The sequence below is a fragment of the Citrobacter sp. R-1.5.2 genome (assembly GCF_035064245.1).
Lineage (GTDB): Bacteria > Pseudomonadota > Gammaproteobacteria > Enterobacterales > Enterobacteriaceae > Citrobacter.
This window is the reverse complement of record NZ_JASEYC010000010.1, coordinates 57,672-115,342: the sequence shown is the minus strand read 5'-3', so window position 1 is coordinate 115,342 and position 57,671 is coordinate 57,672. Positions and strand designations below refer to the sequence as shown.

The window sequence follows — 57,671 nt, the reverse complement described above, 5'->3', positions numbered from 1 at the left end:
CGGCGATGTCGACAACTTCCCACGTGATGTAGCAGAACTGGTGGACTGGTTTGACGCCCGCGATCCTAATCCTCACGTTCGCCCGGTTCCAGGCTACGGCGAGCAAATCCCGGTTTGGTTATTAGGTTCCAGCCTGTACAGCGCACAGCTGGCAGCACAGCTTGGCCTGCCATTTGCTTTCGCCTCGCATTTCGCACCAGATATGCTGTATCAGGCACTGCACTTGTACCGGACACAGTTCAAGCCTTCAGCACGCCTGGAAAAACCGTATGCAATGGTGTGTATCAATATCATTGCCGCTGACAGTAACCGCGATGCAGAGTTTCTTTTCACCTCAATGCAACAGGCATTTGTGAAACTGCGCCGGGGCGAAACCGGCCAGTTACCGCCGCCGGTAGAGAATATGCATCAACTGTGGTCTGCTTCTGAACAGTACGGCGTTCAGCAGGCGCTGAGTATGTCGCTGGTCGGTGATAAGGCGAAAGTGCGGCACGGTCTCGAGGCGATTTTGCGTGAAACCCAGGCCGATGAAATTATGGTTAACGGCCAGATTTTTGATCATCAGGCACGGCTGCATTCGTTTGATTTGGCGATGGATGTGAAGCAGGAATTGTTGGGGTAGTGCGTTGTTTTGCCCGGTGGCGCTTCGCTTACCGGGCCTACAGGATAAGTAGGCCGGATAAGGCGCAGCCGCCATCCGGCACAACAACATTACTGGTACACAGGCAACAGATTAAAGCTCGACAGAATGTGGATAACTGCGTTACCGATACCGAATACCAGAATCAGCGCAATCATCGGCTTGCCGCCCCAGACGCGGAATTTCGGGCTACCGAAACGCTCACGGGATTTACGTGCCAGCAACGCCGGGACAATTGCGGCCCAGATGGTTGCTGCGAGTCCTGCATAACCAATGGCGTACAGGAAGCCGTTCGGCCACAGCAGCCCACCGACAATCGGCGGCAGGAAGGTCAGCAGCGCGGTTTTAAAACGTCCTATACCAGAGTCATCAAATTTGAACAGATCTGCCAGATAGTCGAACAGACCCAGCGTCACTCCGAGGAACGAACTCGCCACGGCAAAGTTGGAGAACACCACCAACAGCAGATCCAAACTACGACTGTTCAGCACGCCGCTCAACGCCTGGACCAGCACATCAATATTACCGCCCTGCTGTGCAATACCGATAAACTCTGGGCGTGGGATATTGCCCATCGTCCCCAGCAACCATACGGTATACAGCACCAGCGCCAGCAGCGTACCGTAGACCAGGCACTTAACGATGGTCTTCGGATCTTTACCGTAGTACTTCATCAGGCTCGGGACGTTACCGTGGTAGCCGAACGACGCCAGACAAAACGGCAGCGTCATCAACAGATACGGCGTATATGAAGCATTGCTCTCTGCCACGTTAAACAACGTGGTCGGCGTGACGTGCCCTAACAGGCTACCGAAAGTCAGGAAAAAGGTAATCACCTTCGCACCCAGCACAATCGCCGTCATGCGACTGACCGCTTTGGTGCTTAACCACACCACAAATGCTACCAGCAGAGCAAAGCCAAAACCTGCCGCACGCGCCGGAACGTTCAGCGACATCTCAGAGAAAGTGTGGTGCAGAATCGAACCACTCGCCGAGATATACGCGTAGGTCAGGATATAGAGAACGAAGGCGATCGAGATGCCGTTCACAACGTTCCAGCCTTTGCCCAGCAGATCTTTGGTGATGGTGTCGAAGCTCGAGCCAATGCGGTAATTGAGGTTAGCTTCGAGGATCATCAGCCCGGAGTGCAGCATGCAGAACCAGGTGAAGATCAGTGCCGCCATTGACCAGAAGAACCACGCCCCGGACATGACCACAGGCAGAGAAAACATCCCCGCGCCAATAATGGTGCCGCCGATGATCACCACGCCGCCAAGCAGCGAAGGTGATGTTTGGGTGGTGGTTAGTGTTGCCATTCAGCCATCTCTCCAGTCATTTGTATTGTGACTACATCTCAATGTGCTGCACTGTACCAGTACACGAGTACAAATGAAATAAAAAAAGCCCCAATCATTTCGATCAGGGCTGTATATATTACTTTACGCTTTTATACTCGTCATACTTCAAGTTGCATGTACGTTGGCTACGCTCATTCACCCCAGTCACATAGTTTTCTATGCTCCTGGGAACTCACTCTCTTGCCGCCTTCCTGCAACTCGAATTATTTAGAGTATAAGCTAAGAAGCTTATGCGTCACCGCCGAAACGACGACGACCAGCGGAGTCATCACGGCGCGGAGCAGAAGAATCATCACGACGCGGGCCACGGTTGCCTTCACGACGTTCGCCGCTGAAACGACGACCATCACCACGACCGCCTTCACGACGTTCGCCGCTAAAGCCACGACCTTCACCACGACCGCCTTCACGACGCTCACCGCTGAAACGACCACCGCCACGACGCTCACCACCGGTGTGCGGTACTGCATCGCCAACCAGCTGCATGTTCATCGGCTTGTTCAGGATGCGAGTACGAGTAAAGTGTTGCAGCACGTCACCCGGCATACCTTTCGGCAGTTCGATGGTGGAGTGGGAAGCAAACAGCTTGATGTTACCGATATAACGGCTGCTGATATCACCTTCGTTAGCAATCGCGCCAACGATATGACGAACTTCAACACCGTCATCACGACCCACTTCAATACGATACAGCTGCATATCGCCAACGTCACGACGTTCACGACGCGGACGGTCTTCACCACCACGGTCATTGCGGTCACGCGGGCCACGATCGTTGCGGTCGCGCGGACCACGGTCATCACGGTCGCGGAATTCGCGTTTCGGACGCATCGGCGCATCTGGCGGCAGGATCAGCGGACGTTCGCCCTGAGCCATTTTCAGCAGTGCTGCGGCCAGTGTTTCGATATCCAGCTCTTCTTCCGGCTGCATTTTCGCCAGCAGAGCGCGGTACTGATCCAGATCGCTGCTTTCCAGCTGCTGCTGTACTTTCGCGGCGAATTTTTCCAGACGGCGTTTGCCCAGCAGGTCTGCATTCGGCAGCTCGACTTCCGGAATGGTCAGCTTCATGGTGCGTTCGATGTTACGCAGCAGACGACGCTCGCGGTTCTCAACGAACAGCAGCGCACGGCCAGCACGACCCGCACGACCGGTACGACCGATACGGTGAACGTAAGACTCAGAGTCCATCGGGATGTCGTAGTTAACAACCAGGCTGATACGCTCAACGTCCAGGCCACGGGCCGCAACGTCGGTTGCAATCAGAATATCCAGACGACCATCTTTCAGACGCTCCAGAGTCTGCTCACGCAGGGACTGGTTCATGTCGCCGTTCAGTGCAGCGCTGCTATAACCGCTACGCTCCAGCGCTTCTGCCACTTCCAGGGTCGCATTTTTGGTACGAACGAAGATAATCGCCGCATCAAAGTCTTCTGCTTCCAGGAAACGCACCAGCGCTTCATTTTTACGCATGCCCCATACAGTCCAGTAGCTCTGGCTGATGTCAGGACGTGTAGTAACGCTGGACTGAATACGGACTTCCTGCGGCTCTTTCATAAAGCGGCGGGTAATACGACGAATCGCTTCCGGCATGGTAGCAGAGAACAGAGCAGTCTGATGACCTTCCGGGATCTGCGCCATAATCGTTTCGACGTCTTCGATGAAGCCCATACGCAGCATTTCGTCAGCTTCGTCCAGCACCAGACCGCTCAGTTTGGAGAGGTCCAGAGTACCGCGCTTCAGGTGATCCAGCAGACGGCCCGGCGTACCGACGACGATCTGTGGTCCCTGACGCAGGGCACGTAATTGCACGTCATAACGCTGGCCGCCGTACAGGGCAACCACGTTCACGCCGCGCATGTGTTTAGAGAAATCCGTCATGGCTTCTGCAACCTGAACCGCCAGTTCGCGGGTCGGTGCCAGCACCAGAATCTGAGGTGCCTTCAGCTCAGGATCAAGATTGTTGAGCAGCGGTAAGGAGAACGCTGCAGTTTTGCCGCTACCTGTCTGGGCCATACCCAGAACATCGCGACCGCCCAGCAGATGCGGAATGCACTCTGCCTGGATTGGAGATGGTTTTTCGTAACCCAGATCGTTAAGGGCTTCAAGGATAGGAGCCTTCAGGCCCAGATCTGCAAAAGTGGTTTCGAATTCAGCCATGTAGTACGTGTGCCTCAAAATTAATGGCGGCCAGTCTACATAACTCATCATGAAATTGATCTGCAATTTTCATTGAAAAGTGTGAACCGGCTCAAAGTAGGTGTATTAACGAACAACAACGCCCTCACCCGTGAAGGTGATGGCAATCAAAAAGATTACGGGCTGATGTGTACGTCAGCTATTGCTGGTCCGATTCTGCCAGGTCATCTTGGTCCTGGCCCAGGAGCGATAATTCCAACAATGCGTATCGGTGCTCAACAAAGTTATGAACGTTGTTAGCCACCGCCAGTTTGAACAATGCCGTAGCGTTGTCCAAATCCCCCAGACTTAGGTAGTACTTACCTAAATAGAAGTTGGTTTCACTGAGATGCTCAGCGAGCGAGGTGTTATCCGTTGCGTCCGCCTTCAGGCGTTCCATCAGCGTTGCTTCGCTAATGTTGCCCAGGTAGAACTCGACAATGTTCCATCCCCATTGCTCTTTATCCGATTTTTCGAAACGTTGCTTTAACGCTTCTTTAGCCTGCTTCTCATCGAGCTTCTGCTCGGCGAGATAAAGCCACAGACTGCGGAAAGGATCATTGGGATCGTCTTGATAAAACGCCAGCAGATCATCTTGCGCTAACTTGTCACGACCGCCGTAATACAATGCGATACCGCGATTCAAGTGCGCGTAGTTGTAAGTTGGATCAAGCTCAAGTACAGAATCAAACGCTTCATAGGCAGCATCAAAATTGCCTGCCTGCGTTAAATATATACCTAAGTAATTGAATACTTCAGGCATATCTGGTCGGATAGCCAGCGCTTGTGAAAAATCATTTCGCGCCAGTGCCCTCAGACCGAGACTATCATACAACACTCCGCGCTCATATAAAAGCTGTGCGCGTTCGTCATCGGTTAAAGCCCGACTGGCAAGAATTTGTTCCATACGTGCCAGAATCACTTCCTGCTGCAAAGTCGGTTGCAGTGGTACTGCGAGGACTTCACTCTTACGCCAGGCGGAATTACTGCATCCAGCCAGCGTGAGTGCTGTCGCAACGAAACACCAGCGCAAAAAAGGCTTCATTTCCCACTCCCGAAGACAACGATTGAATGAACGTCCAGGTTCCCCGGTTGCTAACAAGGCATCCTGCCGGGTTAAAGGCCCTCCGCTCTCACGGAGGGCAATGGCAACCTTACTCGCCCTGGCTTGCCGGAGCTTCCGGTTCGCCTGCAGGCTGAGACTGCTCAGTTGCTTCTTTAATGCTCAGACGTACACGGCCCTGGCGATCAACTTCCAGAACTTTGACCGGTACTTCCTGGCCCATCTGCAGGTAATCAGTCACTTTCTCAACGCGCTTGTCAGCGATCTGAGAGATGTGCACCAGACCTTCTTTACCGCCACCGATGGCAACGAATGCGCCAAAGTCAACGATACGGGTCACTTTACCGTTGTAGATACGACCTACTTCGATTTCAGCGGTGATTTCTTCGATGCGACGAATAGCGTATTTCGCTTTCTCGCCGTCAGTCGCAGCAATCTTCACAGTACCATCATCTTCGATTTCAATGGTGGTGCCGGTTTCTTCGGTCAGGGCACGGATAACAGAACCGCCTTTACCGATAACGTCTTTGATCTTGTCCGGGCTGATCTTAATGGTATGGATACGCGGAGCAAATTCAGAGATATCGCCGCGCGGCGCGTTGATCGCCTGTTCCATCACACCCAGGATGTGCAGACGTGCACCTTTAGCCTGGTTCAAAGCGACCTGCATGATCTCTTTGGTGATACCTTCAATTTTGATATCCATCTGCAGTGCAGAAATACCGTCGCGGGAACCCGCCACTTTGAAGTCCATATCGCCGAGGTGGTCTTCGTCGCCCAGGATGTCAGACAGAACAACAAAGTTGTCGCCTTCCTTCACCAGACCCATCGCGATACCCGCAACGGCTGCTTTGATCGGCACGCCTGCGTCCATCAGCGCCAGGGAAGCACCACATACGGAAGCCATGGAAGAAGAACCGTTAGATTCAGTAATTTCAGAAACGACACGAACGGTGTACGGGAATTTATCCAGTTCCGGCATCACTGCCAGTACGCCACGCTTCGCCAGACGACCGTGACCAATTTCACGACGCTTCGGAGAACCGACCATACCGGTTTCACCAACACAGTACGGAGGGAAGTTGTAGTGGAACAGGAAATTGTCGGTACGCTCGCCCATCAGTTCGTCGAGGTTCTGCGCATCACGGGTAGTACCCAGCGTTGCGGTAACCAGCGCCTGAGTTTCACCACGGGTGAACAGTGCGGAACCGTGAGTACGCGGCAGCACGCCAGTACGCACGTCCAGACCACGGATCATGTCTTTTTCGCGGCCATCGATACGCGGCTCGCCGGCCAGTACGCGGCTACGAACAACGTTTTTCTCGATAGCGTGCAGGATTTCACCCAGCTCGTTAGCGTCCAGGGTTTCATCTTCTGCTGTAAGCTGCGCGATGGTTTCAGATTTGATCACGTCAACCTGAGCATAACGCTCTTGTTTGTCAGTGATACGGTAAGCATCGCTCAGGCGCGCTTCTGCCAGTGCAGCAACGCGCGCGTTCAGCGCTTCGTTAACCGCTTCTGGCTGCCAGTCCCAACGTGGTTTGCCCGCTTCTTTAGCCAGCTCGTTGATGGCCTGGATAACAACCTGCTGCTGTTCGTGACCGAACACCACAGCACCCAGCATCTGGTCTTCACTCAGCAGTTCAGCTTCAGATTCAACCATCAGTACGGCAGCTTCGGTACCGGCAACAACCAGATCCAGTTTACTTTCTTTCAGCTCGTCCTGAGTCGGGTTCAGTACATACTGGTCATTGATATAACCAACACGCGCAGCACCGATCGGGCCGTTGAACGGAATACCAGACAGAGACAGCGCAGCGGATGCACCAATCATCGCCACGATATCCGGGTTAACCTGTGGGTTAACGGAAACGACGGTTGCGATAACCTGAACTTCGTTAACGAAGCCTTCCGGGAACAGCGGACGAACCGGGCGGTCAATCAGACGCGCGATCAGGGTTTCGCCTTCGCTTGGACGGCCTTCACGACGGAAGAAGCTACCTGGGATACGACCAGCAGCGTAGGTACGCTCCTGATAGTTAACGGTCAGCGGGAAAAAGTCCTGGCCTGGTTTCGCTTTTTTCTGGCCAACAACGGTAACGAATACCGCAGTGTCATCCATGCTAACCATAACAGCGGCAGTCGCCTGACGCGCCATCATGCCGGTTTCCAGCGTAACGGTATGCTGACCGTACTGGAATTTACGAACGATCGGATTAAGCAAAATAATATCCTTTCTCTATTTTTTTGACGGCACATTTATGCGCCATCGTTAATACCCGATCTTCTGCGCATCCTCGCGACTAATGACAACCCTAACCCATGCGTATTGGGTAAAGCCTCTCATTAGCCGCGCGAACCTCTGCAACGGAAGATCATTCATAGCAACAATACATTAGTTTCCAGCGAATTGCTGCCATCTGCTGGAAAAAAGGGGCCATGAAGGCCCCCTCTTTCTGAAACTCGAAAGAATTAGCGACGCAGACCCAGACGCTCGATCAGCGCGGTGTAGCGTGCAACATCTTTACGTTTCAGGTAGTCGAGCAGTTTACGACGCTGAGAAACCATGCGCAGCAGACCACGACGGCTGTGGTGATCTTTTTTGTGCTCTGCAAAGTGGCCCTGCAGGTGGTTAATCTGTGCAGTCAACAGAGCAACCTGAACATCGGTAGAACCGGTGTCGTTTGCATCACGACCGAACTCAGAAACGATTTTAGCTGTAGCTTCAGTACTTAGAGACATTTTAAAACTCCAAAGTATTAAGAATGAAAGGATGCCGATCTCTAATTCAGCAATCCCAGTGTATACACTTTATCTTTCAAACTGACTCTGCGTTGGCTGCGTCCGCTCACCTCAGTCACCTACCTAAGTAAGCCCCTGAGGATTCCCAGACTTGCCGCCTTGATGCAGCTCAAATGATTTTGTGTATACGCCGCGCGAACTGTTAAATAATTAACGCGACGTTAAGCGGCAGTATTCTACTCGCAGCGCCTTCTTATCGCAAGACAGAGAGCGCTATGCAGGATATTCAACCACCAGTCGACGGGGGGCAACCCGACCTTCGTCATCCATTTCCCCCATGCCGATAAATTTACTGTCATCGCCTTCTGTCACACGCACCAGCCCTTCCAGTGGAGTGCCTGTCGTACGAACCGGATTACCATTTTTAAAGTAAACCGACGATGTTAAAGGCAGATTAACCACCGGATAATCCGATGCCGGACTGTCCATTGGCATCAGCAATGGATCAAGCAACTGCGCTGACGGAATGTTCTGTTGTTCAGCTTGTTCTACCAGCTCACGCAAATGTTCCAGCGTGACCATACGGTCAACCGGGTATTTGCTGACCGTCAGACGGCGCAGATACGTTACGTGTGCACCGCATCCCAGCTTCTCACCCAGATCGTCAATAATAGTACGAATATAGGTGCCTTTGGAGCAGTGAACTTCCAGCTCCAGTTCATTCCCTTCGTGGCGAATAAACAGCAGTTCATAAACGGTAATTGGGCGCGCTTCACGCGGCACCTCGATGCCTTGACGAGCATATTCGTACAGCTTCTTGCCCTGATATTTCAGCGCCGAGTACATCGATGGAATTTGCTCGATATCCCCGCGGAAAGTTTCCAGCGCGCTCGCAAGCTGTTCCTCCGTAAAGGTCACCGGACGTTCCTGCACGATTTGTCCATCAGCATCAGAGGTATCCGTACGCTGACCCAGGCGGGCAATCACACGATAACGCTTGTCGGAATCCAGCAAATACTGTGAAAACTTAGTCGCTTCACCGAGGCAGATAGGCAGCATGCCTGTCGCCAGCGGATCCAACGCGCCAGTATGACCGGCACGGTTGGCATTGTAGATGCGCTTTACTTTTTGCAGTACGTCATTGCTGGACATGCCCTGAGGTTTGTCCAGCAGCAAAACACCATGAATGTCGCGACCACGACGACGAGGACGACTCATCAATCCTCCTTGCTGTCGTCCGCTGGGTTCACACGACGTTCATCGTCATGCTTCACCACGCTGGTCACCAGGTTGGACATGCGCATTCCTTCGACCAGTGAGTTGTCGTAGAAGAAGGTCAGCTCAGGCACGATACGCAGGCGCATCGCTTTCCCCAGAAGAGAGCGGATGAAGCCAGAAGCTTCCTGCAGTGCCTTAATACCATTTTTAACGGCCGCTTCGTCCTGGTCGTTCAGGAACGTCACGAATACTTTGGCATAGGCCAGGTCACGGGACATCTCAACGCCCGATACGGTGGTCATCATACCAACACGCGGGTCTTTGATTTCGCGTTGCAGGATCAGTGCGATTTCTTTCTGCATCTCCTGCGCTACACGCTGCGGGCGACCAAATTCTTTCGCCATAATAAATTCTCCAGAATAAAGACAAAAAAGGGGCCATAAGCCCCTTTTTAAATTTCTTGCCGGGTGGCGCTTCGCTTACCCGGCCTACGCCTAATCATCTTCTACGTATTTTGAGTTGCAACAAGGCGGCAAGCTCGTAAATCCCCGGGAGCATAGATAACTATGTGACCGGGGTGAGCGAGCGCAGCCAACGCCGTTGCGGCCCAAAAGACGACGAAGATTATGCGATGGTACGTTTGATCTCGATAATCTCGAACACTTCGATCATATCGCCAACGCGAACGTCGTTGTAGTTCTTAACGCCGATACCACATTCCATGCCATTACGGACTTCGTTGACGTCATCTTTGAAGCGGCGCAGGGATTCCAGCTCACCTTCATAGATAACTACGTTGTCGCGCAGAACGCGGATTGGGTTGTGACGCTTAATCGTACCTTCGGTAACCATACAGCCTGCGATGGCACCGAATTTCGGTGATTTGAACACATCACGAACTTCAGCCAGACCGATGATCTGCTGTTTCAGTTCCGGAGACAGCATGCCGCTCATCGCCGCTTTCACTTCGTCGATCAGATGGTAGATGACGGAGTAGTAACGCAGATCCAGGCTTTCAGATTCGATCACTTTACGTGCAGAAGCATCAGCACGGACGTTGAAGCCAACCAGAATTGCGTTGGATGCCGCAGCCAGCGTCGCGTCGGTTTCGGTGATACCACCCACGCCAGAACCGATGATCTTCACTTTGACTTCGTCGGTAGACAGTTTCAGTAAAGAGTCGGAGATCGCTTCTACAGAACCCTGAACGTCAGCCTTCAGTACGATGTTCACTTCGTGAACTTCGCCTTCGGTCATGTTAGCGAACATGTTCTCGAGTTTAGATTTCTGCTGACGGGCCAGTTTAACTTCACGGAATTTGCCCTGACGATACAGCGCAACTTCACGTGCTTTCTTCTCGTCACGAACGACGGTCACTTCATCACCTGCAGCCGGAACACCGGACAGACCGAGGATTTCCACCGGAATGGACGGACCTGCTTCCAGCACTTCCTGGCCCAGTTCGTTACGCATCGCACGAACGCGACCGTATTCGAAGCCACACAGTACGATATCGCCTTTGTTCAGGGTACCCTCGCGAACCAGGACAGTAGCAACCGGACCACGTCCTTTATCCAGGAAGGATTCGATAACCGCACCGCTCGCCATACCTTTACGTACTGCTTTCAGTTCCAGTACTTCGGCCTGCAGCAGGATAGCATCCAGCAGCTCGTCGATACCGGTACCGGCTTTTGCAGAAACGTGAACGAACTGGCTCTCGCCGCCCCACTCTTCCGGCATGATGCCATACTGGGACAGTTCATTTTTAACGCGATCTGGGTCTGCTTCTGGTTTATCGATCTTGTTCACTGCAACCACTACTGGCACACCTGCCGCTTTCGCGTGCTGGATAGCTTCGATGGTCTGCGGCATCACGCCGTCGTCTGCAGCAACAACCAGAACAACGATATCCGTTGCCTGAGCACCACGAGCACGCATAGAGGTAAATGCGGCGTGCCCCGGGGTATCCAGGAAGGTGATCATACCGTTACCTGTTTCAACGTGATACGCACCGATGTGCTGAGTAATGCCGCCTGCTTCGCCTGAGGCCACTTTCGTAGAACGAATGTAATCCAGCAAAGACGTTTTACCGTGGTCAACGTGACCCATGATGGTCACTACCGGTGCACGCGGTTCAGCCGCCGCACCAGTGTCACGGTCGCTCATTACCGCTTCTTCCAGTTCGTTTTCACGACGCAGGATAACTTTGTGGCCCATCTCTTCGGCAACCAGCTGTGCAGTTTCCTGGTCGATAACCTGGTTGATGGTCGCCATGGCACCCAGTTTCATCATCGCTTTGATGACCTGAGAACCTTTAACTGCCATCTTGTTCGCCAGATCGCCAACGGTGATGGTTTCGCCGATCACAACGTCACGGTTAACGGCCTGAGCCGGCTTCTGGAAGCCCTGCTGCAGCGCGGAACCTTTACGCTGTTTACCGCCTTTGCCGCCACGAACCGCTGCACGCGCTTCTTCACGGTCAGCTTTAGATTCGGCGTGTTTATTGCCTTTCTTCGCCGGACGCGCAGCTTTCGCACTGCGAGTACGACCACGACCGCCTTCAACTTCACGATCGTTTTCGTCTTCTGCCTGGCGAGCGTGTTGAGAGGTGGTGACGTGATAATCGCTGGTATCTTCAACAGGTTCAGCGTTATTCACACCATTCTTCTCGTTTTCTTCTGCCATACGACGGGCTTCTTCAGCCACACGGCGCGCTTCTTCTTCAAGCTTGCGACGTGCTTCTTCTTCCGCTTTACGCTTCAGTTCTGCGGCTTCGTTTTCACGGCGGGCTTTTTCGGCCTGGGCGGTTTTTGTCATATCGTCGGTCTGTTGATTGCTCACTTTGTCTTTTTCCGCAGCTTCACGTTTCGCTTTATCAGCGGCTTCACGTTTAGCTTGTTCTGCGGCCTCACGTTCGGCTTTTTGTTGCGCCTCGCGTTTGGCAGCTTCTTCTGCCTCACGACGGGCTTGCTCTTCCGCTTCACGCTGCGCCTGCTCTTCCGCGGCAAGGCGTTCAGCCTCTTGCGGATCGCGTTTCACAAAGGTGCGTGTCTTGCGGACTTCGATTTGTACCGATTTACTTTTTCCACCGGTACCTGGAATATTGAGAGTACTGCGCGTTTTACGCTGCAATGTCAACTTATCCGGCGCTGAGCCATTTTCACGGTTCAGGTGCGCCAGTAAGGTTTGTTTCTCTTGTGCGGACACAGAGTCATCAGCAGACTTCGGGATACCTGCATCAGCAAATTGCTGTACCAGGCGCTCCACGGAAGTCTGTATCTCTGCAGCCAGCGTTTTTACGGTTACATCTGTCATACTGTTCCTTCCTGCTACAGTTTATTACGCTTCGTCGCCGAACCAGCAAATATTACGGGCAGCCATAATCAGCTCACCGGCTTTCTCGTCGGTCAACCCTTCGATATCAGCCAGATCATCAATGCCCTGTTCAGCGAGATCTTCCAGCGTACAAACACCACGGGCAGCCAGTTTGAAGGCCATATCACGATCCAATCCTTCCAGATTCAGCAGATCGTCAGCCGGTTTGTTATCACCGAGGCTTTCTTCCTGGGCCAGTGCCAGAGTGGTCAGTGCGTTTTTAGCACGCTCGCGCAGCGCTTCAACGGTCTGTTCATCAAGGCCGTCAATTTCCAGCAGTTCTTTCATTGGCACGTAGGCCAGTTCTTCCAGCGTCGCAAAACCTTCTTCAACCAAAACAGTCGCGAAATCTTCATCGATATCGAGATATTTGGTGAAGGTATCGATGGCCGCATGTGCTTCAGCCTGATGCTTAGCCTGCAGATCATCAACGGTCATGACGTTGAGTTCCCAACCGCTCAGTTGTGAAGCCAGGCGGACGTTCTGACCATTACGTCCAATCGCCTGAGCCAGGTTACCGGCTTCAACCGCAATATCCATGGTGTGTTTGTCTTCATCCACCACGATAGAAGCGACGTCTGCTGGCGCCATTGCGTTGATCACGAACTGCGCCGGGTTATCATCCCACAGGACAATATCAATACGCTCGCCGCCCAGTTCGGTAGAAACTGCCTGAACACGCGCACCGCGCATACCAACACAGGCACCGACCGGATCGATACGCTTGTCGTTGGTCTTAACGGCGATTTTCGCACGAGAACCCGGATCACGAGCCGCCGCTTTAATTTCAATCACTTCTTCGCCAATTTCTGGCACTTCAATGCGGAACAGTTCGATCAGCATTTCCGGCTTGGAACGCGTCACAAACAGCTGCGCACCACGTGCTTCCGGGCGCACAGAGTACAGAACACCACGAATACGGTCGCCAGGGCGGAAGTTTTCACGCGGCAGCATGTCTTCACGCAGGATCACAGCTTCAGCATTGCTGCCCAGATCCAGGGAAATGTTGTCACGGTTGACTTTCTTCACCACGCCAGTGACGATTTCGCCTTCGTGTTCACGGAATTGATCGACAACCATCGCACGTTCAGCTTCACGTACTTTCTGTACGATAACCTGTTTCGCGGTCTGAGTAGTGATACGGTCAAAGGTGACAGATTCGATCTGATCTTCAACGTATTCACCAACGTTCAGACTTTCGTCTTCAAAGCGCGCTGCTTCCAGCGTAATTTCTTTAGTTGGCTGAGTGACTTCTTCTACGATAACCCAACGACGGAAGGTATCGAAATCACCGCTTTTACGATCGATCTCTACGCGGACATCGATCTCTTGTTCATATTTTTTCTTTGTTGCTGTAGCCAGCGCACTTTCCAGCGCTTCAAAAATTTTCTCGCGTGGCAGCGCTTTCTCGTTGGATACGGCTTCAACAACAGCCAAAATTTCTTTGTTCATCGCGGGCTTTTCACCTCAATCCAGACTGTTAAAAGTGGGGAACCAGGTTCGCCTTCTGGATATTACTCAGCGCGAACACTTCATCTTTACCTTCGACTGTGACCGTGATCATCTCACCGTCCACCGCTTTGATAACGCCCTGCCATTTACGACGGTTTTGTACCGCCATACGAAGAACCAGCGTGACTTCTTCACCCAGGAAACGCACGTAGTGTTCAGCCGTGAACAGAGGACGGTCGAGACCCGGAGAGGAGACTTCCAGGTTGTAGGCAACAGTGATTGGGTCTTCGACATCCATCACCGCGCTTACCTGATGGCTCACATCAGCACAATCATCAACATTGATGCCATCTTCACTATCAATATAGATGCGCAGTGTGGATGTGCGACCGCGAATAAATTCGATGCCGACCAGCTCGTACCCCAAGGCTTCAACTGGCGCTGTAATCATCTCTGTTAATTTTTGCTCTAATGTGGACAAGCCCACCCCCAAGACATAAAAAAAGGGCCTAAAGCCCAGTTATTCTGTAGTCAGATAACAAAAAACCCCGATAAATCGGGGCTTTAGATAACTGAACCCTATAACCGCACCTGCGGTTCGGAGAACCTTCCGAAAGAATTTTTTTCAAATCCAGCTACGAAGGCCTAAGTCTTCACAGTATATTTGAAAAAGAACTCTAAGGGAAAGTGGTTGCGGGGGCCGGATTTGAACCGACGACCTTCGGGTTATGAGCCCGACGAGCTACCAGGCTGCTCCACCCCGCGCCTGAAACGTGGCAAATTTTACTCGTTTTGGGTAAAAAATGCAAATACTGCTGGGATTTGGTACCGAGGACGGGACGTAAAATCTGCGCACAGTATATTGATCCTCTATACGTTATGTCAACCTTGTTACTACTATGCAAATGAATGAATGCAAACCAGCACAAATACAACGGAAGACAAGAGAGATAAATCCGCCATCCACAGCGTTATTTAACGAAATTATCACTAAACTCTTCCTGTCATCCTTAAAAGATGATTAAATGAAAACTCATTTATTTTGCATAAAAATGCAATTAACATAAAAAGCCGACCTCTTCACCAGTCTATCAAGCAGGGTTTTATTTTATGACGACGATTCTCAAGCATCTCCCGGTAGGTCAACGTATTGGTATCGCTTTTTCCGGCGGCCTGGACACCAGTGCAGCACTGCTGTGGATGCGACAAAAAGGGGCTGTCCCATATGCATATACTGCGAATTTGGGTCAGCCGGATGAGGATGACTATGACGCGATTCCTCGCCGTGCAATGGAATATGGTGCTGAGAATGCTCGCCTGGTTGATTGCCGCAAGCAGTTGGTTGCCGAAGGGATCGCCGCTATTCAGTGTGGTGCGTTCCACAACACCACCGGCGGACTGACCTATTTCAATACCACCCCACTGGGCCGCGCAGTGACAGGCACTATGCTGGTTGCCGCCATGAAAGAAGATGGCGTAAACATTTGGGGTGACGGTAGTACCTATAAAGGTAACGATATTGAACGTTTCTATCGCTATGGCCTGTTAACCAACGCCGAATTGCAGATTTACAAACCCTGGCTGGATACCGATTTTATCGACGAACTCGGTGGTCGCCATGAGATGTCCGAATTTATGATCGCCTGCGGCTTCGACTACAAGATGTCTGTCGAAAAGGCGTATTCCACTGACTCCAATATGCTCGGCGCGACTCACGAAGCAAAAGATCTGGAATTCCTGAACTCCAGCGTCAAAATCGTTAACCCGATTATGGGCGTTAAGTTCTGGGATGAGAGCGTGAAGATCCCGGCTGAAGAAGTGACCGTACGCTTTGAACAAGGCCATCCGGTTGCGCTGAACGGTAAGACCTTCAGTGACGATGTTGAAATGATGCTGGAAGCCAACCGTATCGGCGGTCGTCATGGTCTGGGTATGAGTGACCAGATTGAAAACCGTATCATTGAAGCAAAAAGCCGCGGTATCTATGAAGCTCCGGGGATGGCACTGCTGCACATCGCTTACGAACGTCTACTGACCGGTATTCATAATGAAGACACCATTGAGCAATATCACGCTCACGGTCGCCAGCTCGGTCGTCTGCTGTATCAGGGCCGCTGGTTCGACTCACAGGCGCTGATGCTGCGTGATGGTCTGCAACGTTGGGTAGCCAGCCAGATTACCGGCGAAGTCACGCTGGAGCTGCGTCGCGGTAACGACTATTCAATCCTTAACACCGTGTCTGACAACCTGACCTACAAACCAGAACGTTTGACCATGGAGAAAGGTGATTCCGTATTCTCGCCAGACGATCGTATCGGTCAGCTGACCATGCGTAACCTGGATATTACCGATACTCGTGAGAAGCTGTTCGGCTATGCGCAGTCTGGTCTGCTGACAGCCTCTTCCGCAACAGGTCTGCCGCAGGTTGAGAATCTGGAAAGCAAGACGAAGTAAATATTCACCATCTTAAGGCCGCGAAAGCGGTCTTTTTTATGCGCAGAATATAGGGATGCTCTGTTGTCCCCGTAGGTCGGATAAGGTGTTTACACCGCCATCCGACATTATTACATCGCCTGATGGCACTACGCTTATCAGGCCTACGGAGCAGCCACAAATAACAGACGAAAAAAAAGACGCTTTGCAGCGTCTTTTCTTTGGAATATTGGTACTGAGGATGGGACTCGAACCCACAAGCCCGTTAGGGCACTACCACCTCAAGGTAGCGTGTCTACCAATTCCACCACCTCAGCACAGATACAACTATTAATGTGGGATATCGCTGGTCGGCTGAGCCGGAGCAGCTGGCTGAGTTTGCTCGGTTTTCGCCGGTGCACTCAGATTTTCCCACTCACTTCCTTTATTGGTCTTATTGCTGTTCATGTTACCCAGCACCAGACTGATAATGAAGAACAGAGTCCCTAACACAGCTGTCATACGGGTCATGAAGTTACCAGAACCACTTGAACCAAACAGTGTACCAGAAGCGCCTGCGCCAAAAGAGGCTCCCATATCAGCGCCTTTACCTTGCTGCAGCATGATCAAGCCAACAAGGCCAATTGCTACAATAAGGAAAACTACCAAAAGAGCTTCGTGCATAATCAACCTGTTCCTTGCGGAGTTGCCGCGTACCAATGCTTCGACCAATAAAGCGGGAATTTCAACTGTTTCCCACTGAAGCGGGTGTGAATACTAACCAAAGCGAATAACCTTCGCAAGGGCAATTTGTTAGCATTGTATCAAGTGCGGAAAAAATCGCCACATCAATCAAAAACGCAGCAACTTATCCCAGCATCGCTGCATTACTGACCGCTGATCGTCAAGGTTTGCCCAAACAACAATAGGGATTTCACAAATCAGATCCGAATTTTCTGGCCAACAGTGAATGATTTCCTGATTCACCAACTCCTCAGCCACCATTGATTCGGGTAACCATGCCATTCCCATATGGCGCAGTACCATTTCTCGTATTGTTTCGCTTAGCCCAGTCTCAAATACTTTTTTCAACCGTGGGCGCACTCGTTGTTCTGCCGGATCAATAATACGTCTGACAAAGGTGTAGTCGCTGTAGCATAGCCAGGGGAGCGGGGTATGCGGATCATCCAGTCTGTCCGCGAGTTGCGCAGAAATCACCGGGATAAAACGCTCATATCGCCATAAAGAACGCTTCAGCCCTCCGGCAATCTCCAGCCCCGGTTGTGAAGAGGGTAAATCGTACGTCACCAGCATATCAATTTGCCGGTTTATCAGGGCATTAAAGTGATTATCAATCCCCTGAATGCTGGCATTTACCGTGAAGTTTAATTGCGGTTCACTCTGGCGCAGATAGTTGATCATATCAGGCAGGATATTGACTGACAGCGTATGCAGACTCACCATCACCAACGTATTATCCGTCACTGGCATCATCGCACACAGGTCATGGCGCGCCTCCGTGAGTGTGCTGAGGACTTGCCGGGCATAAGGTTCAAAACGTTCGCCATAACAGGTTAGCGTAACGGGCGTCGTGGTGCGGTCAAACAACGGGACCCCCAACATCTCTTCCAGCGCCTTTATACGTCGGCTTAACGCGGGCTGGGTGATATGCCGCTGTATCGCTGCCTGAGAGTAATTCCCATACTGACTCAACGCCAGAAAATCTTCTAACCACTTCGAATCCACGTCTCATTCCCCATCATGCCATAACCGTATCCACCGATAACAAATCGGCAATAGTCACAGTTATAGTAATGGCTTTAATGTGGACATCATAACAACAATATTCCGTTTCACCTGCCGACTCTCACCCTCGACGTTTGACAGGACCGATATGTTTACTTTACTGACCAATGCCCGCGTATTTTCCCCAGAGGATTTAGGCCTCTGTTCCCTGCTCATACATGCCGATCGCATTGTGGCTGTTGAAAAAGATATTGCACTCTTTGATGGCGTCAAAGAAGTCATCGATTGCCGCGGTAAGTGGGTAATTCCCGGAATTATCGATCAGCATGTCCATCTTACCGGCGGCGGCGGTGAAGCCGGCTTTGCCAGCCGGACGCCAGCCGTCAAACTGCGCGATCTGATTCAGGCTGGTATTACGACGGTCGTCGGCGTGCTGGGCACTGATGCGATATCCCGCTCCCCGAAAGATCTGTACGCCAAAATGCAGTCTCTCAACCTGGAGGGCCTGCGTGCGTATATGCATACCGGAGCCTACGCGGTACCCAGCCCGACAATTACACAATCTATTCGCGATGATATGGCATTTATCCCGGCAATCCTGGGTGTCAAAATCGCGCTCGCCGATCACCGTGGCTCCTACCCCTCTTTCCAGGAGTTATTAAGAATAATCAGTGACATCCGCGTATCCTCACTTCTGGCCGGAAAAAAAGGGCTGCTGCACGTACACCTGGGCAATCTACCGGAAGGGATGTCACAGCTGATGGAACTGTGTGATGCCGGTATTCCGATTCACCACATTTCGCCGACGCATGTCGCGAGGACAGAAGCATTGTTCGAACAGGCTATCGCTTTCGCACATCGCGGTGGCCATATCGACGTAACGTCTGGCGGCAGCCGATTTATGCCCCAGGAACAAGCGATTCTCCACGCACTGGAATCACAGGTTCCTGCCGATCGTATCACCATTAGCTCTGATGGTAATGGCAGCGTGCCGCGCTTTAATGCGCAAGGCATCGTGGAAGGACTAAGCGCCGCGCCGGTAGCCGGCAACCTCAACCTGTTGCCTCGCCTGATTGATGTCGGTATTCCGGTATCTCAGGCGATCGCGATGTTGACGGCGAACGTCGCACGCTCGCTGGGTATTTCCGGCGGCGTACTTTGCGCAGGAGAACGTGCTGATATTTGCGTGCTCAATGACGACCTCTCACTGGCCCACTTGTTTGCCGCCGGAAAACCGTTGCTGCGTGATGGTGAGTGTCTGGTCACCGGCAACTTTGAGTGAGGAGTTGAGAATGTCATTATTACTGGCGCTGGTCGCCATTATTTTTGCCGGGCGTCTGATCCTGAAAAAGTATCACCCTCAGTCGGTGTTGCTCTTAACCGGGATCGTACTCCTGCTTATCGCGCATTTTAGCGGGATGGCTACTCTCAGTAGCCTGGTAAAAAAAAGCACCGGATTTGGTCCCTTTGACGCCTTTGAGTTTATTCGCGATACCCTGAGCGTACGTCTTGGCGGTCTTGGACTACAAATCATGCTGATAGGTGGCTTTGCCACCTATATGTCGGCTATTGGCGCAAGTCAGGTGCTGGTGCGCGTCACATCCCGCCCCCTGCAACGTCTGAACTCCCCTTATCTACTGCTCGGGCTGGCCCTGCTGCTGGGCCAATTTCTGTCGCTGTTTATCAGTAGCGCCACCGGACTGGGTCTGCTTTTGATGGCAACACTTTACCCCCTGCTGACCCGTCTTGGCTGCAGCCGCGCCGCCGTCGCTGCGGTTATCGCCAGTACCTGTGCCGTTGAATTTGGCCCGGGATCCGGGAACTCGGTTCTCGCCGCCAAAACGGCAGGTATCGAGGTAGTTAACTATTTTGTTCAGGATCAGTTACCGATTGTCGTTCCGGTTATTCTTTTCATCGCTCTGCTTCATATCGTTGTACAACGCTTTTTCGATCGCCGGGAGAATGGTGACAATGCCGCGCAGCAAATGCAGACATTAACCTCAACCGAAGAAGCCGAAGCGCCGGTTGCCTGGCTGTTCCTGCCAATGTTACCGCTGGTTTTAATGTTGGCGTGCAGTGATTTGCTGTTCAGCTCACTCAAAATTACGCTGGATACCGCCGTACTGATAAGCCTGGCCATTACTCTGATATGCGAATATTGCCGCCATCGTAAAGCTCGCGAAGTGATGGCTGGCGTACAAAAAGTTTTCGACAGTATGGGCAGTGTGTTTGCCACGGTAGTCACGCTGATTATCGCCGGTGAAGTTTTCTCCGCCGGTCTGAAAGCGATTGGCGCGGTTGATGCGCTGCTGTCACTCTCAGGAGAATTTGGCCTCAGCGCAGCGTCTATAATCTTGCTGATGACGCTAATCACCTTTGCGATTTCAGCGTTAATGGGCTCTGGGAATGCAGCATTTTTCTCCTTCGCCCCGATGGTGCCGGATATCAGCCGCCATATTGGCAGCGACGTGGCGGTTATGATGCTGCCGATTCAGATCTCAGCGGGCATTGGACGGACGTTGTCGCCTATTGCCGGCGTAATTATCGCCATCGCCGGGATCGCAGGTGTATCACCGGTGGATATCGTTAAACGCACCGTAATTCCGATGCTGGGAGGATGGTTGCTGATGATTGCACTGACATTCGCCCGATCCGGGCACTTGTTGGCGGTTCTCCCGTGGCTGGCCGTCCTCGTCCTATTGATGATCAGTGGCTACTTCTGGCAGCGCCGACGTAAACAACCGCTTGCAGTACAGTAAAAAAAAGCCGGAGTCTCTCAGACTCCGGCTTTTGCACTTATGGATAGGGTTAAACGGCTTTCACTGCATCCGCAATGCGGTGCGCAAACTCCGTAACCTGTGCTTCGTCTTCACCTTCAACCATCACACGGATTAATGGCTCTGTGCCCGACTTACGCAGCAGTACGCGTCCACGGTTACCCAGTGCCGCTTCAACCTCTGCCATCACCGCTTTCACGCTTTCATGTTCCAGCGGATCGCCACTGCCTGCGGTGTAACGTACGTTAACCAGCAGTTGCGGGAACATTTTCATGCCGCTGCACAGATCGTGCAAACTCATATGGTTACGCACCATCGCTGCCAATACCTGCAGACCCGCCACAATACCGTCGCCCGTGGTCGTTTTATCCAGCAGGATCACATGACCTGAGTTTTCCGCACCAATACGCCAGCCTTTTTCCTGCATTTTTTCCAGCACATAACGGTCGCCTACTTTCGCACGGGCAAACGGAATGCCCAGTTGTTTCAGCGCCAGCTCCAGTCCCATGTTGCTCATCAGAGTACCCACCGCGCCACCGCGCAGTTGCCCCTGGCGCAGCGCTTCACGAGCGATGATGTACATGATCTGGTCGCCGTCGACTTTATTACCTTCGTGATCAACCATAATGACGCGGTCGCCGTCACCGTCCAGCGCAATCCCCAAATCGGCTTTTTCCGCGATGACGCGCGCCTGCAGCGCACGAACATCGGTCGCGCCGACTTCTTCATTGATGTTTACACCGTTTGGCTCACAGCCAATCGCAATGACGTTAGCACCCAGCTCGCGCAGTACATTTGGCGCAATGTGGTACGTTGCACCGTTAGCGCAGTCCACCACAATTTTAAGCTCGTTCAGGCTCAGTTCATTCGGGAATGTGCCTTTGCAGAACTCAATATAGCGCCCGGCAGCATCGACAATACGACTGGCTTTACCCAGCTCAGCCGAATCCACGCAGGTGATTGCTTTTTCCATCTCCGCTTCAATGGCTTCTTCAACTGCATCCGGCAGTTTGGTTCCGTCGATGGAGAAGAATTTAATCCCGTTGTCATAAAATGGGTTGTGCGAAGCGGAGATAACAATCCCGGCTTCAGCACGGAAAGCACGCGTCAGATAAGCGACGGCAGGTGTTGGCATGGGGCCTGTGAAAGAAGCTGACAACCCCGCGGCAGCCAGGCCCGCTTCCAGCGCAGATTCCAGCATATAGCCGGAAATACGTGTATCTTTACCGATAATGATTTTACGTGAACCATGACGTGCCAGCACTTTTCCTGCCGCCCAACCCAGCTTGAGCACAAAGTCAGGGGTGATTGGAGCGTCGCCTACACGACCACGAATCCCATCGGTGCCAAAATATTTACGATTACTCATAGCGTTTGTTTTCCTTTGCAGACAATGTGGCTTCCACCACACGCATCGCTTCTACGGTTTCTTTGACGTCATGGACACGAATAATCTGCGCCCCCTGCATTGCGGCAATGACCGCGCATGCAAGGCTGCCGCTCAAACGCTCAGATGGACCCACATTGAGCAATTGGCCAACCATTGATTTTCGTGACATCCCTACCAGCAGCGGCAGATTAAAATGATGAAATTCCGCCAGACGTGCCAGCAATGTGTAGTTGTGAGTAAGATTTTTACCGAATCCGAATCCTGGGTCGAGTATCAATTTATCTTTTGTGATTCCGGCCCGTTCACAACGTGCTATTTGCTCAACAAAGTAACGATTTACCTCAGCAAACACATCCTCATACTTCGGCGCTTCCTGCATAGTTTTCGGCTGTCCCTGCATGTGCATCAGGCAAACCGGTAATCCAGTTTCAGCCGCAGCTTCCAGCGCGCCCGGCTCCGAGAGCGAACGTATATCGTTAATGATATGCGCCCCTACTCTGGCGCACTCACGAATGACCTCTGGTTTTGAGGTATCGACGGAAATCCATACTTCAAAACGTTGAGCAATTGCCTCAACAACCGGGATTACACGCTGCAGTTCTTCTTCCACGCTAACATCCGCCGCTCCCGGTCGCGTAGACTCACCACCCACATCAATGATAGTCGCCCCTGCGTTAATCATCAGATTTGCGTGTTTTACCGCCTCAACCAGGGAGTTGTGCGCTCCACCATCAGAAAAAGAGTCTGGTGTGACGTTTAAAATCCCCATGACGTGGGGATGGCTGAGATCCAGCGAAGATCCCTGAGCAAAGAGTTTCATAGTGTTATCCCTGGTAAAATCGTGAGTAAGCAGATAAGAAAAACCCCGGAGCAAGCCCCAGGGTTTTCAATTAAAACATGGTCATCAGATGACGATAACTTATTTGTCGCCTAACTGCTCTGACATGTTGCCCGGGTTCGGCGTACGCGGCTCTTCAGCCGGACGCGGAGCACTCGGGGTGCCATTGTTGCCAGAGTTGTTAGATGAACCAGACTCTTCCCAACCCGCTGGCGGACGTACATCGCGGCGAGCCATCAGATCATCAATCTGCGGTGCATCGATGGTCTCATATTTCATGAGCGCATCTTTCATCGAGTGCAGAATGTCCAGGTTGTCGTTCAACAGACGGCGAGCACGGTCATAGTTGCGTTCAATCAGCAATTTCACTTCCTGATCAATAATACGCGCGGTTTCATCGGACATATGTTTAGCTTTCGCCACAGAACGACCGAGGAACACTTCACCTTCTTCTTCCGCGTACAGCAACGGCCCCAGTTTGTCAGAGAAGCCCCACTGAGTGACCATGTTACGCGCCAGGTTCGTCGCGACTTTAATGTCGTTGGACGCACCGGTAGAAACATGTTCAGCACCGTAGATGATCTCTTCTGCCAGACGACCGCCGTACAGCGTGGAGATCTGACTTTCCAGTTTCTGACGACTGGCGCTAATTGCGTCGCCTTCAGGCAGGAAGAAGGTGACACCCAGCGCACGACCGCGCGGAATAATCGTCACTTTGTGCACCGGATCGTGCTCCGGTACCAGGCGACCGATAATCGCGTGGCCAGCTTCGTGGTACGCGGTGGATTCTTTCTGCGCTTCCGTCATCACCATGGAGCGACGTTCCGCACCCATCATGATTTTGTCTTTCGCTTTCTCGAACTCAACCATCGATACAACACGCTTGTTGCCACGCGCTGCAAACAGTGCCGCTTCGTTCACCAGGTTCGCCAGGTCCGCACCGGAGAAACCAGGCGTACCACGAGCAATGATTGCCGCATCGATATCCGGAGACAGCGGTACGCGACGCATATGCACTTTCAGAATCTGTTCACGACCGCGAACGTCCGGCAGACCAACAACAACCTGACGGTCAAAACGGCCTGGACGCAGCAGCGCAGGGTCAAGAACGTCAGGACGGTTAGTTGCCGCGATAACGATAATACCTTCGTTACCTTCGAAGCCGTCCATCTCAACCAGCATCTGGTTCAGCGTCTGTTCACGTTCATCGTGACCGCCACCCAGACCAGCGCCACGCTGGCGACCTACGGCGTCGATTTCATCGATGAAGATGATGCACGGTGCCGCTTTCTTGGCTTGTTCGAACATGTCACGCACACGAGATGCGCCCACACCGACGAACATTTCCACGAAATCAGAACCGGAAATTGTGAAGAATGGAACCTTCGCTTCACCTGCGATAGCTTTTGCCAGCAGGGTTTTACCTGTACCCGGAGGACCAACCATCAGGACGCCTTTCGGGATCTTACCGCCCAGTTTCTGGAAACGGCTCGGTTCGCGCAGGTATTCAACCAGTTCAGCGACCTCTTCTTTCGCTTCGTCACAACCCGCGACATCAGCAAAAGTGGTTTTGATCTGATCTTCGGTCAACATGCGCGCTTTGCTCTTACCGAACGACATGGCACCTTTGCCACCACCGCCCTGCATTTGACGCATAAAGAAGATCCAGACACCAATCAGCAGCAGCATTGGGAACCAGGAAATGAAGATAGAAGCCAGCAGGCTCGGCTCTTCAGGCGGCTCGCCAACAACCTTGACGTTTTTGGTCAGCAGGTTATCAAGCAGCTTCGGATCGTTAACCGGAATGTAGGTCGTGTAACGGTTACTATCTTTCTTGGTAACGTTAATCTCACGTCCGTTGATACGCGCTTCACGAACCTGGTCCTGATTGACCTCTTGCAGGAAGGTAGAGTAATCAACCTTACGGCCATTAGACTCGCTGGGCCCAAAGCTCTGGAATACTGACATCAGCACAACGGCAATGACCAGCCAGAGTATTAGGTTTTTCGCCATGTCACTCAAGGGATTAACCTCATATTACAACTGTGTTAAAAACAGCGTCAGGATACTCTATATCCAGTGTCTTTCAAACTTTCGTTTGAAATCTACCGGTTATGGTTTACGCCCGGTCGCTACAATGTACACTTCACGCGAACGGGCGCGAGAAGAGTCCGGCTTACGAACTTTGACCTTCGTAAACAGGGAGCGAATGTCTCTTAGATACTCATCGAAGCCTTCGCCCTGGAACACCTTCACTACAAAACTACCACCTGGTGCTAATACATCACGAGCCATTCCAAGTGCCAGTTCAACCAGATACATGGCCCGGGGAATATCCACCGCCGGTGTTCCACACATATTTGGCGCCATATCAGACATGACAACTTGTACTTTACTGTCACCTACACGCTCAAGTAACGCTTTCAGGACTAATTCATCACGAAAGTCGCCCTGAAGGAAGTCCACACCAACGATTGGATCCATAGGTAAAAGATCGCAAGCGATAATGCGGCCGCTGTTTCCGATCTGCGTAACCGCATATTGCGACCAGCCACCGGGTGCAGCGCCGAGGTCAACAATCGTCATCCCCGGTTTAAAAATTTTGTCACTTTGCTGTATTTCATCAAGTTTAAACCAGGCGCGGGAACGTAACCCCTTTTTCTGTGCCTGTTGAACATATTTATCGCTAAAGTGTTCCTGAAGCCAGCGACTCGAGCTGGCAGAACGCTTTTTACCTGTCATTTCACTTTCCCATCGGGCAGTTCATCGTAACCAATGGTGTAAATATCTACACAGCTATTTGGCGATATATGGGAGATGGCGGTAGAATGACCCGTTTTCAATCCCAACGTAAGCAAAAATATACGATGAATCTGAGTACTAAACAAAAACAGCACCTGAAAGGTCTGGCACATCCGCTCAAGCCTGTAGTTATGCTTGGCAATAATGGTTTGACCGAAGGGGTACTGGCCGAGATTGAACAAGCGTTAGAGCACCATGAGCTTATCAAGGTGAAAATCGCCTCGGAAGATCGCGATACTAAAACCTTGATCGTGGAAGCTATCGTACGCGAAACCGGCGCCTGTAATGTACAGGTCATCGGCAAAACGCTGGTACTGTATCGCCCGACTAAAGAACGTAAAATCTCGCTGCCACGCTAAGAATATCCCAAAGTTGAACACGAAGTTTGTGTAAAACGCGGGAATTTCCGCTAGCAGGAGAGCAAAATGCCACGCTCTCTTCGTTGATAAAAGGCCGCTATGCGGCCTTTTTCCTTTCTTTACAATACATCAACATCTTACAGATACACTAAATAATTCGAGCACAGCCAACGCGTATGCAACGTGAACCAGGATGTGTGTATTGGGAAATTCTTACAGGTATTCGACCTTCGTCACTTCATACTCAACTTCACCGCCCGGCGTTTTGATAACCACCACGTCATCCTGCTCTTTACCAATCAGGCCACGAGCAATAGGTGAGTTCACCGAAATCAGGTTTTGTTTAAAATCGGCCTCATCATCGCCCACAATGCGCCAGGTCTGCTCTTCATCGTTATCAAGATTCAGAACGGTAACCGTCGCACCGAACACAACGCGGCCGTTATTTGGCATTTTAGTGACGTCAATAACCTGCGCGTTAGACAGTTTGGCTTCAATATCTTTAATGCGACCTTCGCAGAATCCCTGCTGTTCACGAGCCGCGTGATACTCCGCGTTCTCTTTCAGGTCACCGTGTTCACGCGCTTCCGCGATCGCGGCAATAATTTCAGGGCGACGCACAGATTTGAGAAAATCCAGTTCTTCGCGCAGTTTTTCAGCACCGCGTAAGGTCATCGGGATAGCTTGCATTTGTTATACCTCTTGAACATTCCTGTAGGGGGTGGTTGTCCTCACCCCGGCTGCTAAGCCCACCCTGGCATACGCCATGCCAGAGTCAGAAGCAAAAAAATACCGACCCGGGGCACGAGGTCCCAGGTCAGCTACAATTCTCTATTTGATGTTCATTTTACCCTGGAGTTCCCTATGGGTCATCGTTTACTTTTTAGGGCGTTGCGCCGTAGTATGACGGCCTGTTTCCAGGTTGTTAGCGCGAGATTATGCGATTTCCCAGATTTGCCATTGGATTAACTGCCAGTATAGCGTTCAGCGTTCAGGCTGCGAATGTCGACGAGTACATCAACCAGCTTCCTGCCGGGGCCAACCTCGCCCTTATGGTACAGAAGGTTGGCGCGCCTGCGCCCACGATTGATTACCATAGCCAGCAGATGGCGCTCCCAGCCAGTACCCAGAAAGTGATCACCGCTCTGGCGGCATTGATTCAACTCGGACCTGATTTCCGTTTCACCACGACGCTTGAGACAAAAGGCAACGTAGAAAATGGGATATTGAAAGGTGACTTAGTTGCGAGATTTGGTGCCGATCCGACGTTAAAACGTCAGGATATTCGCAATATGGTAGCAACTCTGAAAAAATCAGGGGTGACGCAAATTGCCGGAAATGTCCTGATAGACACCTCCATTTTTGCCAGCCATGATAAAGCGCCCGGCTGGCCCTGGAACGACATGACGCAATGTTTTAGCGCTCCGCCAGCAGCGGCGATTGTCGACCGAAATTGCTTCTCTGTATCGCTCTACAGCGCACAAAAAGCCAACGATTTGGCGTATATTCGCGTGGCCTCTTACTACCCGGTGACCATGTTCAGCCAGGTTCGCACCCTCGCACGTGGTTCTGCGGAAGCGCAATATTGTGAACTGGACGTGGTACCCGGTGATTTGAACCGCTTTACGCTGACCGGGTGTCTGCCGCAGCGCGCCGAACCGTTGCCACTGGCGTTTGCTATTCAGGACGGTGCCAGCTATGCCGGAGCCATTCTTAAAGATGAGCTAAAACAAGCGGGTATTACCTACAGCGGCACGCTGCTGCGTCAGACTCAGGTCAACGAGCCGGGTACCGTCGTCGCCAGCAAACAATCAGCACCATTGCATGATCTGCTTAAGATTATGCTGAAAAAATCAGACAACATGATTGCCGACACCGTTTTTCGCATGATTGGCCATGCGCGATTTAACGTACCTGGCACCTGGCGGGCAGGTTCAGATGCCGTACGTCAGATCCTGCGTCAGCAGGCGGGCGTCGATATCGGCAACACGATTATTGCCGATGGCTCTGGCCTCTCTCGCCATAACCTGATTGCCCCCGCCACCATGATGCAGGTGCTGCAATACATCGCGCAGCATGACAATGAGCTCAACTTTATCACGATGCTGCCACTGGCTGGCCACGATGGCTCCCTGCAATACCGTGCAGGCCTGCATCAGGCTGGTGTTGATGGCAAGGTTTCCGCGAAAACAGGCTCACTGCAAGGGGTATATAACCTCGCGGGGTTCATCACCACCGCCAGCGGGCAACGCATGGCCTTCGTGCAGTACCTGTCTGGCTATGCGGTAGAGCCTGCAGACCAGCGCAACCGCCGTATTCCACTGGTACGCTTCGAGAGTCGGTTGTACAAAGATATATATCAGAATAACTGAGTGCATTATTGCCGGATGGCGACGCTAACGCGTCTTATCCGGCCTACAAAGAACATAACAAAACGGGCCGCAAATGCGGCCCGTTGGCTTTTGTAGGCCGGATAAGCGTAAGCGTCATCCGGCTACGAGATTAACGCTTGTAGATGAACTCAACGCCTTCTTCGTCGTCTTCGTCCCAATCGTCATCCCAGTCATCTTCCGCTTCGTCTTCGACTTCAGCGAGCTGCTGACGGTGATAATCATCCCACATGAACTCAACTTTCTCCGGCTGTTTCGCTTCTTCAGCCTGAACGATTGGGTTCTCAATGATAAAGGTCATCACATCCCAGCAAAGATCCTTCACACCCAGCTGGCTGGCGGCAGAGATCAGGTAATATTTACCTTCCCAGCCCAGCGCTTCAGCGATGGCTTTCGCTTTTTCTTCCGCTTCAGCTTTGTCCATCAAATCAATTTTGTTGAACACTAACCAGCGCGGTTTAGACGCCAGATCCTGACTGTATTTTTCCAGTTCGCCAATAATGATACGGGCGTTTTCTACCGGATCGGAACCGTCAATCGGATCGATATCAATGAGGTGCAGCAGTACGCGGCAACGTTCCAGGTGCTTCAGGAAGCGAATACCGAGACCAGCGCCTTCAGCAGCGCCTTCAATCAGACCTGGGATGTCAGCAACCACGAAGCTCTTTTCGTTGTCCATACGCACAACGCCGAGGCTCGGTACCAGCGTGGTGAACGGATAATCCGCCACTTTCGGTTTCGCCGCAGATACCGCGCGAATAAACGTCGATTTACCGGCGTTTGGCATACCCAGCATACCGACATCGGCTAACAGCATCAGCTCCAGCATCAGGTCACGCTTATCGCCAGGTGTACCCATCGTTTTCTGACGCGGGGTACGGTTGACCGACGATTTAAAACGGGTGTTACCCAGGCCGTGCCAACCACCTTTAGCGACCATCAGACGCTGACCGTGTTTGGTCATGTCGCCCATCGTTTCGCCCGTACCCTGGTCGATGACGCGTGTCCCTACTGGCACTTTGATGGTAACGTCTTTACCACGCTTGCCGGTGCAATCACGGCTTGCGCCATTCTGACCACGTTCCGCACGGAATGACTTTTCAAAACGGTAATCGATCAGCGTGTTCAGGTTTTCGTCGGCTTCCAGCCAGACGTCACCGCCATCACCACCGTCACCACCGTCCGGACCGCCTTTCGGGATGTATTTTTCGCGGCGGAAGCTGACACAACCGTTACCGCCATCGCCTGCAACGACCAGAATCGATGCTTCATCAACAAACTTCATTTTACTCTCCGTAAATCATTCGCCTGAGCGGGGTTGCGAAACCACCGTTTCATGCTTACGTAAACCGCCCCAAATTCGATGACCAATGGCGGAATACATCGCGCCCGCAACCACGATAAACGCACCGAGATAACCTAAAAGGTTTAGCATCGGTCTGGCGAAGAAATCGGGCCAGGCCAGTGATAATAAATCTGAAAATAACAACGTAAACAGCGGTGTGAGCGTAATTATGGCGCTCACCTGTGCCGCCTGCCAGCGAGCCATTGCTTCCGCAAGGGCACCGTATCCTACCAGTGTATTCAGGCCGCAGAACACGAGGCAGGCAAGCTGCCAGTCGCTGAGTTGCGCTATTACACCGGGTTTAGCCAGCGGCAACAACGCTATCGTACATAAAGTGTACAGTAAAAACAGGATCTGCGGTGATGCCAGGCGGCGCAATAACACCTTTTGCGCGACCCCATAACACACCCAAACCGTCGCGGCACCGACACCAAAGATCACGCCCCAGGTGTAATCGGTCAGCCGGGTAAAAATTTCGATCAGACTGGTATTAAAAAACAACACCAATCCGCTCAGAAGCATAATAGCGCCAATAATCTGCGTGCCGCGCATCTTCTCCTTCAGGATAAAGACGCTGGCGATCATCATGCCAACAGGTGACAGTTGACCGATAACCTGCGAAGCCGTTGGGCTCAAATATTGCAAAGACGAACTAAACAGAATGAAGTTACCGAACAGTCCACCCGTGGCAATAGCCAACAGCACCAGCCAACGCGCTTTGCGAAAAATACGCAATGGAGGGAGCTTTTTTTTAACCGCAAGAATAGCGCCAAGGCCAATGCTTGCCATTAAAAAACGGTAGAACACGACGGTAGGAGGTTCCATCACCTCCAGCACTTGCTTCATCGCTATTGGTAAAGCCCCCCAACAGACAGCTGTCGTGAGTGCTAAAAGAATACCAATACCTGCCTGCTGCTTCATGCCGTATTCCCTGCAAGGGCTCGTTTCCGGGTTATCACGGCGCGACGAGCATATTTACCGGTCGTCGAATGTAAAAAGCCCCGCAACGTGTTGCGGGGCTTTTATCCGTTACCGGGACGCGAAAAACTTATTCAGCAACAATGCTGATGAATTTACGGTTTTTCGGGCCTTTCACTTCAAATTTCACTTTACCGTCTGCTTTAGCAAACAGAGTGTGGTCTTTGCCGCAACCAACGTTGGAGCCAGCGTGGAATTTAGTACCACGTTGACGAACGATGATGCTACCAGCCAGAACTGTTTCACCGCCGAAGCGTTTTACGCCCAGACGTTTAGCTTCTGAATCGCGACCGTTACGAGTCGAGCCGCCAGCCTTTTTATGTGCCATTTAATCTGCTCCCCTTAACTTAAGCGCTGATGCCAGTGATTTTCACATCAGTGAACCACTGACGATGGCCCTGCTGCTTACGGTAGTGTTTACGACGACGAAACTTAACAATTTTAACTTTCTCGCCACGACCGTGAGCAACGACTTCAGCTTTGATAACGCCGCCATCAACGAAAGGAACGCCGATTTTGACTTCTTCACCGTTTGCGATCATCAGAACTTCTGCGAATTCAACAGATTCGCCAGTTGCGATGTCCAGCTTTTCCAGGCGAACGGTCTGACCTTCGCTTACTCGGTGTTGTTTACCACCACTTTGGAAAACCGCGTACATAAAAAACTCCGCTTCCGCGCACACCTTTTTGATGATTCAGAGTGCGCTATAAATATTCACAATAGGGCGCGAATATTACGCAAAACGCGAGCCTTTGACAAGTGCTACCGTCAATACATGAAGAAAAAAAACACAACGTGTACCGTAACGTTTATCTGCGGCGTTTTTTCAGTACAATCAGCATATATTTCTAACCCTAAACCCGACGTTACCTTCTCAAATAGTGAGGTAATCGGGGCGAGAAGCCCGGCTTTTGCGATGAATTTAGAAAAAATCAATGAGTTAACCGCGCAAGATATGGCGGGGGTCAATGCGACAATCCTTGAACAGCTCAATTCCGACGTCCAGTTGATCAATCAATTGGGGTACTACATCGTGAGCGGCGGCGGAAAACGCATTCGCCCAATGATCGCCGTACTCGCGGCGCGTGCCGTTGGTTATCAGGAAAATGCCCACGTCACGATCGCTGCCTTAATCGAGTTTATCCACACCGCAACCCTGCTTCATGACGATGTTGTGGATGAATCCGATATGCGCCGTGGGAAAGCCACGGCAAACGCAGCGTTTGGTAATGCTGCCAGCGTTCTGGTCGGCGATTTTATCTATACCCGCGCCTTTCAGATGATGACCAGCCTCGGCTCCCTGAAAGTGCTGGAAGTGATGTCTAAAGCGGTCAACGTCATTGCTGAAGGCGAAGTCCTGCAGTTAATGAACGTCAACGACCCGGATATCACCGAAGAAAACTATATGCGTGTTATCTACAGCAAGACGGCTCGTCTGTTTGAAGCCGCGGCCCAATGCTCAGGTATCCTTGCAGGTTGTAGCGATGAGCAAGAGAAAGGCTTACAGGATTATGGCCGCTATCTCGGAACAGCTTTCCAGCTTATCGACGATTTACTGGATTACAGCGCAGATGGCGAACAGTTGGGTAAAAACGTGGGTGATGACCTCAACGAAGGTAAACCTACGCTACCGTTGCTGCATGCGATGCGCCACGGCACCCCTGAGCAGGCGCAAATGATTCGCCAGGCGATTGAGCAAGGTAATGGTCGCCACCTGCTGGAGCCGGTTCTGGAAGCGATGAATGCTTGCGGGTCACTGGAATGGACCCGTCAACGCGCCGAAGAAGAGGCTGACAAAGCCATCGAGGCACTTCAGGTACTTCCAGATACTCCGTGGAAAGAAGCCCTGATTGGCCTGGCGCATATCGCCGTACAGCGCGACCGTTAATTTCCCTCGTCTCGCTTCCCAGCATCCCGTGCACTGCACGGGAATGCTCCTATAAACTCTAATAAATCCCACAAAAACAGCCAGACTACTCGCATAGTCTTGGCATATTCTGAATATATAAGCATTTTACGAGAACATTTTAGAGCATTCGTTCTCGAGGCGTATAGTAACTCCACAGGCTGATTGTGAAACCGTAACTGGTTAACCAAAGGAGATGTGGAACTATGGAAAGCAAATTCATTGACTGGCATCCGGCTGACATCATCGCAGGGCTACGTAAGAAAGGTACGTCAATGGCCGCTGAGTCACGTAAGAATGGCTTAAGTTCATCAACGCTGGCAAATGCGTTAACCCGACCGTGGCCGAAAGGTGAATTGATTATCGCGAAAGCACTGGGAACAGACCCGTGGGTAATTTGGCCGTCACGCTACCATGACGCCAGGACGCATAAATTCATCGACAGAACGCGAATGATGAGAGTACGGAAAGAAAAAGAGAGTCTTGAGTAACGGTACAGCAGTAACCCCCGGATCAACGATCCTGGGGGTTACAACACGCGTTGGCGATTACTCGCCTTTAATGCGCTCAATGTTTGCGCCCAGCGCACGCAATTTATCCTCGATGCGCTCATAACCGCGATCGATGTGATAAATACGGTCAACGACCGTTGTGCCTTCAGCGATACATCCCGCTAATACCAAACTTGCGGACGCACGCAGATCGGTCGCCATTACCTGTGCACCGGAGAGCGTTTCAACGCCGTGACAAATCACAGTATTGCTTTCGATTTCCGCGTGGGCACCCATACGGCTCAGTTCAGGCACGTGCATAAAGCGATTCTCAAACACGGTTTCCGTAATGAAGCCGGTACCTTCGGCCACCAGGTTCAACAGTGTGAACTGGGCCTGCATGTCCGTCGGGAAAGCCGGATGTGGCGCAGTGCGCACATTCACTGCTTTAGGACGTTTGCCGTGCATGTCGAGGCTAATCCAGTCTTCACCAACTTCGATATCCGCACCGGCATCACGCAGCTTCGCCAGAACGGCATCCAGTGTGTCTGGTTGTGCATTACGGCAGATAATTTTGCCGCGAGAAATCGCCGCCGCCACCAGGAACGTCCCGGTTTCAATACGGTCTGGCAGAACGCGATACACACCACCACCAAGACGTTCAACGCCTTCAATGGTGATACGATCGGTACCCTGCCCGGTGATCTTCGCACCCAGCGCAATCAGGAAATTAGCGGTATCCACAATTTCCGGTTCGCGAGCGGCGTTTTCGATGATGGTGGTGCCTTCTGCAAGCGTTGCCGCGCACATAATGGTAACCGTTGCACCGACACTCACTTTGTCCATGACAATGTGTGCGCCTTTCAGTCGTCCCTCAACGGACGCCTTCACATAGCCTTCTTCCAGCTTGATGGTGGCACCTAACTGCTCCAGACCGGTAATATGCAGGTCAACCGGGCGCGCGCCGATAGTACAGCCGCCCGGCAGAGATACCTGACCCTGACCAAAACGAGCGACCAGTGGCCCCAATGCCCAGATAGACGCACGCATGGTTTTCACCAGATCGTACGGCGCACAGAAGACGTTAACGTCACGCGCATCAATGTGCACAGACCCATTACGCTCTACTTTCGCCCCCAACTGGCTCAGCAGCTTCATGGAGGTATCTACGTCCTTCAGTTTTGGGACGTTTTGAATTTCTACAGGTTCTTCAGCCAGCAGCGCCGCAAAAAGGATCGGCAGTGCGGCGTTTTTAGCGCCTGATATAGTGACTTCGCCCTGGAGCTTGGTTGGCCCCTGAACACGGAATTTATCCATTATTCTGTTCTCTGTTAAGAATTCATCTTCGCTACCGGCATATCACCCGTAGCTCAAAAACCGTTAAGTTTGCGATCGCGCGCCCATTCCGCTGGGGTAAACGCTTTAATCGATACAGCATGAATGCGGTTATCCGCAATATACTCCATCAATGGGCCATAGACCGATTGCTGCTTCTTGACCCGGCTCATGCCGTCAAACATCTCACCCACGGCAATAACCTGAAAGTGACTGCCGTCACCAGAAACGTGGACTTCCTGGAGGGAGAGTGCGTTCATCAGCACGCTCTGAATTTCATTATTTTCCATGGGCTCTTCATTCGTCAGATAGTGAAAACAGCCCAACATCTTAGAGCAAAGTGGCGCTGTCATAAATAAGCAAAAAGCCTCGCTGATAAATCAGACAAGGCTTTGGTGGCAGATCCCCTTCAGGAGTTTTGCCGGATGGCGGCACAAGGCCTTATCCGGCCTGGAAAAATTAACGCGGAAGGACGTCGTCAGGCAAATTGTAAAGCTGTGCCAGGGTATAAACCTTATCGTTAACACCGGTAAGCGAAACGCGATTCCCCTGTTGCTTGCCCTGGTCAACCAGGTGCAACAGCAATGCCAGACCACCGGTATCAACCCGGGAAACCTGGCTCAGATCGATGCAGGTTACCCCTTTCATCGCCTCAACGCGTGCATCCCATAACGGATTTAACACGTCCTGATCCAGCTCTCCCGCGAGCATCAGCTTGTCACCTTCACGCGTCCAGGTGAGTGACTGCGTCATTATTTCTTCTCTTCCAGAGTGATTTTCTGCTGAGAGATAGATTTCAGCTGTGCCGTCAGGCCATCGATACCTTTCGTGCGCAGCAGGTCGCTCCACTCATTCTGTTTGGTGGTGATCATACTTACGCCTTCGGCAATCATGTCATATGCCTGCCAGTTACCGGTCTGGGAGTTTTTACGCCACTGGAAATCCAGACGTACTGGCGGACGGCCGTTTGGATCGATAATCGTCACGCGGATAGGAACGATGGTCGCATCACCCAGCGGCTGTTCAGGGGCAATCTGATAGGTCTGACCGTGGTACATCGCCAGCGCCTGACCGTAAGCCTGCTTCAGATATTCGCGGAATGCGGCAAAATAGGCGTCACGCTGGGCCGGTGTCGCATCTTTGTAGTAACGGCCCAGCACCAGCGCACCGGCATACTTAACCTGCACATATGGCAGCAGTTCCTGATCAACCACCTGACGCAGATAATCCGGGTTAGAACGGATCTTCGGCTGTTCGTTTTTCAGACGATCGAAAGTTTTCTGCGCCGCCTCATTCATCAGTTTATACGGATTCGTCTGGTCCGCTGCGGTTGCCACGCTAAGTGGGGCAATGACCAGCATAGCCACCATCATCAATCGTTTAAACATACGTCGATTCTCCTGAGATTATTTCGTTGCGCCCGCAGGCGTAGTGGCTTCATTATTGCCTTCAGTTGCGGCTGGCGCATCGCCAGAATTCTTATTGTCATCACCTTTACTGTTACTGTTGTAGAGGAATTGACCAATCATGTCTTCCAGCACCATCGCGGATTTCGTGTCCTGAATCGTACTGCCATCTTTGAGGATAGACGTTCCCAGCTCAGGATCTTCAAAACCCACGTTTAATGCCAGATACTGCTCACCCAGCAGACCAGAGGTGCGGATGCTCAGCGAGCTGGTGTCCGGGATATGGTTAAAGCGCGATTCGATGTCCAGTGTTACGCGTGGCAGGTACGTTTTGGGATCTAACGAGATATCCGAAACTCGCCCCACAACAACCCCACCAATCCGCACTGGAGAGCGCTCTCTCAGGCCGCCGATATTATCAAAGGTCGCATAAACCGTGTAGGTTGGTTCAGTACGCATGGAGGTCACATTAGCCGCTTTCAGGCAGACAAATAGCGCCGCCAGCAGTGCAACCAGCAGGAATACCCCGACCCAAATTTCATTTTTTTTCGTTTGCATGAACTCAATTCCCAAACATCAGTGCGGTCAGCACAAAATCCAGCCCCAGAACGGCAAGAGATGCGTGCACAACGGTGCGTGTCGTAGCCCGGCTAATTCCGGCGGAGGTCGGAATCGCATCATAACCATTGAACAATGCAATCCATGTGACCGTAATGGCGAACACCACGCTCTTAATCAAACAGTTGACCAGATCCAGACGCCAGTCGACGGCATTTTGCATAGCCGACCAGAAAAAGCCTGCATCAATCCCCTTCCAGCTAACGCCGACCAGCGAGCCACCCCAAATCCCAACCGCGACAAAAATAATCGTCAGCAGCGGCAATGAAATGACACCCGCCCAAAAACGCGGAGAGACCACTCGACGCAGAGGATCAACCGCCATCATTTCCAGGCTGGAAAGCTGCTCGGTTGCCCGCATCAGGCCGATTTCAGCGGTTAACGCCGATCCGGCTCGCCCGGCGAACAGCAGCGCCGCAACAACCGGCCCCAGTTCTCGCAGCAAAGACAGCGCCACCAGCATACCGAGACTGGTTTCTGCGCTGTAGGTTGTCAGGACCAGGTATCCCTGCAATCCCAGCACCATCCCGATGAACACGCCAGAAACGATAATGATCAGCATCGACAGGACACCGACATTATAGAGCTGGCGGATCAGCAGCGGCGCATGTTTGCGAAACTCCGGCTTGCCGACTACCGCATTGAACAACATTAATCCGGCTCGCCCGAACGTCCTGAGGGTTTTTATCCCTCGATGTCCGAGTGATGCCAGCGCATTTAACAACATGGGTGGCTTAACTCCCTGTTTTAAGTAAATCGGTGTGGTAATCGCCCGCCGGGTAGCGGAACGGAACCGGCCCATCGGCAATACCATCGAGGAACTGACGCACGCGCGGATCGGCATTTTCTTGTAGTGCCTGAGCACTACCGTAGGCCACTATCTTTTTGTCCGCCATAATATAGGCGTAATCCGCAATACTCAGTACCTCTGGCACATCGTGAGAGACCACCACGCAGGTGACGCCCAGCGCGTTGTTCAGCTCTGAAATCAGCTTCACCAGCACGCCCATGGTGATAGGATCCTGACCGACGAACGGTTCATCAAACATTATGAGATCTGGCTCCAGCGCAATGGCGCGTGCTAATGCCGCACGTCGCGCCATCCCACCGGATAATTCAGAAGGCATGAGTTTTGCCGCACCACGCAGGCCGACAGCTTCCAGTTTCATCATCACCGTGCTCTTGAGCAACGCCTTGGGCAGCGTCGTATGCTCACGCAGTGGATAAGCGACGTTGTCAAACACGTTCATGTCGGTAAACAGCGCCCCGGACTGAAACAGCATACTCATGCGCTTACGCACGGTGTACAAACGTGAACGAGACATGGCTGGGACGTTTTCGCCGTCAAACAGGATTTCGCCCTTATCTGGCGGGATCTGCCCGCCAATCAGACGTAACAGCGTCGTTTTGCCGATGCCTGATGGCCCCATGATCGCCGTCACCTTACCGCGCGGCACCGTCAGGGAAATATTATCAAAGATGCAGCGGTCACCTCGGGAAAAGCTGACATCGCGCATATCGACTAGATTCGCCACAGACTGACCCATTGATTCATCCTTTACTATTGCCTCGTTGATCGAAGAGTTGGCGCTCAATTTAGCCCTGAACTCGACATATTTACAGATTATTGCCTGTCCTGGTTAGCGAAAGCTGGCATTTGTTTTACTTTTTAGCCGCATAAAGTCAAAATTAAGAATTCGTTACGGCTTCCAGAAGATCCTTCACGTGGACCGGCGAGTATACCTGAAGAAAGGACTTTAGATGCTTTTAGCGACGGCACTGTTAATAATTGGTTTACTTCTGGTGGTCTACGGTGCCGACCGTCTGGTATTTGCTGCATCCATTTTATGCCGCACCTTCGGTATCCCCCCCATCATTATTGGAATGACGGTCGTCAGCATCGGCACATCCCTACCTGAGATTATTGTCTCTGTTGCAGCATCAATGAATGGGCAGCTCGATTTAGCCGTCGGTACCGCCATCGGCTCCAACATCACCAATATTCTTCTTATTTTAGGCCTGTCAGCACTCATTCATCCTTTTACCGTGCATTCCGATGTTCTGCGTCGTGAATTACCGTTAATGTTGCTGGTAAGCATTTTGGCCGCGTCCGTGCTGTATGACGGGCAATTAAGCCGCAGTGATGGCCTCTTTCTTCTGCTTCTGGCCGTGCTATGGCTGCTATTCATTGTTAAAATCGCCCGTCTGGCAGAACGTCAGGGCAATGACAGCCTGACCCGGGAGCAAGTAGCGGAACTGCCTCGCGAAGGCGGATTGCCTGTCGCATTTTTATGGTTGGGGATAGCGCTGATCATTATGCCAATGGCAACGCGTATGGTGGTTGATAACGCCACTGTACTGGCAAATTACTTTGCCATGAGCGAACTCACCATCGGGCTGACGGTGGTCGCCATTGGTACCAGCCTGCCAGAACTGGCAACCGCCATTGCAGGCTTACGTAAAGGTGAAAACGATATTGCCGTCGGTAACATCATCGGCGCGAACATTTTTAATATTGTTATCGTTCTTGGGTTACCTGCACTGATTACACCGGGCGAGGTCAACCCGATGGCCTTCATCCGTGACTATAGCGTCATGCTGCTGGTGAGCGTTATTTTTGCATTACTCTGCTGGCGACGTCCGCGCCAGATTGGTCGTGGCGCGGGTGCGCTTCTGACCAGCGGTTTTATCATATGGCTGGCGATGCTGTATTGGTTATCGCCACTTCTCGTTGGATAACTGGAAACGCATTATGTCGCACTTAGAGTTGCAACCGGGTTTTGACTTTCAGCAAGCAGGCAAGGAAGTCCTGACAATTGAACGTGAAGGCCTGGCGGAGCTTGATCAGTACATCAACCAGAACTTTACCCTCGCCTGTGAAAAGATTTTCAGTTGCCCGGGTAAAGTCGTGGTGATGGGAATGGGAAAATCAGGGCATATCGGGCGCAAAATGGCCGCCACGTTTGCCAGTACCGGCACGCCCTCATTTTTTGTGCATCCTGGCGAAGCCGCACACGGCGATCTGGGTATGGTGTCACCGCAGGACGTCGTGATTGCCATTTCTAACTCAGGTGAATCTAATGAGATTGCAGCGTTAATTCCGGTGTTAAAACGCCTGCACGTCCCCCTTATTTGCATGACGGGTCGTCCGGAAAGCAGTATGGCGCGTGCAGCAGATGTCCATCTGTGTGTTAAAGTGCCCAAAGAAGCCTGCCCATTAGGTCTGGCACCGACCAGCAGTACGACCGCAACGCTGGTCATGGGCGATGCGCTTGCCGTTGCGTTACTCAAAGCACGCGGCTTCACCGCAGAAGATTTTGCGTTATCTCATCCTGGTGGCGCACTGGGGCGTAAGCTTTTGTTGCGCGTAAACGATATTATGCATACGGGAGACGAAATCCCGCATGTGACTAAAAGCGCCAGTCTGCGTGATGCCTTACTGGAGATCACGCGGAAAAATCTCGGCATGACCGTCATTTGCGATGACGCGATGAAGATTGACGGCATCTTTACGGATGGCGATTTACGTCGTGTCTTCGATATGGGCGTTGATGTACGCCAGTTAGGCATTGCCGATGTGATGACCCCTGGGGGCATTCGCGTGCGTCCAGGGATTCTTGCCGTTGATGCCCTGAACTTAATGCAGTCCCGCCATATCACCTCGGTAATGGTTGCTGATGGCGACCAGTTACTGGGTGTGTTACATATGCATGATCTGCTGCGTGCAGGTGTAGTGTAAGAAACTCAAGGATAAAGAAAATGAGTAAAGCAGGTGCGTCGCTTGCGACCTGTTATGGACCCGTCAGCACTGACGTCATCACCAGGGCAGAAAACATCCGTCTGCTGATCCTTGATGTGGATGGCGTGCTGTCTGATGGTCTGATTTATATGGGCAACAACGGTGAAGAGCTGAAGGCGTTTAACGTCCGCGATGGCTACGGAATTCGCTGCGCGCTCACTTCCGGTATTGAGGTTGCCATTATTACCGGACGAAAGGCTAAACTTGTAGAAGATCGCTGTGCCACATTAGGGATCACACATCTGTATCAGGGGCAGTCGGACAAACTGGTTGCCTTTGGCGATCTGCTTAGCAAACTGGCAATCGCGCCTGAGAATGTGGCGTATGTCGGCGATGACCTGATCGACTGGCCGGTGATGGCAAAAGTGGGATTAAGCGTCGCGGTAGCGGATGCTCATCCGTTGCTGATCCCGCGGGCCGATTACGTCACCCGTATCGACGGGGGGCGCGGCGCAGTGCGCGAAGTCTGCGACTTATTACTCCTGGCGCAGGGCAAACTGGATGAGGCCAAAGGGCAATCGATATGAGCAAAACCAGACGTTGGGTTATCATTCTACTGTCGCTGGCTGTCCTTGTGATGATTGGTATTAACCTGGCAGACAAAGACGACACCGCCCAGGTTGTCGTTAATAACAACGAGCCAACCTATAAGAGCGAGCATACCGACACCGTCGTGTACAGCCCTGAGGGCGCGCTAAGCTATCATTTGATCGCGCAACACGTTGAATATTATTCAGATCAAGCAGTTTCGTGGTTCACCCAACCGGTGTTAACCACGTTTGATAAGGACAAAGTACCGACCTGGTCGATCAAGGCCGATAAGGCCAAGTTGACCAACGATCGGATGCTGTACCTGTATGGCCATGTTGAGGTTAACGCGCTGGTGCCTGACTCTCAACTACGCAGAATTACTACCGATAACGCGCAGATCAACCTTGTGACGCAAGATGTCACTTCCGATGATCTGGTCACGTTGTATGGAACAACATTTAACTCCAGCGGACTGAAGATGCGCGGCAACTTACGCAGCAAGAACGCCGAGCTGATTGAAAAGGTTAGAACCTCATATGAAATCCAAAACAAACAAACTCAGCCTTAATCTTGTGCTTGCCAGCTCACTTCTGGCCGCCAGCATTCCGGCATTTGCCGTCACTGGCGATACCGAGCAGCCGATTCACATTGAATCGGACCAGCAGTCTCTGGATATGCAGGGCAACGTGGTGACGTTTACCGGCAATGTCATCGTGACTCAGGGCACGATCAAAATTAATGCCGATAAGGTCGTCGTCACGCGTCCGGGCGGTGAAGACGGTAAAGAAGTGATTGATGGATATGGCAATCCGGCGACCTTTTACCAGATGCAGGACAATGGTAAACCGGTTAAAGGCCACGCCTCACAGATGCACTATGAGCTGGCAAAAGATTTCGTCGTCCTTACCGGTAAGGCTTATCTGGAACAGCTCGATAGCAACATCACGGGCGATAAGATCACCTATCTGGTAAAAGAACAGAAAATGCAGGCCTTCAGTGAGAAAGGCAAACGCGTCACCACCGTTCTGGTTCCGTCGCAATTGCAGGACAAAAACAAGACCAAGGCTCCGGCAGAGAAAAAAGGTAACTGATTCGTTATGGCAACATTAACTGCAAAGAATCTTGCAAAAGCCTACAAAGGCCGTCGTGTGGTGGAAGATGTCAGCCTGACCGTCAACTCCGGGGAGATCGTCGGTCTGCTCGGTCCTAACGGTGCGGGCAAAACAACAACCTTTTACATGGTAGTCGGCATTGTGCCGCGCGATGCTGGCAACATTATCATTGATGACGAAGATATCAGTCTGTTACCTCTGCATGCGCGTGCCCGTCGCGGTATCGGGTACTTACCGCAGGAAGCCTCTATTTTTCGTCGCCTGAGTGTATTTGATAACCTGATGGCGGTTCTGCAAATTCGTGACGATCTTTCCAGCGAGCAGCGTGAAGATCGCGCCAATGAGCTGATGGAAGAATTCCATATCGAACATCTGCGTGACAGCCTTGGACAGGCACTCTCCGGTGGGGAACGCCGCCGTGTGGAGATCGCCCGCGCACTGGCCGCTAATCCCAAATTTATCCTGCTGGATGAACCCTTTGCCGGTGTTGACCCGATTTCCGTCATTGACATCAAACGTATTATTGAACACCTGCGCGACAGCGGGCTTGGCGTGCTGATTACCGACCATAACGTGCGCGAAACGCTGGCTGTTTGTGAGCGCGCCTACATTGTGAGCCAGGGACACCTGATCGCACACGGTACGCCGACAGAAATCCTGCAGGACGAGCACGTTAAACGCGTATACCTTGGGGAAGACTTCAGACTCTGATAGGGTAGTAGACTTCACGTCACCGCAGGAGACAACAACTCTGAACATGAAGCAAGGTTTGCAACTCAGGCTTAGCCAACAACTGGCGATGACGCCTCAGCTACAACAGGCTATCCGTCTGTTGCAGTTGTCCACGCTGGAACTTCAGCAAGAACTTCAGCAAGCGCTGGAAAGTAACCCACTGCTCGAGCAAACCGATCTTCACGACGAAATTGATACCCAGGAAAAGCAGGATAGCGAATCCCTCGATACGGCTGACGCACTCGAACAAAAAGAGATGCCGGAAGAGCTACCGCTGGATGCCAGTTGGGATGAGATTTACACCGCAGGTACGCCGTCTGGCACCAGCGGGGATTACATCGACGACGAACTGCCTGTGTATCAGGGTGAAACCACGCAATCGCTGCAAGATTACCTGATGTGGCAGGTGGAACTGACGCCATTCTCAGATACCGATCGTGCTATTGCCACGTCAATTGTGGATGCAGTCGACGAAACGGGCTATCTCACCGTCACGCTGGACGACATACTCGACAGCATGGGCGATGACGACGTCGGTATCGATGAAGTCGAAGCCGTGCTTAAACGCGTTCAGCGTTTTGATCCCGTGGGTGTGGCAGCAAAAGATCTCCGCGATTGCTTACTGATCCAGCTTTCGCAGTTTGACAAAGCCACTCCATGGTTGGAAGAAGCACGTCTGATCATCAGCGATCACCTTGATCTGCTCGCCAACCACGACTTCCGCACCCTGATGCGCGTAACCCGACTGAAAGAAGATGTGCTGAAAGAAGCCGTCAATCTTATCCAGTCGCTTGACCCAAGACCTGGACAATCTATCCAGACCGGTGAACCAGAGTACGTCATCCCGGATGTGCTGGTGCGTAAGCATAACGATCGCTGGGTAGTCGAACTCAACAGTGACAGCATTCCGCGTTTACAGATCAACCAACACTACGCCGCCCTGTGCAATAACGCGCGCAATGATGCTGACAGCCAGTTCATTCGTAGCAACCTTCAGGATGCGAAATGGCTGATTAAAAGTCTGGAAAGCCGCAATGACACGCTATTGCGCGTTAGCCGCTGTATCGTTGAGCAACAGCAAGCCTTCTTTGAACAAGGCGAAGAGTATATGAAACCGATGGTGCTGGCCGATATCGCCCAGGCCGTCGAGATGCATGAATCGACCATTTCCCGAGTGACCACGCAAAAGTATCTGCACAGTCCGCGCGGCATTTTTGAATTGAAGTATTTCTTCTCCAGTCACGTTAACACTGAAGGCGGAGGCGAAGCCTCTTCTACAGCTATCCGCGCACTGGTGAAGAAATTAATTGCGGCCGAGAACCCAGCGAAACCGCTGAGTGACAGCAAGTTAACCTCTATGCTGTCAGAACAAGGTATCATGGTGGCGCGCCGCACCGTTGCGAAGTACCGAGAGTCTTTATCCATTCCGCCGTCTAACCAGCGCAAACAGCTGGTTTGACCCAACCGATAAGGAAGACACTATGCAGCTCAACATCACTGGAAATAACGTCGAAATCACTGAGGCCCTGCGCGACTTTGTCACCACAAAGTTCGCCAAGCTTGAACAATATTTCGACCGGATTAATCAGGTCTATATTGTGTTGAAAGTGGAGAAGGTCACACACATCTCAGATGCAACACTGCATGTGAACGGTGGCGAAATTCATGCCAGCGCGGAAGGTCAGGATATGTACGCCGCCATTGACGGTTTAATTGATAAACTGGCTCGGCAGTTAACAAAACATAAAGATAAACTGAAACAGCACTAACTTGTCCGGGCAGTTAGCGGGTGCAGGACGGCCTGTTGTGCAGCACAACGGGCCATTTGTACAGTTAGCGCTTAGGTGAAATTATGACAAATAACGATACGACTCTACAACTGAGCAATGTTCTTAACCAGGAATGTACGCGCGCGGCCGTTCACTGCCAAAGCAAGAAACGCGCACTGGAAATCATCAGTGAACTGGCGGCAAAACAACTTAGCTTGCCTCCTCAGGTGGTATTTGAAGCCATTCTGACGCGTGAAAAAATGGGCAGTACCGGTATTGGCAATGGTATTGCCATTCCGCATGGAAAGCTGGAAGAAGACACCCTGCGTGCGGTTGGTGTATTTGTTCAACTTGAAACGCCAATCGCGTTCGATGCCATTGATAATCAGCCAGTCGATCTGCTTTTCGCCCTGCTGGTCCCGGCGGACCAAACCAAGACGCATTTGCATACGTTGTCACTGGTCGCAAAACGTCTGGCAGATAAAACCATCTGTCGTCGCCTGCGCGCCGCGCAGAGTGACCAGGAGTTGTATCAAATCATCACTGACACCGAAGGTGGACAGGATGAAGCATAACAACCCAATGGCATCCTTTTCTGTCGTTGTGAGGAGAAACAGTACATGGTACTGATGATCGTCAGCGGTCGTTCAGGGTCAGGTAAGTCTGTCGCCCTGCGCGCGCTGGAAGATATGGGTTTTTACTGCGTGGATAACCTTCCCGTCGTGTTGTTGCCCGAACTGGCTCGAACCCTCGCCGATCGCCAGATATCTGCGGCTGTCAGCATTGACGTGCGCAACATGCCCGAGTCCCCGGAGATTTTTGAGCAGGCCATGAGTAACCTGCCTGAAGGCTTCTCACCGCAACTGCTGTTCCTTGATGCCGACCGTAACACGCTGATTCGCCGCTACAGCGATACGCGCCGTTTACACCCGCTGTCCAGCAAGAACTTGTCCCTGGAAAGCGCTATCGATAAAGAAAGCGATTTACTGGAGCCGTTGCGTTCGCGCGCTGACCTGATCGTAGACACCTCTGAAATGTCTGTGCACGAGCTGGCGGAAATGTTACGTACCCGACTGCTGGGCAAACGTGAACGTGAATTAACGATGGTATTTGAGTCCTTTGGCTTTAAACACGGAATCCCTATTGATGCGGATTACGTCTTTGATGTCCGCTTCCTGCCTAACCCGCACTGGGATCCAAAGCTACGCCCGATGACCGGTCTGGACAGGCCCGTCGCGGCCTTCCTCGACAGACACACAGAAGTACACAATTTTATCTACCAGACTCGCAGCTATCTTGAGCTATGGTTACCCATGCTGGAGACCAACAACCGCAGCTACCTCACTGTAGCCATCGGCTGTACCGGCGGGAAACACCGTTCGGTGTATATTGCAGAGCAACTGGCAGACTACTTCCGCTCACGCGGTAAAAACGTGCAGTCACGCCATCGTACGTTGGAAAAACGCAAATCATGACCGTGAAGCAAACTGTTGAAATCACGAATAAGCTGGGCATGCATGCCCGGCCGGCAATGAAACTGTTTGAGCTAATGCAGGGTTTTGAAGCAGAAGTTCTGCTGCGTAATGATGAAGGGACGGAAGCCGAAGCAAACAGCGTTATCGCTCTGCTGATGCTGGATTCCGCCAAAGGACGCCAGATAGAAGTTGAAGCCACGGGTCCGCAGGAAGTTGAGGCCCTGGCCGCGGTAATTGCCCTGTTTAACTCGGGATTTGACGAGGATTAGTGAAGTGCCTGATGCGCTACGCTTATCAGGCCTACACGGCAATGACCTACTCCAGTAGGCCGGATAAGGCGTTTACGCCGCATCCGGCGATAACCCCGCTAATACAGCTTATTTTCACGCATAAACGACTCACCGCCCAGCTGGCGCATTTGGCGCATGATCCACGCCTGACGACTGCGCACATAGCCGGAAGGCGCACTCGCCTTAAAACGTAACGGATTGGGTAGAACCGCCGCCAGCAATGCCGCTTCAGACGGGCTAAGACGGCTGGCGGGTTTATGGAAATAGCGCTGTGATGCAGCCTCTACACCGAATACTCCATCGCCAAACTCCGCAATATTCAAATAAACCGTCAGGATGCGTTTCTTACTCCAGACTGTTTCTATCCCCAGCGTTAACCCGGCCTCGAGCCCTTTGCGCACCCAGCTACGCCCATCCCACAAAAAGAGGTTTTTTGCCGTTTGTTGCGATAACGTCGAGGCACCCCGAATACGGTTTTCATTACGTTCGTTATGCGCCAACGCTTTCTCTATCGCAGAGACATCAAATCCCCAGTGGTCGGGAAATTTCTGGTCCTCAGCGGCAATGACCGCCAGCCCCATCCATGGTGATATCTCATCCATACTGGCCCAGTCAGAATGCGCCACATAGCCGAAATCACCCTGTATCCAGGCACCAAGCTGCCGCTCAATCATGACCGCCGAGAAAGGAACGGGCATCACGCTGAAGAGCGCTATACCCCCGCCCCAGAACACGGCGAGGACAATAACTGCCCGCAGAAATAGACGTCGCAGAAAGGCGGTAGCCCCTTTTCTCATTCAGCCAGTACCAAAACACGTGAGACCAGTTTGTCGATCCCACTCGCCGCCTGGGCGATATCCTGCGCCAGCATGTAAGCAGGCGTGGTGACAACTTTATTATCTTCATCAACCACAATGTCATCGACCGGGCAAGGCACATGTTCAGCACCCATCTCTTCCAGCACTTCCGCTGTATCGATGTCAGTGCCAATGGTCAGACGCAGCGGGAAGTCAAAAATCTTGGGTAACATAGCAGGAGCAATACACATGAATCCCAGGGGTTTTCCGGCCTGATGCAGCGCCTTCGCCAGCGCGGCTAAGTCGCTATCAACCCGGCATTCACTGCCCTGGCTGGCAAAATTGCTCAGATTTTTTGCTGCGCCAAACCCGCCCGGCACAATTAGCGCATCCAGCTCCGTTGCAACCGCCTGGGCCAGGGGGCGAATATCACCACGCGTAATACGCGCAGCTTCAATCAGGACATTGCGCGTTTCCGGCATCGGCTCGCCCGTCAGATGATTAATCACATCCGCCTGCTGTTTATCTGGCGCAAAGCAGATAGCCTGAGCGCCATTGCGGGCAATAGCCAGCAGCGTGAGTACGGCTTCGTGGATTTCTGTACCGTCATACACGCCACATCCGCTGAGCACTACGCCAACTTTTTTCATCGTGATACTCCTTTCGCAACTGACTGAAGCATATTAATAATTCTGATTAGAATGCCACGCTTCACACATTTAACTGATTCATGTAACAAATTATTTAAGATTTGCTATCTTAACTGCGTGCGGCCTGAAAATTAGGGCTGCGCCCTTGTAAACAATGATAATAATTTACGGCGCAGCCACGATTTCCCTGGTGTTGGCGCAGTATTCGCGCACCCCGGTCAAGCCGGGGTCATTTTTTTTCCACGCTCGCAACCCAGGCTCTTAATACCGCCACGTCGTGCTGCCACTCCTGCTTCATCTCTTCAATCCATTCAGCCACGTTATCTTCCCAGGCAGGAAGGTCAGGTGATTGAATTTGCTGCCCCAACTGTTGCAGGTGGCGCAGACCGACAGATCCAGCTGCACCTTTAATTTTATGGCCTTCCTCAACCACGCCTTTTTTATCACGGGCAGTCAGATTAGACTCCAGCACGCTCAAATATCCCGGCATCATTTTCTCAAACACCGCCAGACCGTCGGTGATCAACTTCGGCCCGACCAGTTCGAGGTATTGTTCCAACATGGGAATATCTAACAGCGCTTGCGATTTACTGCTTTCTTCAGACGTCACAGTGCTCTCCTCTTCGTTTCGGGTATCCCAGTATTTTTTGATCATGGCGGTTAACGCCGGAACTGACAGCGGCTTACTCAGCACGTCGTCCATTCCTGCATCCAGATATTCTTTTTTATCTTTCAGTACGTTGGCGGTGAGAGCTACCAGCGGTGGGAGATCCTCGCGCGCATATTTTTGGGTCAGCTCGCGGGAGATATCGAGCCCTGTCATATCCGGTAGCTGAATATCCAGCAGCACCAGGTCATATTCACCCGGTTTGAACATATCCAGCGCGGCTTGCCCGGTCATCGCGACATCCACGCTATTGCCCAGTTTTTCCAGAACCGAACGCGCTACGATGACGTTCAGTTCAATGTCTTCCACCAGCAGCACATTCAGGGCGGGTAACGGCATTTCATCGTCTTCAAAAGCATCTTCAATCTCTTCCGCCACGGCAGGAGCATGCACGGTTAGCGTAAAGATGGAGCCTTTTCCTGCCTGGCTGGAAACCGTAATATCACCGCCCATGTTTTTCGCCAGACGCTTCGATACGGCCAGTCCAATCCCGGTTCCCGTTGCCGGTTTACCACCATGGCTGTCCTTCACCTGATAGTACATGGCGAAGATTTTATCCTGCTCATCCTGTGGAATACCGATCCCGGAATCCTCCACTTCAAAATGCAGTATGTCTCCCTCGTCATAGCGAGCCCGTACGGTCACCTGCCCTTGCTGGGTAAATTTCACGGCATTGCTGATCAGATTCCACAGAATTTGACGCAGACGCGTTCCGTCTGTGATGACCTTATGTGGCAGCGGTAGCGTCGGCTCAAGAACAAAGCGCAATCCTTTTTGTTGCGCCTGCAAGCCAGAGAGGTTTTCCAGATCCGCCATAAAGCTGGTGAAATCGATTGGCTGGTTATCGAGCTGGACTTTGCGCCGCTCCATCTTATCCATATCGATAATATCGTTGAAAATGTTCCCCAGCGTCACGGCAGAGACGTGGATAGTTTTGAGGTATTTTTCCTGTTCCGCGGTTAAATCTGTATCCAACAGGATCCGACTTAAACCGACGATACCGTTAAGCGGCGTACGCAGTTCATGGCTGATCGTAGAGATAAAGGTGGTCTTGTCACGGCTGGCGCGCTCAAGGGCGTCCTGATAGCGCTTACGCTCGGTAATATCACGACCAAAGCCCATCAGACCATGTCGTTTCCCGACGCGGTCGTAGTAAGGCACTTTACGGATCTCAAAGCAGGCTTTGCGCCCGTCCGGATAGTCGAGCCATTGCTCATAGGTCAGTGAAACGTTATGGCGGAATACCTTCTCGTCGGTTTCAATAACTTTTTCCGCCGCTTCTGGCGAATACACATCAGCCGGTTTTAGATTCACCAGTTGCTTTTCGCTCTTACCGGTCAGCAGCTCCATAGCACGGTTACAGCCGGAAAACTCTTTATCTTCATTGCGATAAAAAACCAGATCCGGTGAAGCATCAAGGAAAGAACGTAAAAATGAAGATTGCTGCTCAAGCTGGATCTGCGCTTCTTCACGCTCTTTGATTTCGACCTTCAGTTGTTCAAACGTCTCCTGCCGCTCCGCTTCCGCCTTTTCACGTTCGACAATCTCCTGATTGAGTTGGGCGATATTATCCTTCAACTGCACGTTGAGCTTGAGATCGCGCTCGCGCATCTCTTCCAGCTTCTGTACCAGTCGTGAAAGGCGTTGCCGGGACTCCTCCAGTTGTTCAACCACCACCGACAAGAAGTAGACGGCCCACGGGGTAATTAACAGGCCAAAAAAGATAGAACGGATGACATCAATGCTTTCTACCTGGCCATGCAGCACCATAGTGACAGCCATCTGCACCACAATTGCCAACACAACCAAAGCCAGCGCCAACAGCAGCGAAAAGCGCACCAGACCTAACTTCATCATTAGGTCGACATAGTATTGCGCCAGCATACGAATTTGCTTCATAGAGGGTTCCTTCACGACAACTTGGCACAATAATACTCAATTCTCAGCGTGACGTTTAAGATTGTGCAAGAAATGCGGGGGTTATCGGTGAAATGACTGGGGAGTGGTTCATCATAGGCCTGATAAGCCAGGCACCATCAGGCAAGCAGGCGCAGATTGCCGGATGTCGCTTCGCTAATCCGGCCTACGACCTACAGAAGGTTAGTTCCCCGGCTGAATCCACGGCGTACCCAGCGCCGAGCCTTGCACGCCGTGCTCGTTAAGGTACTTATCCAGTTCGACCATCCCGGTCCAGCGGTTTTCACACCATAGCGGTGCCAACAGCGTTGGGCGGCGCGCGCTGGCGGAAATGCGGTGATAAATAACCTCGGGTGGCGTATGGCGAATCATCTCACCTGCTGTGACCGTGTACGCATCCAGTTCGATGCCGTGCAACCGTCCGGCCTCCCAGGCTTTCGCCATCGTACTGCCCTTCACGATATGCAGCGGATGCAGCTTAATACCGTCGACGCCTGTCTCGACCACACGTTCCATCGTTTGCAGGCATTCCGCTTGCCCTTCTCCCGGCAAACCGACAATAAGGTGTGAACATACTTTCAGCCCACGCTCCCGTGCCAGTTGGGTGGTACGCTGATAGCAGGCAAAATCATGCCCACGATTAATGCGATGCAGCGTCTTGTCATGGGCCGTTTGCAAACCCAGTTCCAGCCACACTTCGTAGCCCTGATCCTTGTACTCGCATAGCAGATCGAGCACAGCATCCGGCACACAGTCAGGGCGCGTGCCAACACACAGCCCGACGATGCTGGCCTGACTAACCGCCTGTTGGTACATCGAACGCAGCACCTGTACTTCCGCAAAGGTACTGGTATAAGCCTGAAAATAGGCCAGATAACGCTTCGCGCGATTCACTAACTGCGCCTGATGCTCAAGCTGTTCAGCGATAGAATGATGCTGCTGCGCTTCGTCAGCAAAGGAGGCGACATTACAGAAGGTACATCCGCCACGTCCAATGGTGCCATCGCGATTTGGGCAGCTAAACCCGCCGTGCAGCGTGAGTTTATGAACCTTTTGCCCATAACGGCGAGAAAGATCCCCACCAAACATATTGACTAATTTCTGTAACTGCATAATCTGATAGACCGCGCCTTGAAAAGAGGCCAAAGCCTGCCATTTTTAGCCCCAGTCGGCGATGACCTGGATCAATCGCCCTGGCGAGCCTTTATTCATTGAATAATAATTCAAAATAATCGAAATTTCATTCAATCAAAAAGTCATTATTTTTCCTTATATCTCGCTATTTTTTTTATCTTCTGATGGCTCTCATATAAAAACAGTATCTTTAAGACGCCGAAAGTCTACAAACCAGCATAAAATACCAAACATTGAGATAAACAAAGGGAGGACGGGAGATAACCGGCCTTTCTGACAGTGAGACAGATCACACTTCACCAGCGATCTCACTCAGGTTAAATCAATGTAAAAACACCTTTATTTTCAATGCTTTCATAAAGTTAATCGCCCTATAGCACATTTTTGCATAAATAAGATTGCCATTTGACCTGTGTGTGGATTCCCGATAACTTGGAAATCCGCTGGAAGCTTTCTGGATGAGCAGCCTGCTCATCATATTTATGCAGTAATTGAGATTCCCTCTGAAGCAAGTCCTCAAACTTGTTTGACCTATGCGAAAAGGATAAAGAGGGCGAATGCGAGGTGAGCGTATGAAACGCAAACCCCGTCGCCATGCTCTTGGTGTGCCCGCGCGCAAACGGTATCGGAGAGGTGTCCCGCAGAGCCTGGGGAGGTTCACTGATATGTTGTACGATAAATCCCTTGAGAAGGATAACTGTGGTTTCGGCCTGATCGCCCACATAGAAGGCGAACCTAGCCACAAGGTAGTGCGTACCGCCATACACGCGCTGGCCCGTATGCAGCACCGTGGCGCAATTCTTGCCGATGGCAAAACCGGCGATGGTTGCGGCTTGCTGTTACAAAAACCTGACCGCTTTTTCCGCATTGTTGCGCAAGAGCGCGGCTGGCGTTTAGCTAAAAACTACGCCGTTGGCATGATCTTTTTAAATAAAGACCCTGAACTGGCGGCGGCATCTCGTCGCATTGTTGAAGAAGAATTACAGCAGGAGACTCTGTCGATCGTAGGCTGGCGCGACGTGCCAACCAACGAAGGAGTTCTCGGTGAAATCGCCCTTTCCTCCCTGCCTCGTATTGAGCAAATTTTTGTCAATGCCCCTGCGGGCTGGCGTCCACGCGATATGGAACGCCGCCTGTTCATCGCACGCCGTCGTATCGAAAAACGCCTCCAGAACGATAAAGACTTCTACGTCTGTAGCTTGTCTAATCTGGTTAATATCTATAAAGGTCTGTGTATGCCGGCAGATTTGCCGCGCTTTTACCTGGACCTCGCGGACCTGCGCCTGGAGTCGGCCATCTGCCTGTTCCACCAACGCTTCTCCACCAACACCGTGCCGCGCTGGCCGCTGGCACAACCGTTCCGCTACCTGGCACACAACGGTGAAATCAACACCATCACCGGCAACCGCCAGTGGGCACGCGCACGTACCTATAAATTCCAGACGCCGCTGATCCCTGACCTGCACGACGCCGCGCCGTTCGTTAACGAAACCGGTTCTGATTCAAGTTCTATGGATAACATGCTGGAACTGCTGCTGGCAGGCGGGATGGACATCATCCGTGCCATGCGCCTGCTGGTACCGCCAGCCTGGCAGAACAACCCGGATATGGACCCGGAACTGCGCGCGTTCTTTGATTTTAACTCCATGCACATGGAACCATGGGACGGTCCGGCAGGTATTGTTATGTCAGACGGTCGCTTCGCCGCCTGTAACCTTGACCGTAACGGCCTGCGCCCGGCGCGCTATGTCATCACCAAAGACAAACTCATCACCTGCGCTTCTGAGGTTGGGATCTGGGATTATCAGCCGGATGAAGTGGTCGAGAAAGGTCGCGTCGGCCCGGGCGAACTGATGGTTATCGATACCCGCAGCGGACGCATTCTGCATTCAGCCGAAACTGATGACGATCTGAAAAGCCGCCACCCGTATAAAGAGTGGATGGAGAAGAACGTCCGCCGACTGGTGCCGTTTGAAGATCTGCCAGACGATCAGGTCGGCCGCCGCGAACTGGACGATGATACCCTCGCCAGCTACCAGAAGCAGTTTAACTACAGCGCCGAAGAGCTGGACTCCGTCATTCGGGTCCTGGGAGAGAACGGCCAGGAAGCCGTTGGGTCAATGGGTGATGACACCCCGTTTGCCGTGCTCTCCAGCCAACCACGCATTATTTATGACTACTTCCGTCAGCAGTTCGCGCAGGTCACAAACCCGCCTATCGATCCGCTGCGTGAAGCGCACGTGATGTCGCTGGCGACCAGTATCGGTCGTGAGATGAACGTCTTTTGCGAAGCAGAAGGCCAGGCACACCGCCTGAGCTTCAAATCGCCGATTCTGCTGTACTCCGATTTCACCCAGCTCACCACCATGAAAGAGGAGCACTATCGCGCCGACCGGCTGGATATCACCTTCGACGTGACGGAAACCACGCTGGAAGAAACAGTCAAAACCCTGTGCGATAAAGCCGAACAGATGGTACGTAACGGAACGGTACTGTTGGTGCTCTCTGACCGTAATATCGCGAAAAACCGCTTACCGGTTCCTGCCCCCATGGCTGTCGGGGCGGTACAAACCCGTCTGGTAGAACAAAACCTGCGTTGCGATGCCAACATCATCGTCGAAACCGCAAGCGCCCGCGATCCCCACCATTTTGCTGTGCTGCTGGGCTTTGGCGCGACGGCTATTTATCCGTATCTCGCCTATGAAACGTTGGGACGTCTGATCGATACCCAGGCGATCGCCAAAGATTACCGGACCGTGATGCAGAACTACCGTAACGGCATCAACAAAGGTCTGTACAAAATCATGTCCAAAATGGGCATTTCGACCATCGCCTCTTACCGTTGCTCCAAGCTGTTCGAAGCCGTTGGCCTCCACGACGATGTCGTTGCGCTGTGTTTCCAGGGCGTGGTTAGCCGCATCAGCGGCGCAGGTTTTACTGACTTCCAGCAGGATCTGCTAAACCTCTCCAAACACGCCTGGCTGGCACGCAAACCCATTAGCCAGGGCGGGCTGCTGAAGTACGTTCACGGCGGCGAATACCACGCCTACAACCCGGACGTGGTACGCACGCTGCAACAGGCGGTACAAAGTGGCGAATATAGCGACTATCAGGAATATGCCAAGCTGGTGAATGAGCGCCCGGCAGCCACGCTGCGCGATCTGCTGGCGATCGCACCTGGTGATGAAGCCGTAAGCATTGACGAGGTAGAACCCGCAACCGAGCTGTTTAAACGCTTTGATACCGCGGCCATGTCTATCGGCGCATTAAGCCCGGAAGCACACGAAGCGCTGGCCGAAGCCATGAACAGCATCGGCGGCAACTCGAACTCCGGTGAAGGCGGTGAAGATCCGGCGCGTTATGGCACGAATAAAGTGTCACGCATTAAGCAGGTCGCATCCGGTCGCTTCGGTGTGACCCCGGCATACCTGGTCAACGCCGATGTTATCCAGATTAAAGTCGCTCAGGGCGCGAAGCCGGGTGAAGGGGGTCAGTTGCCAGGTGACAAAGTGACGCCATACATAGCGAAGCTTCGCTATTCCGTACCTGGCGTGACGCTGATCTCCCCGCCGCCGCACCACGATATTTACTCTATCGAGGACTTAGCGCAGCTGATTTTCGACCTGAAACAGGTCAATCCGAAAGCAATGATTTCCGTGAAGCTGGTTTCCGAACCCGGCGTCGGCACTATTGCCACTGGCGTGGCGAAAGCCTATGCGGATCTGATCACCATCGCGGGCTACGATGGCGGCACCGGCGCAAGCCCGCTGTCATCGGTGAAATACGCGGGTTGTCCGTGGGAGCTGGGCCTGGTGGAAACTCAACAGGCACTGGTCGCTAATGGCCTGCGTCACAAGATTCGTCTGCAGGTCGATGGCGGTCTGAAAACCGGTGTCGACATCATCAAAGCGGCCATCCTCGGCGCAGAAAGTTTTGGCTTCGGCACCGGCCCAATGGTCGCGCTGGGCTGTAAATACCTGCGTATTTGCCACCTGAACAACTGCGCAACCGGTGTGGCAACGCAGGACGACAAACTGCGTAAGAATCACTATCACGGCCTGCCGTTCAAAGTGACCAACTACTTTGAATTTATTGCCCGTGAAGTTCGCGAGCTGATGGCACAACTGGGCGTGAAACGTCTGGTGGATCTGATTGGCCGCACCGACCTGCTGAAAGAACTGGAAGGATTTACCGCCAAACAGCAGAAGCTGGAACTGTCTCGCTTGCTGGAAACCGCCGAGCCACATCCCGGAAAAGCGCTGTTCTGCACCGAGAACAACCCACCGTTTGATAACGGTGTGCTGAACGCGCAGTTGCTGCAACAGGCAAAACCGTTTGTCGATGAGCGCCAGAGCAAAACCTTCTGGTTTGATATTCGCAACACCGACCGTTCAGTTGGCGCGTCGTTATCAGGTTATATTGCCCAGACACACGGCGATCAGGGCCTGGCGTCTGACCCGATCAAAGCGCACTTCAGCGGTACCGCAGGCCAGAGCTTCGGCGTATGGAATGCGGGTGGCGTAGAACTGTATCTGACCGGCGATGCCAACGACTATGTCGGCAAAGGCATGGCGGGCGGTTTGCTGGCGGTGCGCCCTCCGGTGGGTTCTGCCTTTCCGAGTCATAAAGCGAGCATCATCGGTAACACCTGCCTGTATGGTGCCACCGGTGGTCGTCTGTTCGCCGCAGGTCGCGCGGGTGAGCGCTTTGCTGTGCGTAACTCGGGTGCGATTACCGTGGTAGAAGGCATTGGTGATAACGGCTGTGAATATATGACCGGCGGCATCGTCTGTATTCTTGGGAAAACTGGCGTTAACTTCGGTGCAGGTATGACAGGCGGCTTTGCCTACGTGCTGGACGAAGACGGCGAATTCCGCAAACGCGTGAACCCGGAACTGGTTGAAGTATTGAACGTGGACTCTTTGGCTATCCACGAAGAGCATCTGCGCGGTTTAATTACCGAACACGTACAGCATACCGGCTCTTCGCACGGCGAAGAGATCCTGGCGAACTGGCCAGCGTTCTCAGCGAAATTCGCGCTGGTAAAACCAAAGTCCAGTGATGTGAAAGCACTGTTGGGTCACCGTAGTCGTAGCGCAGCTGAGCTGCGTGTGCAGGCGCAGTAAGGGGTAGCAGCAATGAGTCAGAACGTATACCAATTTATCGACCTGCAGCGCGTTGATCCGCCAAAGAAACCGCTGAAGATCCGTAAGATCGAGTTTATCGAAATTTACGAGCCATTTTCAGAAGGTCAGGCTAAGGCACAGGCAGACCGCTGCCTGTCCTGCGGTAACCCGTACTGCGAGTGGAAATGCCCGGTACATAACTACATCCCGAACTGGCTGAAGCTGGCTAACGAAGGGCGTATCTTTGAAGCCGCAGAGCTGTCTCACCAGACCAACACGCTGCCGGAAGTTTGCGGCCGTGTCTGTCCGCAGGACAGGCTGTGCGAAGGTTCATGTACGCTGAATGACGAATTCGGCGCAGTGACCATCGGCAATATCGAGCGCTATATCAACGATAAAGCCTTCGAAATGGGTTGGCGTCCGGATATGACCGGCGTTCGTCAGACGGACAAGCGTGTCGCCATTATTGGTGCGGGTCCGGCAGGTCTGGCCTGTGCGGATGTGCTAACCCGTAACGGCGTGAAGGCCGTTGTGTTTGATCGCCACCCGGAAATTGGGGGTCTGCTGACCTTCGGCATCCCGGCTTTCAAACTGGAAAAAGAGGTGATGACCCGCCGTCGTGAAATTTTCACCGGCATGGGCATCGAGTTCAAACTCAACGTCGAAGTGGGCCGTGACGTGCAGCTCGAAGCGTTACTGAAGGATTATGACGCCGTGTTCCTGGGCGTCGGCACCTATCAGTCAATGCGTGGTGGGCTGGAAAACGAAGATGCTGATGGCGTCTTTGATGCCCTGCCGTTCCTGATCGCCAATACCAAACAGTTGATGGGCTTTGGCGAAAGCAGCGACGAGCCA

General features: G+C 52.3%; 54 protein-coding genes and 2 tRNA genes (2 of these 56 cut by a window edge). 21 read left to right on the top strand and 35 right to left on the bottom strand.

Annotated elements, in window-relative coordinates; translation table 11 throughout:
- Window positions 1-622: the 3' portion of a luciferase-like monooxygenase gene (locus QMN38_RS17685; RefSeq protein WP_323605477.1), read on the top strand. Its footprint begins 386 nt before the window's first position; 622 of the gene's 1,008 nt are visible here — the last part of the coding sequence; the start codon falls outside the window, past its left edge; its stop codon occupies window positions 620-622.
- An 89-nt stretch (window positions 623-711) separates the two neighbouring features.
- Here QMN38_RS17685 and mtr read toward each other — a convergent pair whose 3' ends face one another.
- From mtr to QMN38_RS17625, 12 genes are all read right to left on the bottom strand, one after another.
- Window positions 712-1,956 carry a tryptophan permease gene (gene mtr, locus QMN38_RS17680; protein ID WP_271440737.1) on the bottom strand — a complete coding sequence of 415 codons (1,245 nt, stop codon included), beginning with the start codon at window positions 1,954-1,956 and terminating at the stop codon, window positions 712-714.
- Between the two features lie 270 nt (window positions 1,957-2,226).
- Window positions 2,227-4,155, bottom strand: coding sequence for a DEAD/DEAH family ATP-dependent RNA helicase (locus QMN38_RS17675; protein WP_137382414.1), 1,929 nt, complete (start codon window positions 4,153-4,155; stop codon window positions 2,227-2,229).
- Window positions 4,148-4,228: a protein YrbN gene (gene yrbN / locus QMN38_RS17670; RefSeq protein WP_010723222.1), complete on the bottom strand. Its 81-nt coding sequence runs from the start codon at window positions 4,226-4,228 to the stop codon at window positions 4,148-4,150. The genes QMN38_RS17675 and yrbN overlap by 8 nt, the downstream gene beginning before the upstream one ends.
- A 105-nt stretch (window positions 4,229-4,333) precedes the next feature.
- Window positions 4,334-5,218 (bottom strand): lipoprotein NlpI, encoded by an 885-nt coding sequence (gene nlpI, locus QMN38_RS17665; RefSeq protein WP_003024982.1) that lies wholly within the window; start codon window positions 5,216-5,218, stop codon window positions 4,334-4,336.
- Window positions 5,219-5,327: 109 nt separating this feature from the next.
- Window positions 5,328-7,460 carry a polyribonucleotide nucleotidyltransferase gene (gene pnp / locus QMN38_RS17660; RefSeq protein ID WP_271440738.1) on the bottom strand — a complete coding sequence of 711 codons (2,133 nt, stop codon included), beginning with the start codon at window positions 7,458-7,460 and terminating at the stop codon, window positions 5,328-5,330.
- A gap of 248 nt (window positions 7,461-7,708) precedes the next feature.
- Complete coding sequence (gene rpsO / locus QMN38_RS17655; protein ID WP_000059465.1) at window positions 7,709-7,978, bottom strand: 30S ribosomal protein S15; 270 nt, start codon at window positions 7,976-7,978, stop codon at window positions 7,709-7,711.
- Window positions 7,979-8,251: 273 nt separating this feature from the next.
- Window positions 8,252-9,196 (bottom strand): tRNA pseudouridine(55) synthase TruB, encoded by a 945-nt coding sequence (gene truB, locus QMN38_RS17650; RefSeq protein WP_271449031.1) that lies wholly within the window; start codon window positions 9,194-9,196, stop codon window positions 8,252-8,254.
- Window positions 9,196-9,600, bottom strand: a complete 405-nt coding sequence (gene rbfA, locus QMN38_RS17645; protein WP_003024988.1) for a 30S ribosome-binding factor RbfA — start codon at window positions 9,598-9,600, stop codon at window positions 9,196-9,198. Before rbfA ends, truB begins: the two co-directional genes overlap by 1 nt.
- A 220-nt stretch (window positions 9,601-9,820) precedes the next feature.
- Window positions 9,821-12,511 (bottom strand): translation initiation factor IF-2, encoded by a 2,691-nt coding sequence (gene infB, locus QMN38_RS17640; RefSeq protein ID WP_271440740.1) that lies wholly within the window; start codon window positions 12,509-12,511, stop codon window positions 9,821-9,823.
- A gap of 24 nt (window positions 12,512-12,535) precedes the next feature.
- The gene (nusA, locus tag QMN38_RS17635; RefSeq protein WP_260861734.1) at window positions 12,536-14,023 is read right to left on the bottom strand and encodes a transcription termination factor NusA; all 1,488 of its coding nucleotides are present in this window, start codon (window positions 14,021-14,023) and stop codon (window positions 12,536-12,538) included.
- Between the two features lie 28 nt (window positions 14,024-14,051).
- A complete protein-coding gene (gene rimP / locus QMN38_RS17630) occupies window positions 14,052-14,504 on the bottom strand; it encodes a ribosome maturation factor RimP (RefSeq protein WP_003024996.1) in 453 nt (150 codons plus the stop codon).
- Window positions 14,505-14,711: 207 nt separating this feature from the next.
- A tRNA-Met gene (locus QMN38_RS17625) sits at window positions 14,712-14,788 on the bottom strand.
- A 345-nt stretch (window positions 14,789-15,133) separates the two neighbouring features.
- On the opposite strand from QMN38_RS17625, the gene argG reads away from it, so the two are divergent.
- A complete protein-coding gene (gene argG, locus QMN38_RS17620; protein WP_323605470.1) occupies window positions 15,134-16,477 on the top strand; it encodes an argininosuccinate synthase in 1,344 nt (447 codons plus the stop codon).
- Window positions 16,478-16,686: 209 nt separating this feature from the next.
- On the opposite strand, the gene QMN38_RS17615 is transcribed toward argG, so the two are convergent.
- The 3 genes from QMN38_RS17615 to QMN38_RS17605 all read right to left on the bottom strand — a co-directional run bounded on the left by QMN38_RS17615 (window position 16,687) and on the right by QMN38_RS17605 (window position 18,181).
- Window positions 16,687-16,773, bottom strand: a tRNA-Leu gene (locus QMN38_RS17615).
- Window positions 16,774-16,786: 13 nt separating this feature from the next.
- Window positions 16,787-17,119: a preprotein translocase subunit SecG gene (secG, locus tag QMN38_RS17610; protein WP_006687886.1), complete on the bottom strand. Its 333-nt coding sequence runs from the start codon at window positions 17,117-17,119 to the stop codon at window positions 16,787-16,789.
- Window positions 17,120-17,287: 168 nt separating this feature from the next.
- The gene (locus QMN38_RS17605) at window positions 17,288-18,181 is read right to left on the bottom strand and encodes a LysR family transcriptional regulator (protein ID WP_323605468.1); all 894 of its coding nucleotides are present in this window, start codon (window positions 18,179-18,181) and stop codon (window positions 17,288-17,290) included.
- Window positions 18,182-18,329: 148 nt separating this feature from the next.
- Between QMN38_RS17605 and iadA the strand changes: the two genes are divergently transcribed.
- Together iadA and dcuC are read left to right on the top strand one after the other, a co-directional pair.
- A complete protein-coding gene (iadA, locus tag QMN38_RS17600) occupies window positions 18,330-19,463 on the top strand; it encodes a beta-aspartyl-peptidase (protein WP_271440742.1) in 1,134 nt (377 codons plus the stop codon).
- Between the two features lie 10 nt (window positions 19,464-19,473).
- Window positions 19,474-20,940: a C4-dicarboxylate transporter DcuC gene (gene dcuC / locus QMN38_RS17595; RefSeq protein ID WP_323605466.1), complete on the top strand. Its 1,467-nt coding sequence runs from the start codon at window positions 19,474-19,476 to the stop codon at window positions 20,938-20,940.
- Window positions 20,941-20,989: 49 nt separating this feature from the next.
- Here the strand turns inward: dcuC and glmM are convergent, their stop codons facing one another.
- The 4 genes from glmM to rlmE form a co-directional block, all read right to left on the bottom strand.
- Window positions 20,990-22,327 (bottom strand): phosphoglucosamine mutase, encoded by a 1,338-nt coding sequence (gene glmM / locus QMN38_RS17590; protein WP_101741911.1) that lies wholly within the window; start codon window positions 22,325-22,327, stop codon window positions 20,990-20,992.
- Complete coding sequence (gene folP / locus QMN38_RS17585) at window positions 22,320-23,168, bottom strand: dihydropteroate synthase (protein WP_323605463.1); 849 nt, start codon at window positions 23,166-23,168, stop codon at window positions 22,320-22,322. Before folP ends, glmM begins: the two co-directional genes overlap by 8 nt.
- A 99-nt stretch (window positions 23,169-23,267) precedes the next feature.
- The gene (ftsH, locus tag QMN38_RS17580) at window positions 23,268-25,199 is read right to left on the bottom strand and encodes an ATP-dependent zinc metalloprotease FtsH (protein ID WP_271449027.1); all 1,932 of its coding nucleotides are present in this window, start codon (window positions 25,197-25,199) and stop codon (window positions 23,268-23,270) included.
- 99 nt (window positions 25,200-25,298) lie between these two features.
- On the bottom strand, window positions 25,299-25,928 hold the full coding sequence (gene rlmE / locus QMN38_RS17575) for a 23S rRNA (uridine(2552)-2'-O)-methyltransferase RlmE (RefSeq protein WP_137382431.1): 630 nt from the start codon (window positions 25,926-25,928) through the stop codon (window positions 25,299-25,301).
- A gap of 125 nt (window positions 25,929-26,053) precedes the next feature.
- Between rlmE and yhbY the strand changes: the two genes are divergently transcribed.
- Window positions 26,054-26,347, top strand: a complete 294-nt coding sequence (gene yhbY, locus QMN38_RS17570; protein WP_003025016.1) for a ribosome assembly RNA-binding protein YhbY — start codon at window positions 26,054-26,056, stop codon at window positions 26,345-26,347.
- 213 nt (window positions 26,348-26,560) lie between these two features.
- Here yhbY and greA read toward each other — a convergent pair whose 3' ends face one another.
- Window positions 26,561-27,037: a transcription elongation factor GreA gene (greA, locus tag QMN38_RS17565; RefSeq protein ID WP_003025019.1), complete on the bottom strand. Its 477-nt coding sequence runs from the start codon at window positions 27,035-27,037 to the stop codon at window positions 26,561-26,563.
- 248 nt (window positions 27,038-27,285) lie between these two features.
- Between greA and dacB the strand changes: the two genes are divergently transcribed.
- Complete coding sequence (gene dacB / locus QMN38_RS17560) at window positions 27,286-28,719, top strand: serine-type D-Ala-D-Ala carboxypeptidase (RefSeq protein ID WP_271449026.1); 1,434 nt, start codon at window positions 27,286-27,288, stop codon at window positions 28,717-28,719.
- 130 nt (window positions 28,720-28,849) lie between these two features.
- Here dacB and cgtA read toward each other — a convergent pair whose 3' ends face one another.
- From cgtA to rplU, 4 genes are all read right to left on the bottom strand, one after another.
- Entirely contained in the window at window positions 28,850-30,022 is a 1,173-nt protein-coding gene (gene cgtA / locus QMN38_RS17555; RefSeq protein ID WP_003828732.1) for an Obg family GTPase CgtA, read from the bottom strand.
- A gap of 15 nt (window positions 30,023-30,037) precedes the next feature.
- Window positions 30,038-31,003, bottom strand: coding sequence for a DMT family transporter (locus tag QMN38_RS17550; protein ID WP_048213413.1), 966 nt, complete (start codon window positions 31,001-31,003; stop codon window positions 30,038-30,040).
- Window positions 31,004-31,130: 127 nt separating this feature from the next.
- On the bottom strand, window positions 31,131-31,388 hold the full coding sequence (gene rpmA / locus QMN38_RS17545; protein ID WP_003025030.1) for a 50S ribosomal protein L27: 258 nt from the start codon (window positions 31,386-31,388) through the stop codon (window positions 31,131-31,133).
- Between the two features lie 19 nt (window positions 31,389-31,407).
- Window positions 31,408-31,719 carry a 50S ribosomal protein L21 gene (rplU, locus tag QMN38_RS17540; protein WP_003025032.1) on the bottom strand — a complete coding sequence of 104 codons (312 nt, stop codon included), beginning with the start codon at window positions 31,717-31,719 and terminating at the stop codon, window positions 31,408-31,410.
- Window positions 31,720-31,977: 258 nt separating this feature from the next.
- On the opposite strand from rplU, the gene ispB reads away from it, so the two are divergent.
- Together ispB and sfsB are read left to right on the top strand one after the other, a co-directional pair.
- On the top strand, window positions 31,978-32,949 hold the full coding sequence (gene ispB / locus QMN38_RS17535; protein WP_271449025.1) for an octaprenyl diphosphate synthase: 972 nt from the start codon (window positions 31,978-31,980) through the stop codon (window positions 32,947-32,949).
- A gap of 224 nt (window positions 32,950-33,173) precedes the next feature.
- Entirely contained in the window at window positions 33,174-33,458 is a 285-nt protein-coding gene (sfsB, locus tag QMN38_RS17530) for a DNA-binding transcriptional regulator SfsB (protein ID WP_323605460.1), read from the top strand.
- A 57-nt stretch (window positions 33,459-33,515) separates the two neighbouring features.
- On the opposite strand, the gene murA is transcribed toward sfsB, so the two are convergent.
- The 7 genes from murA to mlaF form a co-directional block, all read right to left on the bottom strand.
- Window positions 33,516-34,775, bottom strand: coding sequence for a UDP-N-acetylglucosamine 1-carboxyvinyltransferase (gene murA, locus QMN38_RS17525; RefSeq protein WP_040234132.1), 1,260 nt, complete (start codon window positions 34,773-34,775; stop codon window positions 33,516-33,518).
- A gap of 53 nt (window positions 34,776-34,828) precedes the next feature.
- Window positions 34,829-35,083: a BolA family iron metabolism protein IbaG gene (gene ibaG / locus QMN38_RS17520; protein ID WP_005121314.1), complete on the bottom strand. Its 255-nt coding sequence runs from the start codon at window positions 35,081-35,083 to the stop codon at window positions 34,829-34,831.
- A 169-nt stretch (window positions 35,084-35,252) separates the two neighbouring features.
- Entirely contained in the window at window positions 35,253-35,546 is a 294-nt protein-coding gene (gene mlaB, locus QMN38_RS17515; protein ID WP_137382434.1) for a lipid asymmetry maintenance protein MlaB, read from the bottom strand.
- Window positions 35,546-36,181 (bottom strand): phospholipid-binding protein MlaC, encoded by a 636-nt coding sequence (mlaC, locus tag QMN38_RS17510; protein WP_040234134.1) that lies wholly within the window; start codon window positions 36,179-36,181, stop codon window positions 35,546-35,548. Before mlaC ends, mlaB begins: the two co-directional genes overlap by 1 nt.
- An 18-nt stretch (window positions 36,182-36,199) precedes the next feature.
- Window positions 36,200-36,757, bottom strand: a complete 558-nt coding sequence (gene mlaD / locus QMN38_RS17505; protein WP_048213507.1) for an outer membrane lipid asymmetry maintenance protein MlaD — start codon at window positions 36,755-36,757, stop codon at window positions 36,200-36,202.
- A gap of 4 nt (window positions 36,758-36,761) precedes the next feature.
- Window positions 36,762-37,544 (bottom strand): lipid asymmetry maintenance ABC transporter permease subunit MlaE, encoded by a 783-nt coding sequence (gene mlaE / locus QMN38_RS17500; RefSeq protein ID WP_048213419.1) that lies wholly within the window; start codon window positions 37,542-37,544, stop codon window positions 36,762-36,764.
- Window positions 37,545-37,551: 7 nt separating this feature from the next.
- Window positions 37,552-38,364 carry a phospholipid ABC transporter ATP-binding protein MlaF gene (gene mlaF / locus QMN38_RS17495; RefSeq protein ID WP_048213420.1) on the bottom strand — a complete coding sequence of 271 codons (813 nt, stop codon included), beginning with the start codon at window positions 38,362-38,364 and terminating at the stop codon, window positions 37,552-37,554.
- A gap of 214 nt (window positions 38,365-38,578) precedes the next feature.
- Here mlaF and QMN38_RS17490 point away from each other — a divergent pair, with 214 nt between their 5' ends.
- The 11 genes from QMN38_RS17490 (at window position 38,579) to npr (ending at window position 46,504) form a co-directional block, all read left to right on the top strand.
- Window positions 38,579-39,556 carry a calcium/sodium antiporter gene (locus QMN38_RS17490; RefSeq protein WP_271440746.1) on the top strand — a complete coding sequence of 326 codons (978 nt, stop codon included), beginning with the start codon at window positions 38,579-38,581 and terminating at the stop codon, window positions 39,554-39,556.
- A 13-nt stretch (window positions 39,557-39,569) separates the two neighbouring features.
- Window positions 39,570-40,556, top strand: coding sequence for an arabinose-5-phosphate isomerase KdsD (gene kdsD, locus QMN38_RS17485; protein WP_048213422.1), 987 nt, complete (start codon window positions 39,570-39,572; stop codon window positions 40,554-40,556).
- A gap of 20 nt (window positions 40,557-40,576) precedes the next feature.
- The gene (gene kdsC, locus QMN38_RS17480) at window positions 40,577-41,143 is read left to right on the top strand and encodes a 3-deoxy-manno-octulosonate-8-phosphatase KdsC (RefSeq protein WP_005121322.1); all 567 of its coding nucleotides are present in this window, start codon (window positions 40,577-40,579) and stop codon (window positions 41,141-41,143) included.
- A complete protein-coding gene (gene lptC / locus QMN38_RS17475; RefSeq protein WP_048213423.1) occupies window positions 41,140-41,715 on the top strand; it encodes an LPS export ABC transporter periplasmic protein LptC in 576 nt (191 codons plus the stop codon). The genes kdsC and lptC overlap by 4 nt, the downstream gene beginning before the upstream one ends.
- Window positions 41,684-42,238 carry a lipopolysaccharide ABC transporter substrate-binding protein LptA gene (gene lptA, locus QMN38_RS17470; RefSeq protein ID WP_040234136.1) on the top strand — a complete coding sequence of 185 codons (555 nt, stop codon included), beginning with the start codon at window positions 41,684-41,686 and terminating at the stop codon, window positions 42,236-42,238. The genes lptC and lptA overlap by 32 nt, the downstream gene beginning before the upstream one ends.
- Window positions 42,239-42,244: 6 nt before the next feature.
- Window positions 42,245-42,970, top strand: a complete 726-nt coding sequence (lptB, locus tag QMN38_RS17465) for an LPS export ABC transporter ATP-binding protein (RefSeq protein WP_048213425.1) — start codon at window positions 42,245-42,247, stop codon at window positions 42,968-42,970.
- A gap of 46 nt (window positions 42,971-43,016) precedes the next feature.
- Window positions 43,017-44,450, top strand: a complete 1,434-nt coding sequence (rpoN, locus tag QMN38_RS17460) for an RNA polymerase factor sigma-54 (RefSeq protein WP_271440747.1) — start codon at window positions 43,017-43,019, stop codon at window positions 44,448-44,450.
- Window positions 44,451-44,472: 22 nt separating this feature from the next.
- On the top strand, window positions 44,473-44,760 hold the full coding sequence (hpf, locus tag QMN38_RS17455) for a ribosome hibernation promoting factor (RefSeq protein WP_005121327.1): 288 nt from the start codon (window positions 44,473-44,475) through the stop codon (window positions 44,758-44,760).
- An 83-nt stretch (window positions 44,761-44,843) separates the two neighbouring features.
- Window positions 44,844-45,335, top strand: coding sequence for a PTS IIA-like nitrogen regulatory protein PtsN (ptsN, locus tag QMN38_RS17450; protein ID WP_048213427.1), 492 nt, complete (start codon window positions 44,844-44,846; stop codon window positions 45,333-45,335).
- 45 nt (window positions 45,336-45,380) lie between these two features.
- On the top strand, window positions 45,381-46,235 hold the full coding sequence (rapZ, locus tag QMN38_RS17445; RefSeq protein WP_048213428.1) for an RNase adapter RapZ: 855 nt from the start codon (window positions 45,381-45,383) through the stop codon (window positions 46,233-46,235).
- Window positions 46,232-46,504, top strand: coding sequence for a PTS phosphocarrier protein NPr (gene npr, locus QMN38_RS17440; protein WP_003828770.1), 273 nt, complete (start codon window positions 46,232-46,234; stop codon window positions 46,502-46,504). Before rapZ ends, npr begins: the two co-directional genes overlap by 4 nt.
- A gap of 98 nt (window positions 46,505-46,602) precedes the next feature.
- On the opposite strand, the gene mtgA is transcribed toward npr, so the two are convergent.
- The 4 genes from mtgA to mnmL all read right to left on the bottom strand — a co-directional run bounded on the left by mtgA (window position 46,603) and on the right by mnmL (window position 51,669).
- Window positions 46,603-47,322, bottom strand: coding sequence for a monofunctional biosynthetic peptidoglycan transglycosylase (mtgA, locus tag QMN38_RS17435; protein ID WP_323605456.1), 720 nt, complete (start codon window positions 47,320-47,322; stop codon window positions 46,603-46,605).
- On the bottom strand, window positions 47,319-47,972 hold the full coding sequence (gene elbB / locus QMN38_RS17430) for an isoprenoid biosynthesis glyoxalase ElbB (protein WP_271449020.1): 654 nt from the start codon (window positions 47,970-47,972) through the stop codon (window positions 47,319-47,321). The genes mtgA and elbB overlap by 4 nt, the downstream gene beginning before the upstream one ends.
- Window positions 47,973-48,201: 229 nt before the next feature.
- A complete protein-coding gene (gene arcB / locus QMN38_RS17425) occupies window positions 48,202-50,538 on the bottom strand; it encodes an aerobic respiration two-component sensor histidine kinase ArcB (RefSeq protein WP_137382439.1) in 2,337 nt (778 codons plus the stop codon).
- A 201-nt stretch (window positions 50,539-50,739) separates the two neighbouring features.
- Entirely contained in the window at window positions 50,740-51,669 is a 930-nt protein-coding gene (gene mnmL, locus QMN38_RS17420) for a tRNA modification radical SAM protein MnmL/YtqA (protein WP_271454116.1), read from the bottom strand.
- Between the two features lie 686 nt (window positions 51,670-52,355).
- On the opposite strand from mnmL, the gene gltB reads away from it, so the two are divergent.
- Window positions 52,356-56,816: a glutamate synthase large subunit gene (gene gltB / locus QMN38_RS17415; protein WP_323605521.1), complete on the top strand. Its 4,461-nt coding sequence runs from the start codon at window positions 52,356-52,358 to the stop codon at window positions 56,814-56,816.
- 12 nt (window positions 56,817-56,828) lie between these two features.
- On the top strand, window positions 56,829-57,671 hold the 5' portion of the coding sequence (locus QMN38_RS17410) for a glutamate synthase small subunit (RefSeq protein WP_323605453.1). 576 nt of this gene lie beyond the right edge of the window; the window shows 843 of its 1,419 coding nt (coding positions 1-843); the start codon lies at window positions 56,829-56,831; its stop codon lies off the right edge, out of view.

What these genes read in the sequence shown, in the direction of transcription:
- mtr (WP_271440737.1), bottom strand. Translation starts at nt 1,956, where the DNA reads ATGGCAACACTAACCACCACCCAAACATCACCTTCGCTGCTTGGCGGC.
- QMN38_RS17675 (WP_137382414.1), bottom strand. Translation starts at nt 4,155, where the DNA reads ATGGCTGAATTCGAAACCACTTTTGCAGATCTGGGCCTGAAGGCTCCT.
- yrbN (WP_010723222.1), bottom strand. Translation starts at nt 4,228, where the DNA reads ATGAAAATTGCAGATCAATTTCATGATGAGTTATGTAGACTGGCCGCC.
- nlpI (WP_003024982.1), bottom strand. Translation starts at nt 5,218, where the DNA reads ATGAAGCCTTTTTTGCGCTGGTGTTTCGTTGCGACAGCACTCACGCTG.
- rpsO (WP_000059465.1), bottom strand. Translation starts at nt 7,978, where the DNA reads ATGTCTCTAAGTACTGAAGCTACAGCTAAAATCGTTTCTGAGTTCGGT.
- truB (WP_271449031.1), bottom strand. Translation starts at nt 9,196, where the DNA reads ATGAGTCGTCCTCGTCGTCGTGGTCGCGACATTCATGGTGTTTTGCTG.
- rbfA (WP_003024988.1), bottom strand. Translation starts at nt 9,600, where the DNA reads ATGGCGAAAGAATTTGGTCGCCCGCAGCGTGTAGCGCAGGAGATGCAG.
- infB (WP_271440740.1), bottom strand. Translation starts at nt 12,511, where the DNA reads ATGACAGATGTAACCGTAAAAACGCTGGCTGCAGAGATACAGACTTCC.
- nusA (WP_260861734.1), bottom strand. Translation starts at nt 14,023, where the DNA reads ATGAACAAAGAAATTTTGGCTGTTGTTGAAGCCGTATCCAACGAGAAA.
- argG (WP_323605470.1), top strand. Translation starts at nt 15,134, where the DNA reads ATGACGACGATTCTCAAGCATCTCCCGGTAGGTCAACGTATTGGTATC.
- secG (WP_006687886.1), bottom strand. Translation starts at nt 17,119, where the DNA reads ATGCACGAAGCTCTTTTGGTAGTTTTCCTTATTGTAGCAATTGGCCTT.
- iadA (WP_271440742.1), top strand. Translation starts at nt 18,330, where the DNA reads ATGTTTACTTTACTGACCAATGCCCGCGTATTTTCCCCAGAGGATTTA.
- dcuC (WP_323605466.1), top strand. Translation starts at nt 19,474, where the DNA reads ATGTCATTATTACTGGCGCTGGTCGCCATTATTTTTGCCGGGCGTCTG.
- glmM (WP_101741911.1), bottom strand. Translation starts at nt 22,327, where the DNA reads ATGAGTAATCGTAAATATTTTGGCACCGATGGGATTCGTGGTCGTGTA.
- folP (WP_323605463.1), bottom strand. Translation starts at nt 23,168, where the DNA reads ATGAAACTCTTTGCTCAGGGATCTTCGCTGGATCTCAGCCATCCCCAC.
- ftsH (WP_271449027.1), bottom strand. Translation starts at nt 25,199, where the DNA reads ATGGCGAAAAACCTAATACTCTGGCTGGTCATTGCCGTTGTGCTGATG.
- rlmE (WP_137382431.1), bottom strand. Translation starts at nt 25,928, where the DNA reads ATGACAGGTAAAAAGCGTTCTGCCAGCTCGAGTCGCTGGCTTCAGGAA.
- yhbY (WP_003025016.1), top strand. Translation starts at nt 26,054, where the DNA reads ATGAATCTGAGTACTAAACAAAAACAGCACCTGAAAGGTCTGGCACAT.
- greA (WP_003025019.1), bottom strand. Translation starts at nt 27,037, where the DNA reads ATGCAAGCTATCCCGATGACCTTACGCGGTGCTGAAAAACTGCGCGAA.
- dacB (WP_271449026.1), top strand. Translation starts at nt 27,286, where the DNA reads ATGCGATTTCCCAGATTTGCCATTGGATTAACTGCCAGTATAGCGTTC.
- cgtA (WP_003828732.1), bottom strand. Translation starts at nt 30,022, where the DNA reads ATGAAGTTTGTTGATGAAGCATCGATTCTGGTCGTTGCAGGCGATGGC.
- QMN38_RS17550 (WP_048213413.1), bottom strand. Translation starts at nt 31,003, where the DNA reads ATGAAGCAGCAGGCAGGTATTGGTATTCTTTTAGCACTCACGACAGCT.
- rpmA (WP_003025030.1), bottom strand. Translation starts at nt 31,388, where the DNA reads ATGGCACATAAAAAGGCTGGCGGCTCGACTCGTAACGGTCGCGATTCA.
- rplU (WP_003025032.1), bottom strand. Translation starts at nt 31,719, where the DNA reads ATGTACGCGGTTTTCCAAAGTGGTGGTAAACAACACCGAGTAAGCGAA.
- ispB (WP_271449025.1), top strand. Translation starts at nt 31,978, where the DNA reads ATGAATTTAGAAAAAATCAATGAGTTAACCGCGCAAGATATGGCGGGG.
- sfsB (WP_323605460.1), top strand. Translation starts at nt 33,174, where the DNA reads ATGGAAAGCAAATTCATTGACTGGCATCCGGCTGACATCATCGCAGGG.
- murA (WP_040234132.1), bottom strand. Translation starts at nt 34,775, where the DNA reads ATGGATAAATTCCGTGTTCAGGGGCCAACCAAGCTCCAGGGCGAAGTC.
- ibaG (WP_005121314.1), bottom strand. Translation starts at nt 35,083, where the DNA reads ATGGAAAATAATGAAATTCAGAGCGTGCTGATGAACGCACTCTCCCTC.
- mlaB (WP_137382434.1), bottom strand. Translation starts at nt 35,546, where the DNA reads ATGACGCAGTCACTCACCTGGACGCGTGAAGGTGACAAGCTGATGCTC.
- mlaC (WP_040234134.1), bottom strand. Translation starts at nt 36,181, where the DNA reads ATGTTTAAACGATTGATGATGGTGGCTATGCTGGTCATTGCCCCACTT.
- mlaD (WP_048213507.1), bottom strand. Translation starts at nt 36,757, where the DNA reads ATGCAAACGAAAAAAAATGAAATTTGGGTCGGGGTATTCCTGCTGGTT.
- mlaE (WP_048213419.1), bottom strand. Translation starts at nt 37,544, where the DNA reads ATGTTGTTAAATGCGCTGGCATCACTCGGACATCGAGGGATAAAAACC.
- mlaF (WP_048213420.1), bottom strand. Translation starts at nt 38,364, where the DNA reads ATGGGTCAGTCTGTGGCGAATCTAGTCGATATGCGCGATGTCAGCTTT.
- QMN38_RS17490 (WP_271440746.1), top strand. Translation starts at nt 38,579, where the DNA reads ATGCTTTTAGCGACGGCACTGTTAATAATTGGTTTACTTCTGGTGGTC.
- kdsD (WP_048213422.1), top strand. Translation starts at nt 39,570, where the DNA reads ATGTCGCACTTAGAGTTGCAACCGGGTTTTGACTTTCAGCAAGCAGGC.
- kdsC (WP_005121322.1), top strand. Translation starts at nt 40,577, where the DNA reads ATGAGTAAAGCAGGTGCGTCGCTTGCGACCTGTTATGGACCCGTCAGC.
- lptC (WP_048213423.1), top strand. Translation starts at nt 41,140, where the DNA reads ATGAGCAAAACCAGACGTTGGGTTATCATTCTACTGTCGCTGGCTGTC.
- lptA (WP_040234136.1), top strand. Translation starts at nt 41,684, where the DNA reads ATGAAATCCAAAACAAACAAACTCAGCCTTAATCTTGTGCTTGCCAGC.
- lptB (WP_048213425.1), top strand. Translation starts at nt 42,245, where the DNA reads ATGGCAACATTAACTGCAAAGAATCTTGCAAAAGCCTACAAAGGCCGT.
- rpoN (WP_271440747.1), top strand. Translation starts at nt 43,017, where the DNA reads ATGAAGCAAGGTTTGCAACTCAGGCTTAGCCAACAACTGGCGATGACG.
- hpf (WP_005121327.1), top strand. Translation starts at nt 44,473, where the DNA reads ATGCAGCTCAACATCACTGGAAATAACGTCGAAATCACTGAGGCCCTG.
- ptsN (WP_048213427.1), top strand. Translation starts at nt 44,844, where the DNA reads ATGACAAATAACGATACGACTCTACAACTGAGCAATGTTCTTAACCAG.
- rapZ (WP_048213428.1), top strand. Translation starts at nt 45,381, where the DNA reads ATGGTACTGATGATCGTCAGCGGTCGTTCAGGGTCAGGTAAGTCTGTC.
- npr (WP_003828770.1), top strand. Translation starts at nt 46,232, where the DNA reads ATGACCGTGAAGCAAACTGTTGAAATCACGAATAAGCTGGGCATGCAT.
- mtgA (WP_323605456.1), bottom strand. Translation starts at nt 47,322, where the DNA reads ATGAGAAAAGGGGCTACCGCCTTTCTGCGACGTCTATTTCTGCGGGCA.
- elbB (WP_271449020.1), bottom strand. Translation starts at nt 47,972, where the DNA reads ATGAAAAAAGTTGGCGTAGTGCTCAGCGGATGTGGCGTGTATGACGGT.
- arcB (WP_137382439.1), bottom strand. Translation starts at nt 50,538, where the DNA reads ATGAAGCAAATTCGTATGCTGGCGCAATACTATGTCGACCTAATGATG.
- mnmL (WP_271454116.1), bottom strand. Translation starts at nt 51,669, where the DNA reads ATGCAGTTACAGAAATTAGTCAATATGTTTGGTGGGGATCTTTCTCGC.
- gltB (WP_323605521.1), top strand. Translation starts at nt 52,356, where the DNA reads ATGTTGTACGATAAATCCCTTGAGAAGGATAACTGTGGTTTCGGCCTG.